The following is a 48,299-nucleotide window of genomic DNA, read 5'->3' as shown; positions in this document are numbered from 1 at the left end:
CCCCACTGATTATTAGTTGAACCAATCGGGCATTTACGGGCAGTTAATCCCCCACCTAACTTCTTTGCTTTCACTGAATTTCGAGGGAGGTCTTACTGCCCGTTAATGCGGGATAAAAATCACTATATTTTCATCCTAAAGATGGTGTCAGTACAAATAAAATGTGATTCGATTCATCACTTTTATTCAAAAATCGATGCTTCACATTCGGTGGAATACGTACAACATCGCCTTCTTCTAAAAAATATTCTTTTCCCTCCAATTCCACATACACTTCCCCTTTCATAACAACAGCAATTTCTTCCTTATCTTCATGGGAATAATGGCTTTCTGTTGTGTTTGCTTGTTTATTTAAATCCATCATTAGCATTTCAATACGTGCTTTCATAAAATCAGGTGTTAATACATCATATACAATGTGATTATTGTTTTCCCGATATACTTTTTTTCGATCTTTTTTCTTAGAAATGAGCGAATCTGTATCAATATCGTTAATAAAAAGTGTAAACAGCGGTACATTTAATGCTTTTGCAATTAATTCCAAAACATTTAAAGAAGGATTAGCATGTCCTCTTTCAATTTGGCTAATTAACGACGTACTAATCCCTGCATAATCAGCGAATTCACGAATTGTCATATTATTTTTCTTACGATAACTTAATACTGTTTGTCCAAGCCTATCATGTACCATAGTAAAACTTCCTTTCGTCCATCATAATGCATGTTTCGTTGTCTTTGTGCTGACATACTAAACAAAGGCAAATAACCCTTCCCTATTATCTCCGGGACTTATATACTTACCTTTGTACATTATATCGCATTAAGTTTATTATAATAAACATTCTATCGGAGGGACAAACTTTGAAATCACCTATTCTTTCATATTGCATCTTATTTTTTGGTGTATTCGCCTTATCAACTTCAGCTATTTTTGTAAAATTGGCAGATGCTCCTGCGACAATCATTGCTTTTTACCGATTATTCTTTGCCACACTAATTCTGTTACCGTTATTACTATTTAATAAAAATAGTCGAAATGAGCTAAAAAATTTAACGAAAAAACAATGGGTATTCGGATTCATATCTGGGCTATTTTTAGCTGCACATTATGTACTATGGTTTGAATCATTACAATATACTTCTGTAGCAAGCTCTACAGTTATCGTAACGCTACAACCTTTATTCTCAATGATTGGTGGTTATTTTTTATTTAAGGAGAGATTTACGAAAGGAGCAGTTATTGGTTGCCTCATCGCTATTTCAGGTAGTATCATCATTGGCTGGCAAGATTTCCAAATTAGCGGAGAAGCTTTATATGGAGATATTTTAGCATTTATCGCTGCCGGTATCATTACTGCTTATTTTTTCATTAGCCAACACGTTCGTAAAGATTTAGCACTTATACCATATTCGGTAATTAGTTATGGAAGTAGTGCTGGCTTTCTTGGCATATTTGCTTTCACGCAACAAGAATCTTTCATCCATTACTCTACACAAACTTGGTTGTGCTTTATTGGATTAGCTTTCATTGCTACAATTTTAGGACAAACCATTTTTAATTGGTTATTAAAATGGATGAGTGCTACTGTAATTTCAATGAGTATTTTAGGAGAAACAATTGGAACTTGTATACTAGCGTACTTTATATTACATGAGACCATTTCTTTACAACAAGGACTAGGAATTACCGTTATTTTTATTGGTTTAGTATTATTTTTATTACAGCCAAGTTCTAATAAAAAAGCATGACAGTATACTGTCATGCTTTTAACTATTCATTATGTACAATTAAACCATCCGGTCTAAAACGACTCATCATAATTTCATTAATAAACTTTCCATGAGCTTTCAAATTCCCTATCTTTACTCCCTCTTCTACAAATCCAAATTTTTCATATAAAGCTTTTGCTTTTGGATTCGTTTCTAACACACCTAGTTCTACTCTCTCTAACATTAACCAATTATCAGCCAGATCAAGCATCTTCGTAAGAAGTACTTTCCCAATTCCTTTATTATGATATTCACTGTCTACCCCAATGAATAAATCACCTGAATGAGATCTTCGGCCCTGGCTTTGTGTTAAACCTACAAACCCAACAACTTCTCTATCATATTCTGCAACAAATTCAAATTGATTTGGTGCTAAATTTCGAATTCTATTTTCCATAGCGTCTACACGCATGCTAGGTAAGAAAATCATATACGGTAAAACGTCATCTTGTATACATATACGATGAATTGCTCTAGCATCTTGTATTTCTACCGCTCTAACGTTAATCCCCATCTTTCTCTCCTCCATATAAATAACAATATATTTGTGGTGTATTCTAGAAACGATCATGAATGACCTTCTCATCCGTATTTCTTTGTGTCATTTTTACATAATTATTTCGATATAATACTTAACTTCCAAAAAGATTAACAACTATATGGATATGGTTAACTTTTCACCTTGTTATATAAATTAAGCAAATTTTCAATCGGAATGCCATTTAGTTTCATACCGACTATATCACAATTTTTTATTTCAATATTTTTCAGATTACTATCACTTATGGTACTACCTTCCAAATCACATTTATTGAATAAAATAGGTTCCTTCTCATCTCCGAGACTTGTATTTTTAAATTGTACTCCACCTAAAGTCACCAAATTAAATTTACTGCCAGAAAGATTTAAATCTGCATATGATGACCATCTAAAATTTATATTTCTAAACTTTGATTGACTTACATTACAATTACTCATATTCATATTCATTATATTGCTACCAACAAATGAACTGTTTTTTAAATTCACTTGATAATACTCTGTATTTGCTAAATTACAGTTTTCGTATTGACTATTTTTCATATCTTTATTTGTAACTACACTCTCTTTGTTTGAGCTTGTTTTTATTCTTTTCACGTAACAATACTCATCTTCCGACTCAAAAATCATTTGGTAACCCATCTTTTTATAAAAGTGATGATTATTAATTTGTCTACTAGATGTTTCGAGATCCCAAATCTTTATGTTTGGATATTCCTTTTCTATTAATTTCATAACATGTGATCCAATTCCTTTACCTTGATAAACAGGATCTACAAAAATACGATCAATTCGACCGTACGACTTACCAGAAATCGTAACTATTATCCCTCCGATTATTTCTTTATCCGTTACAACTTTGAAAGAATCCAATTCTTCAATGGAATATTCCATCATTTCAACTGAAGAATATCCTGGCGGTTGAATGTTATAATCCATGACATCATCTTGGCCGTATAGCCATTGTTTTGCTTCTGCATCAAATGTTCTTTTCATTATTTCTGTTAATTTCTCAGCATCTAAAATTGTAGCTTTTTCTATAGATATCATTGTTGTTTTCCCCTTCATTATTACAAACCAATAATTTTTGTGAATGCCATAATTATCAATTCACTTTTGTTTTTAATGCTTTTCCCATTATTACATATGGAACATCATTTTTACTTGGATGAAATGGCTCCAATACATTTATCCAATCTAATCTTTCATATAACGAATGTGCTTTTTCATTGTTTATTTGTGTTGTTAAAACACTCGTTCTATTTGAAACCCCTTCTAGTAATCCATTATGTAATTTCGTTCCAAGACCTTTATTTTGATATTGTGGGTGAACTGCTAACTCTACAAATTCAAAACAATCTTGCAACCATTCGTCTACTTGCTCTAGATGTAACGCTTCTCTCATTAATTGATTATAGTACTGTCCCTCCATTGAGCGATAACCATAAGTAAAACCAACTACTTCATTTTCATCATTTATTGCTACTATACCTTTAAAACCTGTATATTCTATATGCCTATTCATTCGCTTGATCATTTCATTGAAATTTGTTTTCTCAAATACTTTACAATACAAATTTGCCATATTCCCAATTAGGACCTCATTTTTTTCAATGCTTACGAATTTCACTTTATTCCCCCCCCTATTAAAACATTTATATCCTTATTTTTTTCAAAACTAAGAAAATTAACACTAATCATTCTCTTTACTATTAAACTACAAATCACCCTACATTTTCCACAGTTACTTAGTATTAATGAATAATAAAAAGAGACCATGTAATATAAACATGTTCTCTTCTTTTATTCATTTTCAATTTTATCCCGCTATTTGCCGGGCAGTAAGACAGACCCCCACCTCAAAATTCAGCGAAAGCAAAGAAGTTAGGTGGGGGATCAATTGCCCGTAAAAGCCCGATTGGTGAGGACTGATTAAAGTTTCACTTTATATAATTAAAAATTAGATATTACTTAAGCCAATCGTTGCAAGTATTACTTAACTGCTGTAAATCTTCTATAAATTTACTCGCATCATATCCATCACAAACCGAATGATGTACTTGCAATGAAACTGGTAGCATAACCTTGTTTCCTTCGTTAAAATATTTCCCACAAGTTATAATTGGCAATAGAAAATTTTCATCATTATTAATATTAAGATTAAATTCAGTAAAACTAGTCCAAGGTATGCTAGAAATCGGAAATACATTAGGCGGAATATTTTCTTTTGTGAAAAGACCATGAACACTAGCATAGCATCTCATATCGTCTTCATAATTTTTATAGAAAGTGCGGAAATCACTTGAATAATCCGTCCATACACTTGAAAAAGACTTATCATCTTTATGAAAGATTGTATAACTCGGTATCATTTCCTCCCAATAGCCTAAAACTCCTTCATCGTTAAAACATGTTCGAAATTTTTTATGATTATTTACTATTCTAGAAATTAAATATATAAAAACGGGATAAAATTTTATTCCCTTTTGATATACTTCCTCTAATAACATCGTGATATCAACATTCACAGTCATACTAAATGTACATTTCAACTTTAAATAATGCTCAAAATACCGCTCTCTATTCCAATCTTCTCTATCAATTACATGAAACTTCATTCTAATAGCCTCCTAAAATTTTCTTTTTATTTTAGAAGGCTAATTCCCTTGCTTTCACCATAATTGTTCACTCCTAACAGTGTACATTTCACCCTAATTATTTATTTAATTATATAACATATGTAAGAATCAATTCACATATTTCTGGAAATCCATCCACATACTATAGATAAATCAAATGAAATTTGGAGGATACATACATGAATAACAAAAATATGAATAAAAAAGAAAATGTTACTGAAAACACTACATCTATTCAAAATAATAATACTGCAAACCTTACTATCGAAGAACAAGCAATGAACGGCTTATATGGAATGCCCGAAACAACAATTGAAGATGCTGATCACGCTGCAGCTGATGATTTGACTTCAAAAAATTAATTAACTAAATTGAAAAAAGCCAAGGAAAATATCCTTGGCTTTTTTAACTATGCATCCACCTTTTGTATTTCTTCACTCTTTCTTGAAAGTTTACCTGGCCAAAAAGCAAATCGGCCTAAAACTACTGTAATTGCGGGTACAAGTAACGGTCTTACGATAAACGTATCTAGTAATACGCCAATTGCAGTTACAATACCAAATTGAACTAATACTTGAATTGGAAGTGTACCTAACACTGCAAAAGTTCCTGCTAAAATTAAACCTGCCGATGTAATAACACTACCTGTTTGTATTACACCATTTTTTACTGCATCCAAGTGATTTTGTGTCTTTCTGTTTTTCCATATTTCTGAAACCATAAAGATATTATAATCTTCACCTAAAGCAACTAAAAATACGAATGCGTACAACGGTATCGCACCTTGAATGGCCGGCGCACCCATACCGTAATGAAGTAATATCCATCCTGCTCCTAACGCTGAGAAGAATGATAAAACGACAGTTACAATTAAATAAATCATCGCAACAACCGATCGTAAGTAGACAAGTAATAGTAAAGCGATAATGCTAATCATTACTGGAATAATTACTGATTCATCACGTTCCGTAATTTGCTTTGTATCATATAATGAAGCTGTTTCCCCACCAATCCATAATTGATCTTTAGCATTACTAATCCCAGCATCTTTTAATACTTTTTCTACACTACTTTTCAATTTAGGAATTTGATCTAACGCTTCAATTGAGTATGGATTTTCCGCTAAAGAAACTTCATACATTTGTATTTGCTTATTTTCTTTTCCCTCTTTTGGCTCTTTCACTGTATTTACGAAAGAAAATTTCTCTAGTTCTTGTTTAATAGGAAGCTCGTTTCCTTTCGTATCAACAACAACTTTTACTGGTGCTAGTTCACCAGCTGAGAAATGATCACTAATTAACGTAAACCCTTCACGAGAAGGCATATCCTTTGGAAACGACTCTAGTAAATCATATGTGTATTGAATACGTGGTACGAATGAAGCCAATCCGCCTAATACAAATACAGTTAGCATAATTATTGTCCACGGTCTTCGTACTACAATATCTCCAAGTTTTTTACTAAAGGAGCCTTTTGATTTTTCAACTTTTACAGCTCTCTTTTTCTTTCTTGCAAACTCCTCATTCATTGAAGTTGTTCTCGGTATAAACGGGAAAAATGCAATCCTACCGAAAATTAATAATAGTGCTGGTAAAATTGTTAAAGCCGCGATTCCCATTATAAATACAGCAACACTAAATGGTACTGCAAATCGATGAAAGGCTCCATAATGAGCAAGTAGTAATGTTCCTAATCCAAGTACAACAGTTAATGCACTCATTATAATTGCACCGCCAGAAGCTTTAATCGCAAGTTGTAATGCTTTATATTTACTTTCTTCTTCTAACAAGTACTCTCTATATCTCGAAATTAAAAATAGACAATAGTCCGTTCCAGCGCCAAACAATAATACTGTCATAATTGATATCGCTTGGGCATCTACTTTAATCCATCCGTGATCAGCTAAAAAACCGAGTGTAGGACTAATAATACCGTATGCAAAGCCAACAACAAGTATAGGTAAAATTGCTAAAATTGGCGAACGGTAAAGCAAAATTAATAAGACCAAGACTAATAATACAGTAGCCACTAACAATTTCACATCTGCTTGACTAAATAAACTAACTGCATCTGTTTGAATACCTACAGGTCCTGATAATCGAACATGTAAACCAGATTCACTTATTTTTTGTTTAAATGGATCTTCATCCACCTTACTATTCACTATTTTTCTAAACTCTTCAAGATTTCCTTTTAATATATCTGTACCAGCAGATTTATTAAAGAATACCGGTGTAACAAATGATGTAGCATCTTTTGATGCACTTTTTGATAATACTTGCTCTGGGATTGTATCAAATGGTGGTAACGTTGATTGTTCTTTTAAAGGACTAGCTTTTAACTCTTTATAAACATCTTGTATGAGTTTATAATCCTGTAACTGTAATCCACCATCTCTATACCATACTACTAACAACGGATTCCCTGCATTATTCGGAAACTCTTTTTTCATAAGCGCTTCCGCTTGCTGTGACATAGCTGTTTCAGGTAAATTTTTCGGATTCGGTTCTTTCATACTGTTCACTTGTGGTAACGTAAATGAAAGTAATAATGTAATAAGAACCCACACCGATAAAGTGATCCATTGTGTATTTCTCCCTGCTACAAGCCTCCCTAACATATGTAACGGGTGCTTTTTCATAAAAACCCACCTTCCTTTTTTCCTCCATTATTAATTATATATACTGGTCGGTTAATTAATCAAGAATGATTGAAAATTATGTTATAATTATCTCAATCATAAATGTCAGGAGCGAATGTATTTGGAACAAAAACAACGTCCTCTCGGAAGGCCGCGTCAAAATAAAAATACAAAATCTACAAAAGAAACCATTTTAGAAGTGGCAACCCGCTTATTTCTTATGCAAAATTATCAAGTCGTTTCTATGGATGAGGTCGCAAAAGTTTGTGGTGTTACGAAAGCAACTGTCTACTATTACTATTCAACAAAAGCCGATTTATTTACCGCTACTATGATCGAAATGATGGTACGTATACGTGAGAATATGTCTCAAATACTCTCTACAAACAAAACGTTAGAAGAAAGATTATTAGACTTCGCTAAAGTTTACTTACACGCAACGATGGATATTGATATGAAAAATTTTATGAAAGATGCAAAACTGTCGTTATCTGAAGAACAATTGAAAGAATTAAAAAATGCTGAAGATAATATGTATGAAGTACTAGAAAAAGCACTCGATAATGCGATGCACATCGGAGAAATTCCGAAAGGAAACGCTAAATTTGCGGCTCATGCTTTCGTATCTTTATTATCAATTGGGAATTTTAAAGATGAAGATGAAAATCATAATCCTATTCTTGCAAATATAGATGAATTAGCAGAAGAAATTGTTTCGTTTTATTGGAACGGTCTAGGTCATTCATATTAAATAGATTTCCTTTAATAAAAAAGCATGTTTGAATTTTTTCAAACATGCTTTTTTATCATTTAAGTGTTTTATTTATATATCAACAATTAGACTACACTTTAGCATCCATTATTAAAAAATTATTATCTTTACCTTTTACAAATTTTGAAGCTGAATCTTTATATTCCCCTTACTTAATCCCCCATGGTAACAAACTACAGATTCAATATCTAGATTTAAATACTTCTTCAAAGACTGTCGTGCTTCCATAATATTTATGGTTGTTGGGGCATGAATTCCTCCTAACATCCCATTCACACTATACATAGAGTCTCCTGCAATAAGAATTTTACTTTGTTTCAAATATAAACTAATATGACCCGGAGTATGCCCTGAAGTATGAAGAATTAGTATTCCACCGCAATACGGAAGTTCTTGCCCGTCAATCACAGTATCACTCACTTTTCCTTTTGGTCGGTTCTCTATATTTCCGTCCTTCAATAAAGGTAAATCCCCCTCGATATATGGCTTATCTAGTTCGTGCGCATAAACTTTAATATTACTTCGACAGCGCTGCAACAACTCTGGAAGACTACCTATATGATCAATATCCTGATGCGTCAAAATCACGACTTTTAACTTATCAAATGATACCCCAACCTTTTCCATCTCTACTTGTATATCTTCAATTTGCCCTGGGAAACCCGTATCTATTAATACTGCCATTTCATCATCCCATAAAAGAATTGGATGAATAACAAATTCTTGAAATTCAAGTTGTAACATTTCTATCCCTTTAGCAATCTCCATATAGCCATTCTCCTTTATGTTGAAGTTTGAAAATATGTACGAGTAAACTGAAAATATAAAGTGAAACTTTAATCTGTGGGGTTTTACTACCCGGCAAATAGCGGGATAAAGCACTTCTATCTTATAATATGTTTTGTCATCCCAATAGAGAATGCTTCAAACCCTATAGATTCATAGTAAGATTGCAATTTTTCTACACACATAAGTTGTGGAATAACCTTATTTTGTTCACAGTGCTGGATTAATCGTTCCACTATTCCTTTCCCAATACCAATGGACTGATATTTTGGCAATACACATACACCACAAATAACGCCTGTTATTACTCCATCGGATATAACACGCCCCATCCCAATTAATTGTTCCTCTTTAAATGCATATATTGCATACCAACTTTGTGTACACATTCGTTCTAACTCGTTAACCGTTAATTTAAGAGAATTCCATTCTAAAGATTCGTATAAGGATAATAATCCATTAAAATCTGTAGGATGTTCACTTGTGTAGCGTATACTATTTTCCATGTAAATACTCCCTATTCTCTGGCTTGTTTATATTTCATAAAATTCCCATTACACAAATCTGATCGATGTAAAAATAACTAGAACAAACTTCAATAAGAAAGATAGAATTCCTTCTCAACATAAAATAAAAAGAAGTTATCTCACTTAAGATAACTTCTTTTATATAAGACTCTCATTATATTATCAACCAAAAAATATACAACTGCATACGATTAGCACAAACAAAACTAATAAACCATTTGAGAAATAACCCATTGAAAACTACCCCTTTATTAAATTATGTAAAAGATTTTATCATAAAATGATTTACAACTTAATAACTGAAAAAGACATTGTATTCATTAGTTATATATGTTTAGTAATATTTTATATTCGGTTATATTCTCGTTCCCTAAAACCACTTCTCGCACCTTCATAATTCAGTCCACATAAATTCAAAAAAACAGTTATTAGTAAACGTTAATTTACTATAAATAGTAATTTCAATTGATTTATAGTGAATTTAGTAATAAAATAATAACTAAACTCATAAAGGAATCAAAAACAATGAACCAAAACGAATTATTAAACGAATACATGAATTTATTATTAAATATGTCAGGTACTTTTAAATTACTATCGGAGAAATCCTCAGAATTTACACATTTAGAACAACACGTAGTAGAGTATATCGCCCAGCAAAAGGTGCCTGTAAACTTAAAAATGATTGCTAGTTATTTAAATATCCCTAAACAACAATTAAGTGTAACAGTGCGTAACTTAGAACAAAACGGATACATCATAAAAAAGAAAGATATGGTAGACAAAAGAGCTATATTAATCTCTCTGACAGAAAAAGCTGAAAAAGTACATTATGAGAGATGGAAACAAATATATAATAATTTCACAGTAAACCTCGAAAAATTATCTGAAGAAGATAGGCGGGATTTAACTTATGGACTATATAAAACAAATACAATGCTCTCAAAAATGTTAAATAACGACTAAATATATTGTTTATTATTAAACGGAGGATGTTTCATGGTTAAAGAATTAGATTTGCAATCTGTACAAGGTACAATGCTTATTCCACTATGGGGAAGAGCATATGGCAGTGAGAAAAATAAGGATATTTTAGATGATATAGAAGCTATTCGAATTATTAAAGAATGTGATTTTGACTTCTCAACAATAGCAAATACATTTGGCGAATACGGATGTATCACATACATTACACGTGCACGAAAAATTGACGATACGATAAAACAATTTATAATAAAACACCCGAATGCTACTATTGTCAACATCGGTTCCGGACTTGACACTACTTTTTCAAGAATCGATAACGGTACAATACATTGGTACAACCTTGATTTGCCTGATGCAATCTCTTTTCGCAAAACTTTAATTGAAGATACCCCTAGAAACATTAGCATTGCTAAATCATTTTTTGATACTTCTTGGTTTGACGATATAAAATATAATCCAAACGACGGAATTCTTTTTATATCAGCAGGTGTGTTTTATTACTTTAAAGAAGAAGATTTAAAAAAGATCGTAGTCGCTATGTCAAAACGTTTCCCTGGAGGAGAATTATATTTTGACGCTGAATCAAAGTTCGCACTGAATCTTTCGAATGCTACTGTAAAGAAATCCGGTAATAACGGTGCTATGATGTATTTTTACGTAAACAATCCAAAATCAATAGAAAAATGGTCCTCTACAATAAAAGTATTAAGCTGTTCCCCTTTTTTTAAAGATATAGCTACAAATAAAGATTGGGATGGTAGTACGCGTATAATGATGAGAATTGTAAACTTAATAAAAATGTTGAAGTTTGTTCATTTACGGTTCAAAAAATAATAAATAAAGAAGAGCTCAATACATTTATACTTAGGTCATAAATGTTAATCTTAATAAAATCAAAGGCAGAAACATAATTGATATGTTCCTGCCTTTTTATTATGAGGTACCGCTACATAGGCATCTGGCTAAGATTTTGAATTACTTCAAAATCAAAAATTTAATCTCACAAGGAATCGCCCTTTTCATTCTATAAACCTATTCGTTTTTACACACCTCTATCCTTGTGCGATTCTAGAATTCTCTTTTGTTATTGGATAGCCGAAAAATTTTATAAAGTGAAACTTTAATCAGTAGGGGTTTTGTTCATCCCCCACTGATTATCAGCCCTCACCAATCGGGTTTTTACGGGCAGCCCGCTCCCCACCTAACTTCTTTGCTTTCGCTGAATTTTCAGGTGGGGGTCTTACTGCCCGTTAATGCGGGATAAAATCTTGCATGCGCTTTACGTGGGAGCTAAAATGTTGAATCTCATCGATTTTCAAATCATGTACACCATCTTGCAACATATATTGAATCACTTACTACTATTTAAATGTATATGTTCTGACCATTAACAGCTTTTACCTTTAAATTCTTTAAACCCTATCCTTTCTTATATGAATAGCTTTCTTATTCGAAAATAGATTTTTAAAAATCCCTACTCCCACAATTAATAAACCTATACCAACTAATTTATTTATTTGTAATGGCATGCTCTCCATTCCAAATAATCCGAATGTATCAATGCATAATGCAACGACCAATTGAGTAATAAGACTAATTAGCACCGTATATGCTGGACCTAAGCTCTTTATTGCACCCATTATACAAATAATTAACCCGATGCCAAACAGTCCACTTACATAAAACAAATAATTTGTAGTATACACTTTAATGTTAATACTGTTTTCTGTAATGATATAAAATAGAATAGAACTAATGAGACCTATTCCAAGGACACATGTAGTTGTTAACCACTGTCCTACATTTTCATTTACTTTTGCATTAAAAACAGATTGTAAGCTAATTAATATTCCTGCTAATATAGCTAAACTAAATCCAATCAAAATCTTCCTCTCCCTTTCATTGCTCATATATATTATCTTTAGCGACTTCCTTCATTCTAGAAAAATCTTTAATTACAATAACTCCATTACTCTTTTCAATTAATTTTTCATTATAAAATCTTTGTAATACCCGAATTACGTGCCTATAACTTACCCCTATAAAATCCGCAATACTCGTTACCGAAGTCGCATCCAAATCCCCTTTGTACATATTCCCGTTACTATCTGTTGAAATTGAAAGTAAATAACTAGCTACACGTACTTCTACAGGATAAAGTAAATTAAGAGCAGTAAAACGAGTCGATATTTTTAACGTGTTCGCAATGTTTTCAAGTAAGAACTTCATAAATATAGGATCATGTAATAACTTGTTTCTAATAACCGTATTAGAAATGGAAATTGCTACAACATCTGAACAAGCTTCAACGACATTATGTGCTTTGCTATTTTGAATTAATTCAATATCACCAACAATTGCGAGTGGATTGATAAAGCGAAGGATTAGTTTCTTCCCTTCAGGTGTAATCGTGTAAACTTTTACTTTACCTTTAACAACAAAATATAAACGATTCATTTCGTCATCTATATTGCAAATAAGCTCACCTTTTTCAAAGTGATTTAATTGAAAATAAGATGTATCTATTTCTGAAAAAATCTCAAGCGTTTTATTGGTTTTCAAATAATGCGTAATTAAACCTGATCTATCCTCCATATGCATTTCTCCTTTCATTTACATATTAAATACAACAATACCTATAATCATTACTATTGTTCCCACAATATGATATCTCTCCATCTGTATCTTTTTTATATGAAACAGTCCTTTCATTTCAATAACTGTTGCCGTTAACAATTGAGCAACCATTAGTGTGCCAGCTGTCAATGTAACTCCTAGTGAATATATCGCCATAGTTTCTGCACAAATAATGAATCCACCAAATGCACCCGCTACTAAATATACTTTTTTTACACTCTTTAAATCTGTTACTTTCTCTTCTTTCTTTAACAAAAATACAGTTGTTGCAATAATGAATCCAATTAAATGGGTTATAATACTCGTCGACCATATACCGATATGTGAACTAAGTTTCGCATTAAAGGTTCCTTGAAGCGTTATAAATATCCCCGCAAAAACAGCAAATAGAATACCTTTCAAAAAATCATCTCCTCATCCTTTATTTCTGACTTAATTAAAAACCATCATCCTATAATGGCAAAAGGACAAATGTCACATCACTATGAAAATAACTTGGAATGAAAAAAACACACCTCAAAAATGCGAGATGTGTTTTTCGTTATTTATATATAATGTTTTATAAATGAAAATTACGCTACATTAAAAGATTTCTTTTTCATAACAAACTTTGCAAATAAGAAACGTACAAGCGGTCCCATAATAATTAATTGTAATGGATATGCCATTATGAAATTTTTAATAAAAATCGAAAAATAAATTGAAACAAATGAATCTCCTTGTAGTCCACCATGTAAATGCATCATAGCCATACCGAAAAATGACATAAAGAACACCATTCCGATTACCATAGTTGTCGCCATTGCAACGATAATATTTATTTTCTTAGATTTATCAAATGGCAACATGAATACAATTTTTTTCGCACAAGGTCCAACGATACATATTTCAATTAATAGCGCAATAATAAAGCCAATTAATAGTTCTAATGCAATCTCTTTAATATAAATTGATCCTCCTGTTTCATTCATTAGTAAATTGTAAAACGTCATTACGATAACCATTCCAAAGCACATCATCATGCCAAATTGGAAGTTTTCCTTTCTTGTTGTTGGCAAATTTCATCATCCTCTCTCTTTGAGTCTTTGTCATTATATCGACATTGGAAACCCCTTCGTAAGTGAACATTTTGTGAACAAATTTAAAACGTTTTCATGTATTTTCTTTACTTTCAACTCAAATTCTCACTTTTACTTATAAAGGTTTTATATATTTCAATGTTGAATTACTAAATTTAACATTGCATTACATTATTACTAGGAGGATAACCATGAATGAAGCAGAATTTTACGCATATCACATCGTAACAAGGAAAAAAATGCATATCGGACAAATGATTCCTTTTAACAAAAATCAACAAAATACTCTATATCACTTCTTTTTTGAAAGAGAACAATTAAATGCTAATGGTGAAGATGGCATACAAATTTTAAATAATCACTATAAAAATAACGAATTACATATAAATAATGAAAATGCTACAGTAGTTATGAGTTATATGGATCAAACAATTAGAGCAGTTAGAGAAACAATTGTAGAAATGGTTAGACTACAAGAATTCCCTGAATACCCTTCCAGGTTATCTTGTTTATACGCTGCTAAAAGCTATGAGGATGCTTTAAAATGGAAAGCGCTATTTGATTCTTACAATCGAGAAGTTTTACAGATTGTTAAACTACGAGTAATCGGAAGTTCTTTTGAAGGTGACGGGAATCTTTTACCGAAAGAAGGTGGTATTCCTTTTTCTCAAAAAATCGAACAAGCTAGAGAGTATTGGAAAGGAAATATTAGAAATGAGCTTCCTGAGCTACTGATTAATGGAGAAATTGAAGTGGTGGAAATTATTGATGACTTTTCCTCAATTCATATTTAATTTCTAACTAAATTATATAGGATGGAGATTACAATGAAGAAAAAAGTATACTTCAATCATGATGGCGGCGTAGATGATTTAATTTCATTATTTTTATTACTTCAAATGGAAAACGTTGAACTTACCGGTGTATCTGTTATCCCAGCAGACTGCTATTTAGAACCTGCAATGTCTGCAAGTCGTAAAATTATTGATCGCTTCGGCGAAGGCAATATTGCAGTAGCCGCTTCAAACTCTCGTGGGCAAAATCCGTTTCCGAAAGACTGGCGGATGCATGCATTTTATGTAGATGCTTTACCAATTTTAAATGAGGCTGGAAAAGTTGTAACACCTGTAGCAGCAAAGCCTGCACATCACCATTTAATAGAAACGCTTCTACAAACGGAAGGAAAAACAACTTTATTATTTACCGGGCCCCTAACTGACCTTGCTCGTGCATTATATGAAGCTCCCATAATTGAAGATAAAATTGAACGTCTCGTTTGGATGGGTGGTACATTTCTTACAGCAGGCAATGTACATGAACCAGAGCACGATGGAACAGCTGAGTGGAATTCGTTTTGGGACCCTGAAGCAGTAGCTCGTGTATGGGATGCAAAAATTAAAATCGACTTAGTGACACTAGAAAGTACAAACCAAGTTCCGTTAACTATAGACATACGTGAACAGTGGGCAAAAGAGAGAAAGTATATTGGTGTTGATTTCCTTGGTCAATGCTATGCAATGGTCCCCCCTCTCGTTCACTTCTCAACGAACTCTACCTACTATTTATGGGATGTACTAACTACCGCGCTTGTTGGAAACACTAGCCTTGCAAAAACTCAAACAATTAATAGTATCGTTCATACATACGGACCTAGCCAGGGGCGTACAGAGGAAACTGCTGATGGACGACCTGTAAATGTCGTTTATGATGTAAAACGTGATGTATTCTTTGAATATATTACTGAATTAGCAAAGAAAGCTTCTACTTGAACCACTATCTATACGAAAAATAAATAGAATAAAATCACTTCAGACGATGAACCCCTATATTTAGAATTTGGTTGAAACTACATATTTAACTATTGAAAAGAGTATTGAATTAAATTTCAATACTCTTTTTGTGCAATTTAATTATATTGGATTAATGTAGTGTCTTATTGATTATTCATTTCATAACCATTGACAAAATAAGTTATTGTTTCTAACTCATCTTCATTTAATTCTCTATCTAGTTCTTGTTTATACGCTGCCTTTATCTTCTCTTCATCACCTTTATGAGCTTCTGTATAAGTTCCTACTGTTTTTAACATACGAATCTCTTGTAAAAACTCCTCTCGATTTATCGCTTCCCCATGAGAGAGAATATATGTCTCAGCATCAAATTTCTCTAATTCATCTATCAATTTAAACGTTCTTTTCGTCGTATAGTTCCACTTCGAAGAAAAAATATCTGCATATATACAGTCTCCTAAAAATAATATCTTTTCTTCTTTCACGTAAATAACAACTGAATCATGTGCATGATCTCCACCCACATGTTTTAACACGCATGTCACTTCACCAAGGTCTAATTCAATTTGATCCTGGAACGTTAAAGTTGGAGGAATGATTTTAATATTTCTCGCTTTTTCTTCAAACTCTTTTTTGATGCAATCCGCACAAAATGCAATTTCAGTACCCTCTTTTACGCGTGCGTCCAAAGCTTCATCTGTCCATTCATAAGAAACAAGTGTACTCATCTCTTTTTTCGTTTCAGAATGTGCCATAGACAATGCATCTTGTAGTACAGGCAATCCAAAAATATGATCCCAATGCCAATGGGTTAGTGCTACGAAATCTGGATTCGATACATTTTGTTCTTTTAACATTTCTAAAAATAATTGTGCATGTTCTTCTGAATTCCCTGCATCGATCATTAAAGTTTTTTCTTTTCCAACAACCATTCCTAAGATAGGTCTATCTGTTTCAGAAACAGGTGTCATATACCAAAATGAGTTTCCTATTTTTTTAATTTGTTGCATAACCAATTCCCCTTTTCATTTTCTCACTTAAATTTAATATATAAATTATAACGAATCACTACTTTTTTCTCTATAATCAAACACAATTACTTGGACTAATCTAACTTTCCTTTTCGTAAGCTAAAAATAAGGGAATAGAATCGGAGTGTGATACTATGGAACGTTTATGGATCCCAATGATTGTAACATTTTTTTCGTTCGGTGGATTACTATTAGGAGGTGCTGTTGGAGTAGCAACACGCCAACTCATTGAAGAAAAAATGCATCGTTTATATGCATTATGTGGCGGTATTTTGCTTGGGCTTTTATCCCTTGAAATTATTCCTGAAACATTTTCAAGCTACGAAATGATTGGGCCTATACTTGGTATAGCCATCGGTATTTTAGTTATGAGCTTATTAGATAACTATTGTCATCATCCAATGATACATAAAAAAGATCAACAAGCATGGCAAACTTTCCTTTTTCTCTCTTTCGCTATATTTATTCATAATTTGCCGAGTGGATTTGCATTAGGTACAGCTTTTATAAATCATAATGATTCTGCCATTCCTTTCTTACTTGCAATTGTAATTCACCATATTCCAGAAGGCTTAGCATTAATTATCCCCTTTCTCTTTACAAAGCATAAATATATTTCCTTTTTATTAACGACTTTATTACTTTCTCTTATTCTTGGTACTGGCACAGTTTTTGGCATTTTGATGGAAGGAAAAGCTCTTCACCTGCAAGGCCTCATTATGGGAAGTGCTATTGGTTCACTTGGATATGTCACAATTCATGAAATGCTTTGGAAAGCTAAGAAACAGCTCTCTTTCCTTACATTTCTAATGTGGGCAACTAGTGGTTTTTTACTAATAACATTGTTCACTTTATTCGCTGGTCATCATTAAAGTTGCTAAAGTGAAAATTTTGTGCCTCCCAAACTGATTCTTAGATCACAAATAACCAGATAATTTTTCTTATTTGTATATTTTTCCTTTTTATCCAAAACATAATGTTATCTACCTATTATAAGGAGGAACAATTATGTTTGGAAAAACAGCCGGTGAAGCATTAGTTGATTTATTAATTGACTGGGGAGTAGAACATATATACGGTATGCCTGGTGATTCCATCAATTCTATTATTGAAGCATTAAGAAAAAAACAAGATAAAATTAAATTCATTCAAGTTCGCCATGAAGAGGCTGGTGCATTAGCAGCAGCTGCCTATGCTAAGTTAACAGGAAAACTCGGCGTTTGCATGGCAATCGCAGGACCTGGAGCTATTCATTTATTAAACGGTTTATATGATGCGAAACTCGATAAAGCTCCTGTACTAGCAATTTCAGGTCAAGTAGAAACCGATTTACTCGGAACGGATTTTTTCCAAGAAGTAAACTTGGAAAGAATGTTCGATGATGTCGCGGTTTATAACCAGCGCATTATGTCAGCAGAACAACTACCTGCTGTCGTAAATCAAGCGATTCGAATGGCTTATACGAAAAAAGGTGTATCCGTTCTTACGATTCCTGATGATGTTCCAAAATTCGAAGTGAAAAGTGGTGCTCGTGTTACAAATACTTCCTTTACATTACCTGAGTTATTTCCGCAAGAAGAAGATTTAGATGCAGCGAAACTTGCAATAAATGAAGCGACAAAACCTGTTATTTTAGCTGGAAAAGGAGCAAAACATGCAAGAGAATCTTTACTTGCATTGGCAGAACATATTGGTGCTCCAATCGTACTTACATTACCAGCTAAAGGCGTTATTCCTGATGAACATCCTCTTTGTATTGGTGGATTAGGATTAATCGGAACGAAACCTTCTTATGAAGCAATGAAACATGCGGATACTTTAATTATGGTTGGTACTTCTTATCCGTTCACTGGTTTCTTACCTGAAAAAGCTAAAACAATCCATATCGATACAGATCCTGCCCAAATCGGGAAACGTTACGCGACAGATATTGGTTTAGCTGGTGATGCTGATAAAACATTGCGATGGTTAATTGAAAATGTTGAAAAACACACAGACCATTCCTTCTTAGAACATTATCAAGAAATGATGAAAAAGTGGGAAGAAAAATTACACGAGCAAGAAGAAGACTCTTCCATTCCAATTAAACCACAACGCGTTATGCATGCTCTGCAGCAAGTAGCACATGATGATGCAATTCTATCAGTCGATGTCGGAAATGTAACAGTATGGACCGCAAGGCACTTCCGTATGACAAACCAGCAATTTGTCATTTCTAGCTGGCTCGCAACACTTGGTTGCGGTTTACCTGGTGCTCTTGCTGGAAAAATTGTGTTCCCGGATAAACAAGTGTTTGCAGTTTGTGGTGATGGCGGATTTGGAATGACGATGAATGACTTCGTAACAGCTGTAAAATATAAATTACCAATCGTTGTCGTCGTATTAAACAATAATAAAATTGCGATGATTAAATTCGAGCAAGAAGTCATGGGTAACATCGAATTCGAAACAGATTTAACGAACCCTGATTTTGCAAAATATGCAGAGGCGTGTGGAGGTATTGGATACCGTGTTGAGAATTTAGATGAACTACTTCCCGCTTTCGAAAATGCAGTAAAACAAAATAAACCGTGTATTATTGATGTAGTTGTAGATGCTAACGAAGCACCAATGCCAGCAAAAATCACATTTGGTCAAGCCGCTGGTTATACGAAGCATATGATAAAAGAATTATTTGAAGAAGGTAAGATTGATTTACCTCCACTTTAAGCGAAAAAAGATAGCTGAAAATGATTTGTCTTCAGCTATCTTTCTTTACTTTTGTATCTCCCTATAAAAAGAAAAGTCATTCATAGTTGGTTGTACTTGTTTCTCTACTTGCACTTCTCTACCTTCCCGCTCTGGCCTTCTCACATTTCCTAGTTTAATCGCATCTTGCATGCTATTACTAATAAGGTTTCCAGCTAAAATTGTCATACTATAAAAAGCAATCGGTATAAGTACAATCCATGTATGAGTAGTTAAGTGGCGGAAGTTTTGACCAATTAGGCCGGTCCATTCTTTTGTTACACTATCTGGATCCATTCCACTGAAGGTTATTGTTCCACCAAAGAATAATTGCAACAAACCAAGGTGTAAAAGAAGTAATAAAGTACTCACAAATTGTTGTGCTACTAATAAAAGAAATGATGGCAACATATGAGGCCATATATGGCGCTTTAACCTCTGCCACTTACTCCCGCCAAGCACAGTGGCTGCCAACATAAATTCTTCTTTCTTAATACGTTTAACTTCTTGCGCTACATACAACATAACTGTTGGTACAGCAAGACATACAAGAACTATAATTTGAAATGCCACACGCAAATATAACGGCACAACTTCTGCTCCACTATCAAACGTTAAAACTTCATTTAACATAAAATAAGAAATCATAACCATCGGTACAATACTAAAAGGATCAAAAAAGGATGAAATAACTGGAAAAGAACGTTTACCATACATACCAAGAAGTAAACCAATTCCCCCTCCAACTATAACTCGTAAAATCGCTATAATTATACTCGCTCCAACTGTCCATTTTGCACCTTCTATTATTAATTGAACAAGGTCACGACCTTTCACATCACTTCCGAACCAAAATTTACTTGATGGCGAAAATGGGGCTGCCTCTAGTTCCCCTTTTTCGTTATACATCATCGTAAGTTCACGAATATTCCCATCAAAAAACACCGTATATCCAATACTAATAGTCATTAGTACACTCAAAAAAGTAATACCTATCCAAAATCTCACATCTCTTTTTACAACTTGCCACATGTTACACACGCTCCCTTATAACATTTTGTAAAAGCGTATGTAATATACGAAATAGTATAAAAAGTGGAACGTATAATATAACTAGACTCACTGTAAATATTTCTAATTTAGAATTTTCTTTTACAAAAACAAACATTCCATATGTATTGAAAATCCATTCGATAATATATAAATTGGATAGCATAAATAAAATGTTTGTTTTCGCATAGTAGATTGTTGTCAATAAAACATTCCTTGAAACGTGATGTGTTAAAATATGCTGCAAACTTAGTCCTTTACTCTTCGCAAATATACTATAATCTTTCTCCATTTCTTCTTTAAAACGTAATAACAATAGTTTAATAAATAATAACGTTGTTGGTATTGTAAGACATATAATCGGTAACAATCGTACTCTCTCTTCTCCTAATCCAGCAAGTTTTATTGGCATAAAACCTGTTTTTTGAAAAACAATTACGACAAGAAGTTGTGCTAATAAAATAAGTAATATATCCGGTATACTCTCTAGCGTAAGAAAAACTCCATTCCACATTTTTTGCTTCATATGAGAACGCTGCAATACCCAAACAACAAGTACATACGCTATAAGCAAAGATAGTAAAAAAGCTGATAGAAATACAAGCATAGTTTCACTATAATGAATCCATATTTGTGGAAATAATTTCCTCGAGTCTCGAAATCCAAATGTAATTTCCCATGGTCGGAGTAACTTTCCCCCAATAAACACAATCGTGTTCCAAAAACCGATTAAATCAATTTGCAATCCCTTAAATAATCGAGGGAGCGCACCTAAACAGATTATACATAGAATTGCAGCTAATAATTGTAAACAAGTAATCCAACACCACTTGGCAGTTCGCATGAACATAACTATTACCCCTTACCATTCGATAGAATATCTAGAAACAAAAAGAGCTAAATATGTCACATCTCTTTAGCTACAACATGTACTCGCTTTTGCCCACTAGGTAAAGTAGCTTGGTATAGACACGTAACAAAAAATAATAAACCAAATAAAATAATATACAAAGTATCCGCCTCAATCCATTTCGGGAATAACATAGCTATCGCTCCAAGAGATAACAATTGAAACCCTGTCGTTAATGGACTTAGCAAACTTTGAACACGCCCCATAAACGATTCTTCTACGATATCATACATCCAACCTGATATTGCAACATTAATAAACGGTAAAAAGAATGTCGCTAAAGCGATACATACATAAAAAGACCATACGTAATTTACAAAGTAACACATACCAAAGAAGACTCCTGAGCCTGCCATACCAAAAACTATAATAGATTTTGGCGCATATTTCTTACCTATACTCGTTGCTACTATGCTTCCAATTAGTAATGAAATCCCTCCAACTACACCGCCCACCATCGCTAAACTTTCATACGTTTCTGGAGCTAGTTTGTATTTTAATATGTAAGTAGTGGATACACTTAAAACACCATTTAATAATCCAAATACGATAAATCCTAAAAGTAATTTTTTTAAAGTTTCATTTTGGTATATATACCTAATCCCTTCTTTAAACTCTGTTATTAACATCTTCAAATTAACTTCTTTCCATTTTGTTCTACCATTTGGTAAACGAACTTTTTCTGGAATGGAGATCGTTTGAATCAAAATACCACTCATAATAAAAGTGAGCGTATTTACTAAAATGCTCCCGTAAATTCCAAAAGTCCAGTACACCATCGTTGCAATTCCTACACCAAACAAAGCATACAAACTATTTACCATTTGATTAATACCCGCTGCTGCACCGTATTGGTCTGATTCAACTACTCCCTGTATCATCGATTGTTCTGATGGAGAGAAAAATTGTATACATGCATTTTCCAAAAATAAAAATATAAAGACAAGTATAATCATCCCGTAATAAAGCGAAATTAGGATTCCAATATTACAGAGCGAACAACATATGTTACTTACCGTGCAAATACGTTGTCTATCAAAACGATCCACCACTGTCCCTACTAATAGAAAAAAGATTAATGCAGGTAATGCAATCATAATTTGTGTCATCGTTGCGTAAACTGGTTGTTTTCCGTATTGATCTAACAAATAAAACATTAAAGAAATTCCAGCAATCATAGAACCGAGTCGCTCTAAAATATTTGCTAGAAAAAAACGTGCATACACTTTGTTGCAAAATAACTGTAGCATTTCTTTCATACTTCGTATCCTTTCTCTCGACAAAATAGTATTATTTTAGTCATTTCTTGGAAGTTACATTATATTTTTCGACCATTATCCAATCTTTTCCTTCTTTATAAAAAACATAAAAAAAGAGCCCTTATTCTCAACACAAGGACTCTTTTCATAAACTATTTAGCTACCTCTTCTTTCGGCATTACCATACCTTTATAAAGTTGAACAGTTATCCAGTAATAAATGAAATAAATGACTAAGAAAATTCCTATTGGCACCCATACTTTTACAAACGGGTCAACTAATATAAAGCTGAATAAGTTAAGCCCAACTAAAACGTGGGAAATACCAATGATTGCTGGGAAGATAAATAAATATGAAATTTCTTTATATATACTTTTCGTTAACATACTACGTCTTACGCCGATTTTTCGTAACATTTCATAACGTCGTACGTCACGAGAAGCACCTGTTAATATTTTGAACATTAGTGAACTTGCCATCATTGCTAAAAAGGCAATTCCGAGGAAGAATCCCATAAACATTGTTCCGCTCATGAAGCTGTTCATAAACTGATAAATTGTCATTTTCGTAAATAAGTCTACCTTTTCACCTGTTGCTTTTTCAATTTGTTCTTTTTGTCTCTTGTCTATTTCGATCAATAACGGTTTATATTTTTTCATATCATCTACTTTTGCTAATGTTACAGTATGTTCAGTTCCTTGAATCCCTTTATAATGCTCTTCGTCTGCAATTCTTACTGGTTTTCCGCTAAATTGATTATGCGTAATTTGTATCTCTCTTACAACTGCGTCTTCCCAATCCTTTGGCATACGAGGGAATTTTGCTAATTCAGGAGCCTCTAAAGCTGAATATACAGGTTCAGTTAAAGGTTCAGTCACACGTTTACGAACAGGCTCTTTTAACGTTTTTGTATCAAAATGGTCTGAAACAAGTGGTGGTTTCGCAGTTAAGTCGTTACGTAAATAATAAACCGCTTCTCCATCTACTTTATATTTGTACTTGCTTTCTTCAACAATTTCCATTTCTTTTAAGGCAGCTTTGTCTTGATCATTCGGATCATGAATTACAACATCATATACACGAGAAAAGTCTGTCATAATACCTACATTTTTTTGGAAAGCCATACCTGCCGTCATCGCACCTGCGCCTAATGCAATTAACATCGCTACAGTACCTAATACTCTCGATAAACTATTTACTCGAAAGCGTAGCTGTGCATATGTAAAACTATTTAAGCCCGTTTCATTTCGTTTTTTATTCCCCTTAATTTTCATCACAAAAAATGGGAGTAATGAACTAAAGATAAAATATGTTCCAAGTGTTGTAACGATGGTTGCTATAATAAAACCTAATTCAGCATATATTTTTACATTGATCATAAAATAGTACCCTGTACTTACTAGTAATACACCAAGTACTGTCATTATAATAATGCGAGTTTTACTTTTCTTCACTTCATCTAGTGTTTCATCTTCACGAATTAACTCTAGTTCAGTTTTACGTAACAATCGGACACTGTTCATTAAGCCAGTAATGAAAAATAGTATTAAGAAGAAAATAGCTGTAACTAAAATTGCTGGTGTGTATACAGATGCATAACTACCTTTTGCTGAAATTTCCATTCCATTCATTAAAAAGTTTCCTGCTACACTTGCAAGTAACATCCCTACTAAAATACCGATAATAATACTAACAATACCCATACCGAATGTTTCAATAAATAATAACTGTGCTACTTTTTTCTTTTTCGCACCAAGCATCATGTACATACCGAGTTCTTTTCTTCTTAACGTGAGTAAGAAAGAGTTGGCATATATAATATAAAATACAGTAATGAAAGATAATAGTATTGCACCTACCCAAAAGACGAGTCTAATACTACTAATTAGGCTATTATCTTTCGTAAATTCACTATTCATCGCCATTGTTTGGAACATGTAGAAAATACTAATACTAATAACGAGGCCAATAAGTAAAACCATATAATCTTTTAACATCTTTTTCATACTATGACGTGATAATTTAAATAACATAGTTTCGCCCCCTACTTAGACTCAGCAGCTGAGCCCATATGAGCGAGCACACCTAAAATGTCTTGATAGAAATTCTCTCGAGTGCCTTGACGATTTAATTCTTTATAAAGAAGACCATCTTGAATAAATAAAATACGCTCACAATAACTTGCACTAAATGCATCGTGTGTAACCATTAAAATACTTACATTATGATTTTCATGTAAATCTTGCATCGCTTCTAATAAACTTTTTGCATTTTTACTATCAAGCGCTCCTGTCGGTTCATCTGCTAATACAATTGCTGGATTATGTACTAAAGCTCGAGCTGCCGCTGTTCTTTGCTTTTGTCCACCAGAAACAGCAGTTGGATATTTCGTTAAAATTTCAGTAATCCCTAATTTCTTCGCAACCTCATTTACCTTTCCAGTAATCTCACTTGAAGGTACGCCTTGCAAAGAAAGTGGCAAAGCGATATTTTCATAAATTGATAAGTTTTCTAGTAAGTTAAAATCTTGAAAAATGAAACCTAATTTTTGAGATCGAAAATCTGATAAAGCATTCCCCTTCATTGAAGTAATATTTGTGCCAGCTATTGTCACACTGCCACCTGTCGCTTGATCCAGTGTACTAATCACATTAAGTAGTGTCGTTTTCCCAGACCCAGAAGGACCCATAATCCCGACGAATTCCCCTTCCTTAATATTTAATGATACGCCCCTTAACGCTTTTGACTGATTCTCATTTCTTTTCCCATACGTTTTTTCTACACTTTCTACAGTAACTACATTCATTGACATCTCTTTCACTCCATCCCTTTTGTATAAATTTAATTTCTCACATATTTCTTATTATTTTGTCATGTAAATTCTTAAGAATTTTTTAATTATTCATTCAATAAGGTTTACACCCGTAACATGAACCTATTTCCTACTTCATATTCTCATTTTTCTACAACTCGTTCCCTCGATTTCGCTTACATTTACCTTACATTTTTGTAAGATAAAAATGAAAACACACTAATTTCTAATAGTGTGTTTTCTTTACAATCAATATTTTCTATTCTTTATTTCTTCTTCAATACTTGCCACAAATACATCTAGCACAACAACTTCTGACTTCTCTTCCCCATATTTACGTACATTTACAGCTCCATTTTCCATTTCCTTATCCCCAATAACAAGAACATACGGTACTTTTTGCATTTGTGCTTCTCTTATTTTATATCCTAATTTTTCATCTCGTGCATCCTGTTCAACACGAACTCCAACTTTTGCTAATTTATGTGCAATCTCATTGGCATATTGTTCATGTACTGCATTTGAAACTGGAATTACTTTCACTTGAACTGGTGCCACCCATGCCGGGAACGCACCTCCAAAGTGCTCAATTAATATTGCTAAGAAGCGATCTAATGACCCTAAAACTGCCCTGTGAATAACAACTGGTCTTTTCTTATCATTATTTTCATCTATATAATTTAAATCAAATTTCTCTGGCATTTGGAAATCAAGCTGGATTGTTCCGCACTGGTGACTTCTATTTAAAGCATCTTTAATATGAAAATCAATTTTCGGCCCGTAAAATGCACCGTCACCTTCATTTAGTCTATATTTATAATTTAGCGATTGTAATACATTTTCTAATGCTGCTTCTGCTTGCTCCCATAATTTATCGTCACCCATTGAATCTTCTGGACGAGTAGAAAGCTCTACTTCATATTCGAATCCAAAAGTTTTATATACGTAATCAATTTGCGCCATTACGGATTTGATTTCATCTTCAATTTGTTTTGGAGTTACAAATAAATGTGCATCATCTTGGCAGAAAGTACGTACTCTTAATAATCCGTTTAACGCACCACTAAATTCATGGCGATGTACTTGACCAAATTCACACATACGAATTGGTAATTCGCGATAAGAATGCAATTTATTTTTAAACATAAGCATGTGCCCTGGGCAGTTCATCGGTTTTAATGCAAAACTTTTATTATCCACTTCTGAGAAATACATATTATCTTTATAATGTCCCCAGTGCCCTGATCTCTCCCATACTTCTTGGTTCATCATGAACGGAGTGCGTACTTCTTGATAATTGTACTCTTTTTGAATTTCTCTTAAAAATGCTTCCAATTCGTTACGAATAATTTGTCCTTTCGGTAAATAAAACGGCATTCCCGGAGCCTCTTCAGAAAACATAAATAACTCAAGCTCATTGCCTAACTTACGATGATTTCTTTTTGCTGCTTCTTCAACGAAATGTAAATACTCTTCTAATTCTTTTTGGGAAGAGAATGCAACACCATATATACGCTGAAGCACTTGGTTATTACTATCACCTCGCCAATATGCCCCAGAAACTTGAGTTAATTGAAATGCTTTCAAATAACCTGTTGATGGTAAATGTGGTCCTCTACATAAATCTACAAATTCACCTTGTTTATATAGTGTTACACTTTCCCCACTAGGAATTGCTTCTAAAAGTTCTAATTTCAAGCGATCGTTCATTTCTTGAAACAGTTTTGCTGCTTCTTCTCGAGAAACCTCAACTCGTTCTATCTTTATATTTTCATTTATAATCTTTTTCATTTCTTTTTCGATTTTTCGTAAATCTTCTACGTTTACACTACTTGGAAGATCCATATCATAATAAAATCCATTTTCAATAACAGGCCCCACCCCAAGATTTATATCACCATACATTCTTTTTACAGCTTGCGCTAAAATATGTGCCGCGGAATGTCTTGCAATTTCTACACCTTCATTTGAATCTATAGTAACGATTTCTACTTCCGCATTTTCTTCAATATTTCGGCGTAAATCATATAACCCATCATTTACTTTCCCTGCGACTGCTTTCTTTTTCAAACTACTGCTAATGGATCCCGCAATTTCTTCTAAAGTAACTCCATTTACAAATTCTTTAACGCTACCATCTGGAAATTTAATTTCAATCATTTGCTCTTTCATTTTTCATCTCTCCATTTCATAATAAAAAGCACACTCATCCCTAACATAGGGACGAGTGTGCTTTTACCCGTGGTTCCACCCAGATTCCCATTGTAAACATACAATGGCTTCTTTTACGGTAACGTCGTTTACACGGCACTAGATACTTAATTTCCCCAGTGCAGCTCTAAGGTGGTAAGTTATTTTTCTGCGTTAGGAAGTTCTCAGCTTTCCTTCCCTCTCTGTATAACCGGGTAAAATAACTCGTGTCCTTTTCTTCGCTTATTATGAAATTGAATGCAAAAAAGCATATTCATCCCTAAATATAGGGACGAATATGCTTATATCCGTGGTTCCACCCAGATTCCCATCACAAAAAACATAATGGCTTCTTTTGCGATAACGTCGCTTACACGGCACTAGATACTTAATTTCCCTAGTGCAGCTCTAAGGTGGTAAGTTATTTTTCTGCGTTAGGAAGTTCTCAGCTTTCTTTCCTTCCTTCTCTGTATAACCGGGTAAAATAACTCGTGTCCTTTTCTTTGCTTTTAAAAGTACATCCATTAATTGTTATTTACTATATCTTATTCATTTTATTTTTGCAAGTGTTTAAAAATGATTTTTTTTTAATAAAAAAAGAAACCAAAAATAGATTTTTGGTTTCCCTTCGCAATTTTACCAATCTTGTGGTTCGTAATTTAAGTCTGCAAATAGACGTCTTTTCTCTTTCTTCGATAAATCTCTCCATTGTCCAACTGGTAAATTATTCAATTCGATATTCATAATTCTCGTACGTTTTAACGTGTATACTTGATAACCTAAAGCTTCACACATACGGCGAATTTGACGATTTAGCCCTTGCGTTAAAATAATGTTGAACTCATATTTTGATAACTGTGTGATCTCACAAGGAAGTGTTTTTGTACCTAGAATTTTAACACCCGCTGCCATTTTCTCTAAGAAATCAGGAGTAATTGGCTTATCTACTGAAACGATATATTCTTTCTCATGTTTGTTTTCAGCACGTAAAATTTCATTAACGATATCACCATCATTCGTTAACAAAATTAAACCGTCTGAGTCTTTATCAAGACGTCCAATGTGACTAATTCGTAAAGGATGATTCACTAAATCGATAATATTACCTTTTACTGCTTTTTCACTCGTACATGTAATACCTACTGGTTTATTTAAAGCGATATATACGTGATCTCGAGCAATTCGAAGCTGCTCTCCATTTACTCGTACATCATCACCTGGATTTACTTGGTCACCAATTTTTGCAACCTTACCGTTAATAATTACTCTTCTCTCATTAATTAGTTTATCCGCTCCACGTCGAGACGCTTTTCCAGCTTCACTAATAAATTTATTGATACGCAAATTAGGCACATCCTTTTCTAAAAAAAATTTCAAGCTCACACTGCTTCTACCGTACAATACAAAAGGGTAAGCCTCCTATTATAACTTAAATATATTAACATGAAAGGGTATATAACGTCTTCAATTAATTACTTGTTTATAAGAAAATATCGTTATTATACAATCATTTATGCACTTTTTCATCGTTTAATATACAAGCCATTCTTCCTTACATACAGCTTGTTTTCCTTTTATCTCTTCTATATCTTCATGAATATTAGCTAATTTATATAAATCTGGGAAAATCTCTTCCACATAATGTTGGTGCGCTATTTCATCTTTCCAATACGTTAATACTATGTAACGATTTTCATTTTTTAAAGACTTTCCAACTACTCCACCTAGCATTCCTTTTGCTTTTTCCATTCCTTTATTCCAAATTGTTTCTTGCTTATGTAAAAAATGCTTTTCCTTTTCCAACTTTACATCACATATAGCAACTCTTACGAATGCTCCCTCTACTACAACGTCTTTCAAATGCATATCAGTTATATCATACAACGTTTGAAATAATTCAATTTCACATGAAAGAAACGTATCCTCTTGATTACTATTTAAATAAATTGTATCGTGAGCACCATTCATAAATGATTGATATGCACTTCTATCTTCCCATAAAGTAAATACACATGCCTCATCTTCATTCCATCCACCAAATTGTCCATGAAAACCATCTAGGTGCTGTATATCACGCCATTTTTCTTGCGCACTGGAAAACAATTCTTTTTTCTCTTCTTCCACCTTACAGTAGATTGTTTTTAGTAACATTTTTAATTCCCCCTTATGATTCGATCCATTTCCCACTCGCCATACTTTCTATTTTTCCATATACACAAACGTTAATTTTTTTGTTATCAACTCCATTACTTACTCGAAATTTGATGACCTCCGTAAATGTTGCAAGTTGATTACCGGAATACTTACCGGGTAAAAATACATCTAAAATATAAAAATTAAAATCTCTTGCTTTCTTATCCTGCTTATAGTTTACATAATATAATTATGTATTACCGGTTATCTATATCATCAAAAAACATACTATTTTATTCTATACGCATAATAATTTTAATTCAAACAATTCAGAATTAAAAACTAAAAAAGATAGGAAGTAAACAATCCTACAATATCATCTACTCCCTATCTTTTTTATCATCAATTATTTTTCAAATATAGAATACGTAATTTCTCCTGGATAATGTAATACAGTTACCTTCCGCTCCCCTTTTTTAAAACTAACAGTATGCCCGTTTTCCCCTAAGTTCTCCCATCCATTTGCTTTTGTAATAGGTATTACACTTATATATTGATAGTCCTCTTCCTTATCATCGTTAATATGAATTGCTGACATTGGTACTGGAAAACCTTTAATTTTAGATTCTTTATTCATAAATATGAATGCAATTAAACCAACTAATAACATAGCCATTGAAATATTTGAAACTAGTTTTCTTCTATTCATTTTCACTAAAAACCCTCTTTTCTCACATATAACTTTCATCATTTTACTAACTTTAATTATTTATGTATAGAAAAGATATAATTTAAATCATTTCTAACCTATTTTCTCTACTTCAAACAACATTATTGTTATATATTATAATTATAAGTTTTTAAATTTTGGAGGCGTTACATATTGCAGAAATTATTTTTTACTAAATGGACAGTTATTATTTCTATTTTCATCATTTTCGGTACAATTTTCTACGTTACTAATGTTAAAAATAACAACGAAAAAGCACCTGTAGAAACAGCGGATACAAAAACTTTCAAAACGAAATTACAACCTAAAATTAATGAATTGACTACTACTTATAATAACATCATCGAAAAAGATTGGTTGCCTGCCTGGGAAGAGATTAACACGAATGGAGATTCAGTAGATCGAAATAAACTATTAATTACAATGAATGCTGTTTCCAAGCGGTATGAAACAATTATGAACGAAATAGACACGCTTAAAATTAAAGAAAACATAACAAATATAGATATACAAAAACAACTAATTCAATTCACAACCCAGTTTAAATCCGCATCAAACTTCATGAAAGATGCAGCAAATTTGATTATAGACGGAGCAAATAACTCTACTCCAACCAATGAAACTATTGAAAAAACAAAACAAGCTTTAGGACTTGCGGATCAACATATTGTCATCGCTTTATCTACTTTAAATGAAGTTGAAGATAAATTAGGACTTACAAAAAAATAAAACTATTTACTATTTTAAAATAAAAAATGATTGCAATTCACAATTTGTATGTCTATAATGTTTTTATTGATTTACAATCAATGTGTTTGTAAATTTTATAATTCGGATGAACCATTCAGGAGAAGGTCTATTGATCTACCGACGGGGCAAAAAGTTGTTATACCAACTTTGAAACTCTCAGGTCTTGGTTACAAGTAGAACTGCATGGGGACGAATCTCTGGAGAGACTCCCTCTCGCTTTTATATAGCGCGGAGGAAAACGAGCACCGAAGGAGCAAATCCGCTACTTTAGCGGATAATCTCTCAGGTAAAAGGACAGAGACAAGCGAAAGAAAAAGCCGATTGTATCGGTTTATTTTTCTATCCCTTGTTTCTCCAGAGACCATTTCATTTACTTGAAGTGGTTTTTATTTTTTCTAAAAAAGGAGAATAAAGATGGAGACAGTAAGTAAAGTATTAGAACAACTGAATCAATACGTGTGGGGATTACCAACTTTGTTGCTACTCGTTGGAACTGGTGTCATTCTCACAGTGCGTTTAAAAGGTTTACAGTTTAGTAAACTATTATACGCTCACAAACTAGCATTTAAAAAATCAGAAGATACCTCTTCTTCTGGAGATATTAGTCACTTCCAAGCACTTATGACAGCAATGGCCGCAACGATTGGTATGGGAAATATCGCTGGTGTTGCAACAGCTGTTACTATAGGTGGACCTGGTGCAATATTTTGGATGTGGATTACCGCATTGTTCGGTATGGCAACAAAGTATGCTGAAGCAATACTTGCAGTGAAATACCGTGTTAGTAATGAAAATGGTGAATATTCAGGTGGACCAATGTATTATTTAGAACGTGGTTTAGGTAAGAAATGGCTGGCAGTATTATTCGCTATATTCGGTACAACTGCTTCTTTCGGTATTGGTAATATGGTGCAATCTAATTCAGTTGCAGAGGCAATGCGAATTAATTTCTCTTTCCCTCCTGCTTTAACTGGTATACTAATGGCATTTTTAATCGCAATTGTTATTTTAGGCGGTGTAAAAAAAATCGGGAAAGTGACGGGATATGTCGTTCCTATTAAAGCTTTCTTTTATATAATTGCTGGTCTTATAATTATTTTCTATCACTACGACCAAATTCCAGAAGCATTTTCACTTATTTTTTCTGGTGCATTTAATGGTACAGCAGCTGCTGGTGGTTTTATTGGGGCAACAGTTGCATCAGCTATTCAAATCGGAATGGCGCGTGGTGTATTTGCGAACGAAGCTGGTTTAGGGAGTGCACCAATTGCTGCGGCGGCTGCAAAAACTGATTCACCTGCAAAGCAAGCTTTAGTTTCAATGACTGGTACTTTTCTAGATACGTTTATTGTATGTACAATTACAGGACTAGTATTAATTACTACAGGTGCTTGGAAATCTGGTAAAACAGGCGTTGAAGCTACAACACTTGCATTCCAATCTGTATTTGGTACTGCTGGTAGTATGATTCTCGGTATCGCAATTATTTTATTTGCCTACTCTACTATTTTAGGCTGGTCGTATTATGGAGAAAAATGTGTAGCTTATTTATTCGGAGAAAGTGCTGTTAAATATTATAAAGCAATCTTTATCGTCATGATTGCAATTGGTGCTAATTTAAAGCTAGGAATCGTATGGACATTTGCTGATATTGCAAATGGACTTATGGCCATTCCAAACTTAATTGGTCTAATTGGATTAAGTAGTATTGTTGTTGCTGAAACGAATCGCTTTTTACAAGCAGAGAAATTGAAAGAAAATAATAAAAAACAGGCAAGTTAATCTATGAAAAAAGGAATGACTCATACATGATGAGCATTCCTTTTTTCATCCCCTCTTTTACTTAATTACTATCATTAAAAATATATTTATATCAATGTTTACTCCTTTTTATTCCTCCAAAAGTTTTTCACATAAATGTCATAAATCGTATGGTCTAACTATATAGTTGAAAAGGAATGCGACATTAAAGTGTCGCTGAAAAACTCATCCAAGAAAAGGGAGGAAAAATCTTTTGAAAAACAAAATCATTGTTTTCCTATCAGTTTTATCATTTATCATTGGTGGTTTCTTCTTTAACACGAATACTTCAAGCGCTGAAACATCATCTACTGATTACGTTCCTAACCAATTAATCGTTAAGTTCAAGCAAAATGCATCTTTAAGTAATGTGCAATCTTTTCATAAATCTGTCGGAGCTAATGTCTTATCTAAAGATGATAAACTAGGTTTTGAAGTCGTTCAATTTTCAAAAGGTACTGTAAAAGAAAAAATAAAGAGTTATAAAAATAATCCAGATGTAGAATATGCAGAACCGAATTATTACGTTCACGCCTTTTGGACTCCAAACGACCCATATTTTAACAATCAATACGGATTACAAAAAATTCAAGCTCCACAAGCTTGGGATAGCCAACGAAGTGATCCTGGTGTAAAAGTAGCTATTATTGATACAGGAGTTCAAGGTTCACATCCTGATTTGGCTTCAAAAGTAATTTACGGGCATGATTATGTTGATAATGACAATACATCTGATGATGGTAATGGTCATGGTACACATTGCGCTGGAATTACTGGAGCACTTACGAATAACAGTGTCGGAATTGCTGGTGTTGCCCCACAAACTTCAATTTATGCTGTCCGCGTATTAGATAATCAAGGAAGTGGTACTCTTGATGCTGTAGCGCAAGGTATTCGAGAAGCTGCTGATTCAGGTGCAAAAGTAATTAGTTTAAGTTTAGGAGCTCCAAATGGTGGTACTGCATTACAACAAGCCGTTCAATATGCATGGAATAAAGGCTCTGTTATAGTTGCAGCTGCTGGAAATGCTGGAAATACAAAAGCTAATTACCCTGCTTATTACAGCGAAGTGATTGCAGTTGCTTCTACAGATCAAGCAGATAAGAAATCTTCATTTTCTACTTATGGTAGCTGGGTAGATGTTGCAGCACCAGGTTCAAATATATATTCCACATATAAAGGAAGCACGTATCAATCATTAAGTGGTACATCTATGGCAACACCTCATGTTGCAGGAGTCGCTGCCCTTTTAGCAAATCAAGGATATAGCAATACACAAATCCGCCAAATTATTGAGTCAACTTCTGATAAAATTAGTGGTACAGGTACGTACTGGAAAAATGGTAGAGTCAATGCACTTAAGGCTGTACAATACGCTAAGCAATTACAAGAAAATAAAGCTTCTTAAGAAAACTTTAATCAGTCGATCTACCATGAATGTGGAATAAAATAGAAGGAGAGACTTCTATAATTAAAGCCTCTCCTTCTTACAAACTATATTACTCTCCCTGCTTTTTAACCATATGTAAATACAGTACAAAATCCATCATTGTCGACGAATGACCAAGTTGACGGATCATCGCTGTTATATTTCCTCTATGATATGTACCATGATTTACGACATGTTGTACTAACTCTAAAATTGAAGTTTCTAATGCCTCTGCATATGGGTTCTCAATAACAAATACAGCATTCACGTCTTGTATTGTAATTAAAAAGTCTTTATATTGATTTGCCATGTTTTCAAACATTTTTTCTAATTCATGTAACGATTTAGTTTCAATTTGTTTTCGTAAATTTTCTCGGTCTTGTATTGCTTCATTCATACTTTTACCATGCAATATGTGTAACCACACTTGATCTGTAATATAAATATGCACAAAAGTATCCTTAATGGATGGGAATACACTCTGTATCTGCTCATTAAAAATTGTCTCATAGTTTGGTAACTCTTTTAATCGATTGAATAATCTAGTATTAGCCCAAGCATGGTAATCAAACTGTTTTAATATATAATCTTTCAATTTATATTACCTCCCTATTGTATGAAACGAATAATTTGTTTCTTCGTTTCCGATTCTCTATCAACCTTTGCAATCCCTTTTTCTTTCGTTTCATGTTTATTTATCGTTTTATATTTTACATACGTATGAAATTCCGTTTGAAATGGAAATGGTGTAATCCGAATTGTTTCCTCGTCCACCCATTCAGCTTGAATAAGTTTCTCATCCTTACTATTAAACATTTCTGTTCCTTCAAAACCATCTTTAAATAAATCAATTTCATCTTTCTTTTTTACACCAGGCTTATTCATACATACGTATAAAGAAAGTTCATCACAAAACTTTAATAATCTATAATGTTTATCAAACATCGCAAACTGTTCCTTTGTTAACGTTTTCAAAATTCTTTTTTGTCGTTCTAATTCATGTTTATAAAATGACATCATCTCTTCATCTTCCTCGTTTAGTGGAAATGATAAAAAATGTTTACTGCAAAGCAATGCCCCGTATGGATTAGAATTTTCAATTTCATTCAAGCCAATCGTATAAAAAACAAAACGTAATGGGCTTGGACAATCCATAAATGTATATGGAATATTTTTAGCATCATTTAAAATTGGTACTTTATCTAGCTCTATCCATCCTCTGTCATGCTCATATATTGCATCAACTGTTTCTTTTAAATATGTTTTACCTTCAAAGAAGTCTTCTTTTATATGCTTTGCAATCTCTCCAGCTAAAAAACCATGATCATGTTGACGAATTAATATACTTTCCTTCTCATTTTTTTCACGAAAAATCATTCGTATACTCCCCCTCATCCTCATACTAAAGCTTTTTATATGCATCGATTCTTAATTAATCCCCAAATAATAGAAGGGATTCAGTCTCTTGCAACGAAATTAACATAATTATATAGTATTATTTCTAATCATAGTGATAGCTTTATCTTTACTATCTATTATACTAAAACATTCATTCCAAAAATTTTTTTATGAGGTGAAAACATGAACAAAACAGAATTAATTAAAAACGTAGCACAATCAGCTGATATTTCTCAAAAGGACGCTTCTGCAGCTGTACAATCCGTATTTGACACAATTGCTAATGCATTACAATCTGGCGATAAAGTTCAATTAATCGGATTTGGAACTTTTGAAGTGCGCGAAAGATCTGCTCGTACAGGACGTAATCCGCAAACTGGCGAAGAAATTCAAATCGCAGCTGGTAAAGTTCCTGCATTTAAAGCAGGTAAAGAATTAAAAGAAGCTGTTAAATAAACAAGAAACCAGCCATTTTATAGGCTGGTTTCTTGTTTTTATTTAAGCAATTGCTCTATATTCTCTGCATGATACACTTCACAAATATAAAATACACATTTGCAGTTACTTACAATTTGATACTTTCTAGTTGGATACACATTCGCTGTAACAGAACATCCATCAAACAATTCGATAATATTTCCAGATGGCTGATATCCTTCATATAATACGTTTCTTCTTACTTCCATCTTTTCTATAAGCTTTTCAACAGGAATATTTCCACTCTCTAATTCACTCTTTATTGCGTCTGGTAAAAACGAAGTGTCTGCAAAAATTAGATTTTCAGATAACACCTTGCCTTTATAACTAACATTAGATACACGGTAAAGAAATGTTCCATCTTTATCAAAGAAATTCTTTGCTTCTTTCGGAATGTACTGTCTACCAAGTGCCTCTTGTTCAAGAACATCAAACTGAACTGTATCATTTAAAAGCTTTTCTAAAGCATGAATGGATGATGTATCTCCAGAAAATAAAATATTTTTAATTGCTTGTATGTTATAAGTGAATTCATTCTTTCTATTTTCCGCCACTAACATGAGGAACACCTCTTCTATAATTTTTTTATTTAAGATTTAAAAGTGCTACCGCGTCTAATTGCGTAATTTCAGTCACTTCCTTACTGAATACTGCAACAGAAGCCATATAATCTAAACTAGGTCTTACATCTTCCATCATTGTATTATCTGCCAACTCTTGCTTATCCTTAAAAACTAACAATTTTGGAGGATTATTTGGAGCTGATACTGTAATATGTACTGGTGGAATCAATAGTCCTTCGCCTGTCGCTTTCAGCACCGCTTCTTTTCGAGTCCAATATGTTAAAAAACCTTCTATTTTCTGTTCATTTGGTAGTTTCATAACTTGCGCTATTTCAATGTCTGTTAATACACCTTCTGCCATTTTCACAACATCTACATTTGGATTCATTTGTTCTACATCTATGCCAACAGGTGCAGATTTTGTAAATGCAACGACAACCCACTCACCTGAATGCGAAACAGATAATTGCGGCATACCTTCTGGTAATTGTGGTCTACCATGTTGCAATTTACATACGGAGCACATTCGATCAATTGGTACTTGGACTGGTGACATAGAAAGTATCTTGCCGAGAACTAATCTACTAATTACGCAACCTATTATAAAACGAGCTCGATCTGCCGAATGATGATACGAATTTGCTTTCTCTCGCTCTATATCATTTAGTAAATTGTAATGCCATGATTGTAAATCTGAAATTCTTGCCCACCATATTTGACAATCATTCTCATTCAAAGTTGGAACAGAATCTGCAACTTTACTTTCTATCATGTAAACTCTCCTTTATTCAACGAATATCAATTTTCATAAAAAAGCATACGTATATTGTTATTCATTGACGAGTGCTTTCTCTTTTTTTGATACAGATAATGTTTTTTCTTTCTTATTTGACATTACCTCTTTATCGGAAATACGTAAAGAAAATAGTAGTGCTATGAGCAAAAATATTGCTGATCCAATTAATGCTGCTTGATATGGTAAAAAATCGGATTGAACGTTATTACTTCCAAAACCAGCTAGTATACTAGCTAAAACAGCTACTCCTATCGCTGAACCTAATCGATTTTGCACATTGAATATAGTAGTCGCTCTCCCCATGGAAGGCGGCGTGATATTGTTAAAGGCAGAAAATTGAACCGCACCGACAGATTGACCTAAGAAAATACCGATACCAAACAATAATGCCCGAATTTGCCACGGATTCGTATCGTGATTTACAAAACTTAATAAAACAAAGATAATCGCCGTACAAATTAATCCTATAGAAATTACCTTTCGAGCTCCTAATTTCTTATATGACCATGGCACAATTTGTGAAGAAATCATTAATCCAATCGCCTCTGGAAATGTCGTAAGTCCTGATTCTAGCGCGGAAACTCCTATCACATTTTGATACATAAGTGGAAAAACAAATAACATTCCTAGTAAACCAGCTGATGAAAATAATGATATAAGGCTCATCTTTCTAAAGACTGGTTCTTTTAATAAGCGTAAATCTAACATTGGTTGCTTTACTTTCAGTTCTACGATTATAAACAATGTAATGAATACAACCCCAGCTATCCCAGTACTCATAATTTCTGGAGAAATCCACCCTTTTGATGGTCCCTGGCTGAGTGCATATATGAGCATCGCAAATCCTGGTGCTGATAAAATAAAGCCGAGAGAATCAAAGCGACCAGCTGATTTTTCAACATGCTCTGCTAAAAATAGAAGTCCAAAGAGCAATGCAACGATTCCAAACGGTAGATTAATATAAAATGCCCAACGCCAAGACATTTGATCTACAAAGAAACCACCGATGATAGGACCAATTGCTGGTGCTACAGCAATTGGAAGTACAATGAACCGAGAAATCTTCGGTCTTTCCTCTGGTGAAAATGTTCGAAATAACATCGCCATTCCGACCGGTGTTAAAAGCCCTCCACCAGCACCTTGAATAATACGGAAAATATTCAATGAAGTAATATCGTTAGCCATTCCGCATAAAGCAGAGGCAATTGTAAATACGAAAAGAGCAATTAAAAATACTCTTTTCGTACCAAATCGATCTCCTAACCAACCAGAAATCGGAAGGAAAACAGCTAAACTAACTAAATACCCAACATTAACCGTCCCCATTGCAGATGGAGGTACTTGCAGTTCTTTACTTATCGTTTGTAGTGCTACATTTACAATCGTTGCATCCATCGCAGCCATAAACATCGCAGTTATATAAACGATACTTACGACTACTTTTGGATTTAGTTTTGCTTTCATTATTGTTTTCCTGCTAATGTTTTTTCACGAACTTGATTACTTTTTGGATTCAAATCTTTCCAGTTATATTCAACATATTCTAAGCAACTCTGCCTACTAGCTTCTTCATATACGACACTCCAGCCAATAGGTACATCGAGAAAAGCAGGCCAGAGAGAATACTGGCCCTCCTCATTTATTAATACTTTATATGTGTAATTATCATTTTCAAATGGATTCGTCATACTCTACTTACCCCTTTCTTATTCTGCAAATATTTCGCTAATACTTGTCCAATTTCCGTAAGTGGACCTGGCTGACATAAATCTTTATGTCTACAGTCAATATCATGCTGCACAATTTGCCCATCTAAATAATTTAGCCACGTATTTGGAGAAATAGGATCAAACCAGTCTGGTATAACAGTAGATCTAAAGAATAAGATGTCTCCGTTATAAACTTTCGGTACATATTTCCCTAACAACCCTACTGAATTTACATATGTTTCTTTCAAGTTCAATATAGTCTCTTCTTCAAGACTTGCTAATGCACTTCCATCTTTACGAAGGATTTCAACTGCACTTTCCATTGTAAGTGGTTTACCATCCATGTTATCTGGGTCATATCCTCCTAAAGCGAGTAATGCGATTAACGCTTCCTCTTCAGTAGGCGCTTCCGTATTCGGTAAGAAGTGTCCAGGATAAGAATCAAGCATAACGAGTAATTCTACTTCTTCCCCTTCATTTTGTAGTTGCGCCGCCATTGCATGCACAACATTTCCTCCAAGCGACCAACCTAATAAACGATATGGTCCATGAGGCTGTACTTCACGAACGTGTTTCAAGTAATCCGCCGCCATCTCCTCTAAACTTTTTGGAAGTTCTTCATTTTTAGCGATACCACGTGCTTGTACACCATAGATTGGATAATCTGTTCCTAAAGATTTCATAAGTCCTGCATAGCACCAACTTAATCCACCTGCTGGATGTACACAAAATAGTGGTAATTGATCCCCGCTTGCTCGTAATGGAAGCAACACATCAAGTGCACTTTGACCATTCCCCATCTCAAGTCTTTCAGCTAACCCTGCAACAGTCGGTGCTGCAAATAAAGTACCAATGTTTAGTTCCACTCCAAGCGCCTCTTTAATTCGGCTCATAAGCTGCACTGCAAGGAGTGAATGGCCACCAAGATCAAAGAATCCGTCATCAATTCCAATTTGAGGTACACTTAGCACTTCTGTAAACAAGTCACATAACATTTCTTCTTGCGGTGTTCTTGGACCACGACTAGAAGATGATGCAATAAATTCTGGAGCTGGCAATGCCTTTCTATCTAACTTACCGTTTGGAGTTAAAGGTAACTCATTTACTACTACAAAAGCGTATGGAACCATATAATCTGGTAAACTACCACTAGCAAACTGACGCATTTCATTCGTATCAATCGCTTCATTATTTGATGCAACGATATAAGAAACTAACCGTTTATCCCCTGGCTGATCTTCCCGTACAATAACGGCTACTTGCTCAACTTTAGGGTGCTTCATTATGACTGCTTCTATTTCTCCTAATTCAATTCGGAATCCACGAATTTTTATTTGATGATCTGCACGTCCTATATAATCTAGCGTCCCATCTTTACGCCAGCGAGCTAAGTCTCCTGTACGATACATTCTTGTACCTGGCTTTCCAAATGGATCTGCGATAAAGCGTTCAGCCGTTAATCCTGCTCTTCCTAAATATCCACGCGCAAGCCCTGCACCTGCAACATACATTTCTCCAACTACTCCAGGTGGCACTGGTTGTAAATAGTTGTCTAACACATACACTTTAAGGTCAGGTATACTGCACCCAATTAAACTATTTGCTCGTAAAGAGACGATAGTTTCATCTAATTCAATATAACTAACATGTACTGTCGTCTCCGTAATACCGTACATATTAATAAGCTTTGGTGCGTTATGAGGATGTCGACTATACCAATCTTCTAAGCGACTTAGCTCAAGTGCTTCTCCTCCAAAAACAACATATCGTAAAGATAATTTTTGGCCAATCTCTTCATTTTCACGATCTGCTTGCATCAATTGATAGAACGCTGATGGAGTTTGGTTTAAAACCGTAACCTTTTCTTTAACAAGAAGCTGTAAAAATTCTTTCGGTGAGCGACTTACAGTATGTGGCACTACAACTAAACGCCCTCCGTATAATAAAGGTCCCCAAATTTCCCAAACCGAGAAATCAAAAGCGTATGAATGGAACATCGTCCAAACATCGTTTCCGTCAAACTGGAACCAATGATCAGTTGCTCCTAAAAGTCTTACTACATTTTGATGAGGTATCATAACGCCTTTCGGTCTACCCGTTGAGCCTGACGTATAAATAACGTAAGCAATATGTGATGGAGATAATGGCTTAATTCGTTCCACTTCATCAATATTGTCATCACTATATTTCTCAACTTCTGCTATTACTTTCACATCATCAACTAAAACTTTTAGTGCCTCATCACATTCAATTTCCACTTCTGAATTCGTTAAAACACATGATGGTTTCGCATCGTGTAGCATAAATGAAATGCGGTCTGCTGGGTAATCTGGATCTAACGGAAGGTATCCAGCACCAGCTTTAAGAACAGCTAATAAGCTTACAACCATGTTTAATGATCTTGGCATCGCTAAAGCAACGAGTTGATCAGGACCAATCCCTTTTGCTATTAGGAATCGAGCTATTTTATTTGCTTTTCTATTTAACTCTTCATAAGTTAATTTCTTATCTTCAAAGACAACAGCTATAGAATTTGGATTTATATGAGCCTGCTTTTCAAACAATTGTGGCAATGTCATCTCTGGTACAATTTGAAAACCACCATTCCACTTTTCTAACACTGTATTTTTCTCTGCTACAGTTAATATTTCTAATCTGCCAATTGATTGATCCGGATTTGTAGCTGCATCATCTAATAACAAAATGAATCGTTCTATTAGTTTTTGAACCGTTTCACGTTTATATAAATCGGTACTAAACTCTAGTAATCCATGTAAACCGTTCGGAGTACCATCAACCCCGTTACTCTCACTAATTTCAAATGTTAAATCAAATTTTGCAGAACCAACGCTTTGAATTTCAAGGCTCGCTTCTAAATCTGGTGCATGAAACGTTGCTTCTGGTGTATTTTGAAAAGCTAACATAACTTGAAACAACGGGTGGCTGTTTCGAGTACGTACTGGATTTAACACTTCAACAAGCCTTTCAAATGGAACATCTTGATTTTCATAAGCTGCAAGATTTACCTGCTTCACTCTATTTAATAATTCTTTAAAACTTGGATCTCCTGAAGTATTTGTACGTAACACTAATGTATTTACAAATAAACCAACAATATCTGAAAGTACATCATCATTTCTTCCAGCAATCGGACTTCCAATTGGTATATCAGTTCCTGCACCTAATCTTGTAAATAGTGCACTAAGCCCTGCTTGCAATACCATAAACAAACTAACTCCATTTTTACGTGCAAGCTCTACTAACCTACTATGCATACCTTCATCTATATGAAAATAAATTGTTTCCCCGCGGTAACTCGTCTCAATTGGACGCTGGAAATCTGTAGGTAACTCCATTTGGTCTGGTAAACCTTTAAGTTCTTCTTTCCAAAAATCTAATTGTGTTGAAATAAGACTCTCTGGTGTCGTTTCATCACCTAGCAATTGCTGTTGCCAAAGTGCATAATCTGCGTATTGAACGGGTAGTGTCTCCAGCTGAACTCTGTCACCTTGACATCGTGCTTTATACGCCGCTGTAAAATCTCTCGTTAACGGCTGTAATGACCAGCCATCACCTACAATATGATGCAATAGAATTAATAATACATGTTCGGTTTCACTCACTGTAAAAAGTTGCAAACGAACTGCCGGCTCAATATCGAGGTTAAAACTATATCTTACCGCCTTTGAAAGTACACTTTCTAATTCATCTTTACATGTATTAGTTATTACCATTTCTAGATTTAAGTTTTCCATATCTAAAATTTTCTGATAGGAACTACCTAATACGTTAGGGAAAATTGTTCTAAGTGTTTCATGTTTCTCAACTACATCATAAAAAGCACCTTGTAATGCTTCCCGATTCAATATTCCATTCATACGAATGACTAGCGGAATATTATAAGTAGGACTTGGACCTTCTAAACAATTTAAGAACCATAACCTGCGCTGTGCAAATGAAAGTGGAATTTCATTTGGCCTACTTGCTTTCTGAATAGCTGGTCTTGCACTTTTTGCATGGTTTAATTGTTTCGCCAGTTCGGCAACAGTTGGTGATTCAAATAGTTTCCCAATTCCTAATTCCACACTTAACGTTTCACGAATTCTTGCCATTAAACGAGATGCGAGAAGTGAATGTCCACCCATTTCAAAGAAATTATCATCAATGCTAATTCGAGAAACACCAAGTACTTCTGCAAATAAATCACATAATATTTCTTCTTTCGGATTTCTAGCAACCCTCTCATTGTTCATTCCATTAAAATCAGGAGCAGGTAATTTCTTTCTGTCAACCTTACCATTTGGCGTTAATGGTAATTCTTCTAGCACAACAAATGCCGATGGTATCATATAATTCGCTAAACTTTCTGAAACATAAGAACGAATTTCTGAAAGATTAATCGGTTCCTTTTCTTCTGCAACGATATACGCAATGATGCGTTTATCATTGGGACGATCTTCTCGTACCATTACTACCGCTTGTTGAATATTTTCATGTCGTTGTAATACCGTTTCAATTTCAGCTAATTCAATTCTGAATCCACGAATTTTAATTTGATGATCTGCGCGACTAATGTACTCTAACGCACCATCACTACGCCATTTCACAAGATCTCCTGTACGGTACATGCGCTTCCCTGATTCTCCATAAGGATTTGCAACAAACCGTTCAGCTGTTAACTCAGGTTTTCCTAAATATCCGCTTGCAAGTCCTTCCCCTGCAATATATAATTCCCCAATAACTCCAGGTGGAACTGGTTGTAACCCTGCATCCAATACATACACTTCTGTGTTGCAAATTGGCTTTCCAATAGGAGGTATACCCTTTTCACCTTCATCAATGTTCATGAAAGTAGACCAAATCGTCGTTTCAGTTGGTCCATATAAATTAGTTATTGAGCAACCTAATTCTTTTAATTTATTTGCTAAATGCGCTGGAAGAGCTTCACCACCAACTAGTATGTTTAGCCCTTGTAGCTTTTCTGGATAATCAGTTACTAACGCCTGCCAAAGCGTCGGTGTAGCCTGCATAATGGTCACTCTTTCTTCTTGTAAAAGTGTCGTTAATGCTGATGGCTCTTGTATGTCTTCTTTTTGCGCAATTGTTAAACTTGCACCACTAATAAGAGGTAAATAAATTTCTAGAGCAGAAATATCAAACGCAAACGTTGTAACTGCTAATAAATGATCATTTTCATTTAATGAAAACTTTTGTTGCATAGCCATTAAAAAGTTACTTAAACCTCTCATAGGAACAATTACACCTTTTGGGTTTCCTGTTGAGCCTGAAGTATATATTGTATAGGCTGGGTTTAAAAGTGATACATCATTCTTACATGCTATATTCATACGAGAATATGTATGTAACGCTATTTTCGTTTCTTCATCATCTAATACAATTTTTTTCATATCATTTTCTATAACTAACTTAGATGAAACAGATGAATGTGTTATGATACAAACTGGTTTTGCATCATTTACTATATAATTAACTCTTTCTGCTGGGTATTCTGGATCTATTGGTAAATACGCTGCACCAGCCTTTACGACTGCTAGCATACTAACTACCATTTCTATTGATCTAGGGAATACTAAAGCTACAAACTGATTTGGTCGTATTCCTTCTTCTACTAAATAATGTGCTAGTTCATTCGCTCGTTCATTTAGCTCTTTATACGTAAGGTTTACACCGTCACAAGTAATCGCTAGTTTATTTGGATTTTTTTGCACTTGTTTTTCAAATGATATAGGTAGACTAATTAACTCATCATCTTCCTTCGTTTCATTCCATTCCAATAAAACTTTATGATTTTCTTCAGGCAGAGTAATGTTTATTTTTCCAATCGACTCGTTTTTCTCATAATTATTTATTACTAATTCAAATAGATTCATAAATCTTTCTTTATGCAATGCTAGCTCTGCGCCATTATATACTTCGGGATTCGCATCAAAATGAATCATTAGCTCATTTTGATCAAAACGTTTATATACATTTATCGATAAATCATCTACAGGTCCTGCTGATAAGTTATGTGTAATACCACGATTTCCAGCAAAATTAAGCCCGTAATCAAAAGGCATAACATTCACTAACGGTCCAAACAACCTTTGATTTTCACCTAGTAACTTTAAGTCTCTTCTTAATTCCTCATGACGGTATTTATGATGGTGACGTACATCTCGAATTTCTTTAGAAACTTGCTGCAATAATTCCGCAAGAGTTATATTTGGAGTTACTGTAATACGAAGTGGAACTAAATTCATTACCATACTTGGTGTATGAATAGATACAGAACCTAGACGTCCCATCATCGGTAAACCTAAAACAATATCATTTTCACCTGTTAATTTATGCATATAAATACTTGTTACAGCGACAATGAATTCCGGCCAACTTGTTAACGAAATATTGATATCTTCTAGTAAAGTTTTCGTGCTAGAACTAGATAAATAAGCTGTTTCTCGTGAAAATCCATTTGATGTTCTCGGTGCTCGTTCTGCCAAACTTACAACTTCTGGGGCATCCGCAAACTTTTCTAACCAAAAAGTACGATTTTCCTGAAATTGTTTAGACTCACGATACTCAATATCTTCTTGCACGACTTTTGCAAGAGAACCAAATGGCTTTTGACTCTTGTTTGTTTCTTCTATAAGTGATGTATACTCATTCGCTACCTTTTGGCTAAGAAGTGAAAATCCATAGCCATCCATCACAATGTGATGGATGCGCTGATACCAAAAGAAACGATTATTTTCAACTTGAATAAGTGCTTCAGTAAATAATATATCTTTTTTCAAATTGACTGGTATAGATAAATCATTTTTCATCCATACTTTAGCAGCTTCTTCAGGGTTTTCTTCTTTACGAACGTCAATAAAATGCATATGAAACTGTGATTCTTCAACAACTTGCCATGGGCCAATTTCATCCTCTTCGAAGCGAACGTGAAGTGCCTCTGCTTCCATTACAACTTTACGTACAGCTAATTCAAAAATGTCTTGATGAATATTTCCATTTATTTCTACATATTCCCCAGTATTATATATCGGATTAAGCGGATCTAATTGTTGCGCAAACCACATACCAGACTGCGCAGATGATAACGAATGACGAATCTTTTGACTGTTAGGCATTCTTTACTACCCCTTTATTATGTAGTCTATTTGTTACAGCACCTGTGCTGTTTGTGAAGATAGTAAACTGTACCAACCTGTAACAGTTGGACGTTCTGCTAAATCTGCAAAAGTGATTTCTTTCCCTTCACGACGCCATTTCTCTACTAAACTCATAATTCTGACCGAATCAAGCCCTCTATTTAATAAGTCCTCATCAATATCAATACTCTCTACTGGCTCACGAAGTAGTTGTGCAACTAGTTCATGCACTTCCTGTATAGTGATTCCTTCACTCTCATCACCTTTTACACTTTGTAAATCTTTTAACAGTAGGTTTGTTGATGTCGTTACTGCACATCTATTAGATGCATACTCCAATGCTTGTTTATGATGCTCTAGTGAAAAATCAGCAACTGCATCTGCTACAAAGAACGGCTCTATACCATCCATAAATGCTTCACAAGCTGTTAAAAGACAGCCAATATGCGCATAAATACCGCAAATAATGAGTTGATCTCTTCCTTGTTCATTTAAAATTTCTAATAGATTTGTCTTTTTAAATGCACTATATCTCCATTTTGTTAGGAATATATCATCTTCATCAGGAGTAAGTTCATCAACAATTTTCTTTTTATCTGGTCCAGCAGGAATACCGTCACCCCAAAAGTCTTGTAATAAACCTCGTTGTTCTAACGTTTGCCCACCAGGTTGTGCTGTATAAACAACTGGTATACCAAGTTCCTTACATTTTTCTCTTATCATTTTAATATTTGAAATAAGTTCTACTTTTGGTGATTCTTTATCGCTATATGCATCAAGAAAATATTCTTGCATGTCATGAATTAAAAGTACCGCACGTTTCGGATCTGGTGTCCAATTCACTTTATTTTTTGGTAGTTCTGATTCAATTGGCATTTTATATACTGAAATAGATGGGATAGCCATCTAATCACTTCCTTCCGGTTTTTATTATTGTTTTACTATAATTAGTTTTTCAGCAATGACTTTACGTAGTTCTTTTTTGCTGACTTTTCCGACTCCTGTTTGCGGGAATGATTCAATAAATTCAATTCGATCTGGAATTTTATAAGCCGCGATACCACGTTCTCTTAAAAACATTTTTAATTCACTTACTGCCGGAACTTGTCCGCGAGCTATAACAAAAGCACAGGTGCGTTCACCTAAATAATCGTCAGGCATAGATACAATTGCTACGTCATGAACTGCATCGTGTGCTAATAGATGATTTTCA

Annotated in this window: 43 protein-coding genes, 1 pseudogene, 1 riboswitch and 1 other annotated feature; of the genes and pseudogenes, 13 read left to right on the top strand and 31 right to left on the bottom strand. The window is 33.9% G+C overall.

The window, feature by feature from the left end:
• Positions 1-130 precede the first annotated feature (130 nt).
• Complete coding sequence (locus tag RT27_RS29680) at positions 131-691, bottom strand: XRE family transcriptional regulator (protein ID WP_043938719.1); 561 nt, start codon at positions 689-691, stop codon at positions 131-133.
• 170 nt (positions 692-861) lie between these two features.
• Here RT27_RS29680 and RT27_RS29675 point away from each other — a divergent pair, with 170 nt between their 5' ends.
• Positions 862-1,749 (top strand): DMT family transporter, encoded by an 888-nt coding sequence (locus RT27_RS29675; protein WP_043938717.1) that lies wholly within the window; start codon positions 862-864, stop codon positions 1,747-1,749.
• Positions 1,750-1,771: 22 nt separating this feature from the next.
• On the opposite strand, the gene RT27_RS29670 is transcribed toward RT27_RS29675, so the two are convergent.
• The 4 genes from RT27_RS29670 to catA form a co-directional block, all read right to left on the bottom strand.
• A complete protein-coding gene (locus RT27_RS29670; RefSeq protein WP_043938716.1) occupies positions 1,772-2,284 on the bottom strand; it encodes a GNAT family N-acetyltransferase in 513 nt (170 codons plus the stop codon).
• A 155-nt stretch (positions 2,285-2,439) separates the two neighbouring features.
• Complete coding sequence (locus RT27_RS29665; RefSeq protein WP_043938714.1) at positions 2,440-3,378, bottom strand: GNAT family N-acetyltransferase; 939 nt, start codon at positions 3,376-3,378, stop codon at positions 2,440-2,442.
• A 37-nt stretch (positions 3,379-3,415) separates the two neighbouring features.
• Positions 3,416-3,940: a GNAT family N-acetyltransferase gene (locus RT27_RS29660; protein ID WP_043938712.1), complete on the bottom strand. Its 525-nt coding sequence runs from the start codon at positions 3,938-3,940 to the stop codon at positions 3,416-3,418.
• A 337-nt stretch (positions 3,941-4,277) separates the two neighbouring features.
• Complete coding sequence (gene catA / locus RT27_RS29655; protein WP_043938710.1) at positions 4,278-4,928, bottom strand: type A chloramphenicol O-acetyltransferase; 651 nt, start codon at positions 4,926-4,928, stop codon at positions 4,278-4,280.
• Between the two features lie 200 nt (positions 4,929-5,128).
• Here catA and RT27_RS29650 point away from each other — a divergent pair, with 200 nt between their 5' ends.
• Positions 5,129-5,311 carry a DUF4021 domain-containing protein gene (locus RT27_RS29650; RefSeq protein ID WP_001060657.1) on the top strand — a complete coding sequence of 61 codons (183 nt, stop codon included), beginning with the start codon at positions 5,129-5,131 and terminating at the stop codon, positions 5,309-5,311.
• Between the two features lie 47 nt (positions 5,312-5,358).
• Here RT27_RS29650 and RT27_RS29645 read toward each other — a convergent pair whose 3' ends face one another.
• A complete protein-coding gene (locus RT27_RS29645; protein ID WP_043938708.1) occupies positions 5,359-7,590 on the bottom strand; it encodes an MMPL family transporter in 2,232 nt (743 codons plus the stop codon).
• 121 nt (positions 7,591-7,711) lie between these two features.
• Here RT27_RS29645 and RT27_RS29640 point away from each other — a divergent pair, with 121 nt between their 5' ends.
• Positions 7,712-8,341: a TetR/AcrR family transcriptional regulator gene (locus RT27_RS29640; RefSeq protein WP_043938706.1), complete on the top strand. Its 630-nt coding sequence runs from the start codon at positions 7,712-7,714 to the stop codon at positions 8,339-8,341.
• Between the two features lie 135 nt (positions 8,342-8,476).
• Here RT27_RS29640 and RT27_RS29635 read toward each other — a convergent pair whose 3' ends face one another.
• Positions 8,477-9,130: an MBL fold metallo-hydrolase gene (locus tag RT27_RS29635; protein WP_029442269.1), complete on the bottom strand. Its 654-nt coding sequence runs from the start codon at positions 9,128-9,130 to the stop codon at positions 8,477-8,479.
• Between the two features lie 116 nt (positions 9,131-9,246).
• Positions 9,247-9,654, bottom strand: a complete 408-nt coding sequence (locus RT27_RS29630) for a GNAT family N-acetyltransferase (RefSeq protein WP_043938704.1) — start codon at positions 9,652-9,654, stop codon at positions 9,247-9,249.
• A gap of 546 nt (positions 9,655-10,200) precedes the next feature.
• On the opposite strand from RT27_RS29630, the gene RT27_RS29625 reads away from it, so the two are divergent.
• Positions 10,201-10,641, top strand: a complete 441-nt coding sequence (locus RT27_RS29625) for a winged helix DNA-binding protein (RefSeq protein ID WP_001072998.1) — start codon at positions 10,201-10,203, stop codon at positions 10,639-10,641.
• A gap of 33 nt (positions 10,642-10,674) precedes the next feature.
• A complete protein-coding gene (locus RT27_RS29620) occupies positions 10,675-11,496 on the top strand; it encodes a class I SAM-dependent methyltransferase (RefSeq protein ID WP_043938702.1) in 822 nt (273 codons plus the stop codon).
• Positions 11,497-12,074: 578 nt separating this feature from the next.
• On the opposite strand, the gene RT27_RS29615 is transcribed toward RT27_RS29620, so the two are convergent.
• The 4 genes from RT27_RS29615 to RT27_RS29600 form a co-directional block, all read right to left on the bottom strand.
• Positions 12,075-12,545, bottom strand: coding sequence for a DMT family transporter (locus RT27_RS29615; RefSeq protein WP_043938700.1), 471 nt, complete (start codon positions 12,543-12,545; stop codon positions 12,075-12,077).
• Positions 12,546-12,561: 16 nt separating this feature from the next.
• The gene (locus tag RT27_RS29610) at positions 12,562-13,257 is read right to left on the bottom strand and encodes a Crp/Fnr family transcriptional regulator (protein ID WP_029442267.1); all 696 of its coding nucleotides are present in this window, start codon (positions 13,255-13,257) and stop codon (positions 12,562-12,564) included.
• Positions 13,258-13,275: 18 nt separating this feature from the next.
• A complete protein-coding gene (locus RT27_RS29605; RefSeq protein ID WP_016081693.1) occupies positions 13,276-13,701 on the bottom strand; it encodes a DMT family transporter in 426 nt (141 codons plus the stop codon).
• 170 nt (positions 13,702-13,871) lie between these two features.
• Complete coding sequence (locus tag RT27_RS29600; RefSeq protein WP_043938698.1) at positions 13,872-14,357, bottom strand: hypothetical protein; 486 nt, start codon at positions 14,355-14,357, stop codon at positions 13,872-13,874.
• A gap of 212 nt (positions 14,358-14,569) precedes the next feature.
• Here RT27_RS29600 and RT27_RS29595 point away from each other — a divergent pair, with 212 nt between their 5' ends.
• Complete coding sequence (locus RT27_RS29595) at positions 14,570-15,172, top strand: DUF2441 domain-containing protein (protein WP_043938696.1); 603 nt, start codon at positions 14,570-14,572, stop codon at positions 15,170-15,172.
• A 21-nt stretch (positions 15,173-15,193) separates the two neighbouring features.
• A complete protein-coding gene (locus RT27_RS29590) occupies positions 15,194-16,147 on the top strand; it encodes a nucleoside hydrolase (protein WP_043938695.1) in 954 nt (317 codons plus the stop codon).
• A 164-nt stretch (positions 16,148-16,311) separates the two neighbouring features.
• Here the strand turns inward: RT27_RS29590 and RT27_RS29585 are convergent, their stop codons facing one another.
• Positions 16,312-17,178: an MBL fold metallo-hydrolase gene (locus tag RT27_RS29585; RefSeq protein WP_016081697.1), complete on the bottom strand. Its 867-nt coding sequence runs from the start codon at positions 17,176-17,178 to the stop codon at positions 16,312-16,314.
• Between the two features lie 155 nt (positions 17,179-17,333).
• On the opposite strand from RT27_RS29585, the gene RT27_RS29580 reads away from it, so the two are divergent.
• Both RT27_RS29580 and RT27_RS29575 read left to right on the top strand, forming a co-directional pair.
• Entirely contained in the window at positions 17,334-18,071 is a 738-nt protein-coding gene (locus RT27_RS29580; protein ID WP_016081698.1) for a ZIP family metal transporter, read from the top strand.
• Positions 18,072-18,207: 136 nt separating this feature from the next.
• Positions 18,208-19,908, top strand: a complete 1,701-nt coding sequence (locus RT27_RS29575) for a pyruvate oxidase (RefSeq protein WP_043938694.1) — start codon at positions 18,208-18,210, stop codon at positions 19,906-19,908.
• 45 nt (positions 19,909-19,953) lie between these two features.
• On the opposite strand, the gene RT27_RS29570 is transcribed toward RT27_RS29575, so the two are convergent.
• The 9 genes from RT27_RS29570 to RT27_RS29530 form a co-directional block, all read right to left on the bottom strand.
• On the bottom strand, positions 19,954-20,958 hold the full coding sequence (locus RT27_RS29570) for an ABC transporter permease subunit (RefSeq protein WP_043938692.1): 1,005 nt from the start codon (positions 20,956-20,958) through the stop codon (positions 19,954-19,956).
• Position 20,959: 1 nt separating this feature from the next.
• Positions 20,960-21,826 carry an ABC transporter permease subunit gene (locus tag RT27_RS29565; protein WP_043938691.1) on the bottom strand — a complete coding sequence of 289 codons (867 nt, stop codon included), beginning with the start codon at positions 21,824-21,826 and terminating at the stop codon, positions 20,960-20,962.
• A 56-nt stretch (positions 21,827-21,882) separates the two neighbouring features.
• Positions 21,883-23,154, bottom strand: a complete 1,272-nt coding sequence (locus tag RT27_RS29560; protein ID WP_269429672.1) for an MFS transporter — start codon at positions 23,152-23,154, stop codon at positions 21,883-21,885.
• 143 nt (positions 23,155-23,297) lie between these two features.
• Positions 23,298-25,178: an ABC transporter permease gene (locus RT27_RS29555; protein WP_043938688.1), complete on the bottom strand. Its 1,881-nt coding sequence runs from the start codon at positions 25,176-25,178 to the stop codon at positions 23,298-23,300.
• 11 nt (positions 25,179-25,189) lie between these two features.
• Positions 25,190-25,957, bottom strand: a complete 768-nt coding sequence (locus RT27_RS29550; RefSeq protein WP_029442259.1) for an ABC transporter ATP-binding protein — start codon at positions 25,955-25,957, stop codon at positions 25,190-25,192.
• A gap of 249 nt (positions 25,958-26,206) precedes the next feature.
• A complete protein-coding gene (gene thrS, locus RT27_RS29545; protein WP_043938687.1) occupies positions 26,207-28,129 on the bottom strand; it encodes a threonine--tRNA ligase in 1,923 nt (640 codons plus the stop codon).
• Between the two features lie 44 nt (positions 28,130-28,173).
• Positions 28,174-28,396, bottom strand: a binding site (T-box leader).
• A gap of 387 nt (positions 28,397-28,783) precedes the next feature.
• The gene (locus tag RT27_RS29540; protein WP_029442257.1) at positions 28,784-29,491 is read right to left on the bottom strand and encodes a pseudouridine synthase; all 708 of its coding nucleotides are present in this window, start codon (positions 29,489-29,491) and stop codon (positions 28,784-28,786) included.
• A gap of 186 nt (positions 29,492-29,677) precedes the next feature.
• Positions 29,678-30,298, bottom strand: a complete 621-nt coding sequence (locus tag RT27_RS29535) for a YdbC family protein (RefSeq protein ID WP_016081706.1) — start codon at positions 30,296-30,298, stop codon at positions 29,678-29,680.
• A gap of 388 nt (positions 30,299-30,686) precedes the next feature.
• Complete coding sequence (locus RT27_RS29530; protein WP_043315206.1) at positions 30,687-31,031, bottom strand: hypothetical protein; 345 nt, start codon at positions 31,029-31,031, stop codon at positions 30,687-30,689.
• Between the two features lie 132 nt (positions 31,032-31,163).
• Between RT27_RS29530 and RT27_RS29525 the strand changes: the two genes are divergently transcribed.
• The 3 genes from RT27_RS29525 to RT27_RS29515 all read left to right on the top strand — a co-directional run bounded on the left by RT27_RS29525 (position 31,164) and on the right by RT27_RS29515 (position 34,968).
• Positions 31,164-31,739 (top strand): hypothetical protein, encoded by a 576-nt coding sequence (locus tag RT27_RS29525; protein WP_043938684.1) that lies wholly within the window; start codon positions 31,164-31,166, stop codon positions 31,737-31,739.
• A gap of 208 nt (positions 31,740-31,947) precedes the next feature.
• Positions 31,948-32,068: riboswitch (glycine riboswitch) on the top strand.
• A 106-nt stretch (positions 32,069-32,174) separates the two neighbouring features.
• On the top strand, positions 32,175-33,542 hold the full coding sequence (locus RT27_RS29520) for a sodium:alanine symporter family protein (protein WP_043938682.1): 1,368 nt from the start codon (positions 32,175-32,177) through the stop codon (positions 33,540-33,542).
• 232 nt (positions 33,543-33,774) lie between these two features.
• Complete coding sequence (locus RT27_RS29515; RefSeq protein ID WP_043938680.1) at positions 33,775-34,968, top strand: S8 family peptidase; 1,194 nt, start codon at positions 33,775-33,777, stop codon at positions 34,966-34,968.
• 91 nt (positions 34,969-35,059) lie between these two features.
• Here the strand turns inward: RT27_RS29515 and RT27_RS29510 are convergent, their stop codons facing one another.
• Together RT27_RS29510 and RT27_RS29505 are read right to left on the bottom strand one after the other, a co-directional pair.
• The gene (locus tag RT27_RS29510; protein WP_043938679.1) at positions 35,060-35,584 is read right to left on the bottom strand and encodes a DinB family protein; all 525 of its coding nucleotides are present in this window, start codon (positions 35,582-35,584) and stop codon (positions 35,060-35,062) included.
• A 14-nt stretch (positions 35,585-35,598) separates the two neighbouring features.
• Positions 35,599-36,366, bottom strand: coding sequence for a DUF3891 family protein (locus RT27_RS29505; protein ID WP_043938677.1), 768 nt, complete (start codon positions 36,364-36,366; stop codon positions 35,599-35,601).
• Between the two features lie 204 nt (positions 36,367-36,570).
• Between RT27_RS29505 and RT27_RS29500 the strand changes: the two genes are divergently transcribed.
• A complete protein-coding gene (locus tag RT27_RS29500) occupies positions 36,571-36,843 on the top strand; it encodes an HU family DNA-binding protein (RefSeq protein ID WP_001043905.1) in 273 nt (90 codons plus the stop codon).
• Between the two features lie 38 nt (positions 36,844-36,881).
• On the opposite strand, the gene RT27_RS29495 is transcribed toward RT27_RS29500, so the two are convergent.
• The 7 genes and pseudogenes from RT27_RS29495 to entE form a co-directional block, all read right to left on the bottom strand.
• The gene (locus tag RT27_RS29495) at positions 36,882-37,424 is read right to left on the bottom strand and encodes a hypothetical protein (RefSeq protein ID WP_043938675.1); all 543 of its coding nucleotides are present in this window, start codon (positions 37,422-37,424) and stop codon (positions 36,882-36,884) included.
• A gap of 25 nt (positions 37,425-37,449) precedes the next feature.
• Entirely contained in the window at positions 37,450-38,199 is a 750-nt protein-coding gene (sfp, locus tag RT27_RS29490) for a 4'-phosphopantetheinyl transferase Sfp (protein WP_016081714.1), read from the bottom strand.
• 57 nt (positions 38,200-38,256) lie between these two features.
• The gene (locus tag RT27_RS29485; protein ID WP_000644934.1) at positions 38,257-39,687 is read right to left on the bottom strand and encodes an MDR family MFS transporter; all 1,431 of its coding nucleotides are present in this window, start codon (positions 39,685-39,687) and stop codon (positions 38,257-38,259) included.
• Complete coding sequence (locus RT27_RS29480) at positions 39,687-39,911, bottom strand: MbtH family protein (RefSeq protein WP_043938674.1); 225 nt, start codon at positions 39,909-39,911, stop codon at positions 39,687-39,689. The genes RT27_RS29485 and RT27_RS29480 overlap by 1 nt, the downstream gene beginning before the upstream one ends.
• The gene (locus RT27_RS29475; RefSeq protein WP_043938672.1) at positions 39,908-47,065 is read right to left on the bottom strand and encodes a non-ribosomal peptide synthetase; all 7,158 of its coding nucleotides are present in this window, start codon (positions 47,063-47,065) and stop codon (positions 39,908-39,910) included. The genes RT27_RS29480 and RT27_RS29475 overlap by 4 nt, the downstream gene beginning before the upstream one ends.
• Before the next feature lie 33 nt (positions 47,066-47,098).
• Positions 47,099-47,992, bottom strand: a complete 894-nt coding sequence (locus RT27_RS29470) for an isochorismatase family protein (protein WP_029442251.1) — start codon at positions 47,990-47,992, stop codon at positions 47,099-47,101.
• A 24-nt stretch (positions 47,993-48,016) separates the two neighbouring features.
• Positions 48,017-48,299: pseudogene (gene entE / locus RT27_RS29465) on the bottom strand (2,3-dihydroxybenzoate-AMP ligase); the annotation flags it as partial.

Source organism: Bacillus sp. L_1B0_5 (assembly GCF_000836715.1).
Lineage (GTDB): Bacteria > Bacillota > Bacilli > Bacillales > Bacillaceae_G > Bacillus_A > Bacillus_A thuringiensis_S.
Note: the sequence above shows the minus strand (reverse complement) of the source record. Positions and strands in the feature narration are given on the sequence as shown.

Coding starts and splice junctions, on each gene's coding strand:
- RT27_RS29530 (WP_043315206.1), bottom strand. CDS start 31,031: ATGATGAAAGTTATATGTGAGAAAAGAGGGTTTTTAGTGAAAATGAAT.
- RT27_RS29620 (WP_043938702.1), top strand. CDS start 10,675: ATGGTTAAAGAATTAGATTTGCAATCTGTACAAGGTACAATGCTTATT.
- RT27_RS29670 (WP_043938716.1), bottom strand. CDS start 2,284: ATGGGGATTAACGTTAGAGCGGTAGAAATACAAGATGCTAGAGCAATT.
- thrS (WP_043938687.1), bottom strand. CDS start 28,129: ATGAAAGAGCAAATGATTGAAATTAAATTTCCAGATGGTAGCGTTAAA.
- RT27_RS29625 (WP_001072998.1), top strand. CDS start 10,201: ATGAACCAAAACGAATTATTAAACGAATACATGAATTTATTATTAAAT.
- RT27_RS29650 (WP_001060657.1), top strand. CDS start 5,129: ATGAATAACAAAAATATGAATAAAAAAGAAAATGTTACTGAAAACACT.
- RT27_RS29505 (WP_043938677.1), bottom strand. CDS start 36,366: ATGATTTTTCGTGAAAAAAATGAGAAGGAAAGTATATTAATTCGTCAA.
- RT27_RS29580 (WP_016081698.1), top strand. CDS start 17,334: ATGGAACGTTTATGGATCCCAATGATTGTAACATTTTTTTCGTTCGGT.
- RT27_RS29470 (WP_029442251.1), bottom strand. CDS start 47,992: ATGGCTATCCCATCTATTTCAGTATATAAAATGCCAATTGAATCAGAA.
- RT27_RS29575 (WP_043938694.1), top strand. CDS start 18,208: ATGTTTGGAAAAACAGCCGGTGAAGCATTAGTTGATTTATTAATTGAC.
- RT27_RS29635 (WP_029442269.1), bottom strand. CDS start 9,130: ATGGAGATTGCTAAAGGGATAGAAATGTTACAACTTGAATTTCAAGAA.
- RT27_RS29535 (WP_016081706.1), bottom strand. CDS start 30,298: ATGTTACTAAAAACAATCTACTGTAAGGTGGAAGAAGAGAAAAAAGAA.
- RT27_RS29590 (WP_043938695.1), top strand. CDS start 15,194: ATGGAGATTACAATGAAGAAAAAAGTATACTTCAATCATGATGGCGGC.
- RT27_RS29630 (WP_043938704.1), bottom strand. CDS start 9,654: ATGGAAAATAGTATACGCTACACAAGTGAACATCCTACAGATTTTAAT.
- RT27_RS29565 (WP_043938691.1), bottom strand. CDS start 21,826: ATGTTCATGCGAACTGCCAAGTGGTGTTGGATTACTTGTTTACAATTA.
- RT27_RS29585 (WP_016081697.1), bottom strand. CDS start 17,178: ATGCAACAAATTAAAAAAATAGGAAACTCATTTTGGTATATGACACCT.
- RT27_RS29495 (WP_043938675.1), bottom strand. CDS start 37,424: ATGTTAGTGGCGGAAAATAGAAAGAATGAATTCACTTATAACATACAA.
- RT27_RS29570 (WP_043938692.1), bottom strand. CDS start 20,958: ATGTGGCAAGTTGTAAAAAGAGATGTGAGATTTTGGATAGGTATTACT.
- RT27_RS29595 (WP_043938696.1), top strand. CDS start 14,570: ATGAATGAAGCAGAATTTTACGCATATCACATCGTAACAAGGAAAAAA.
- RT27_RS29665 (WP_043938714.1), bottom strand. CDS start 3,378: ATGAAGGGGAAAACAACAATGATATCTATAGAAAAAGCTACAATTTTA.
- sfp (WP_016081714.1), bottom strand. CDS start 38,199: ATGATAGAAAGTAAAGTTGCAGATTCTGTTCCAACTTTGAATGAGAAT.
- RT27_RS29485 (WP_000644934.1), bottom strand. CDS start 39,687: ATGAAAGCAAAACTAAATCCAAAAGTAGTCGTAAGTATCGTTTATATA.
- RT27_RS29645 (WP_043938708.1), bottom strand. CDS start 7,590: ATGAAAAAGCACCCGTTACATATGTTAGGGAGGCTTGTAGCAGGGAGA.
- catA (WP_043938710.1), bottom strand. CDS start 4,928: ATGAAGTTTCATGTAATTGATAGAGAAGATTGGAATAGAGAGCGGTAT.
- RT27_RS29680 (WP_043938719.1), bottom strand. CDS start 691: ATGGTACATGATAGGCTTGGACAAACAGTATTAAGTTATCGTAAGAAA.
- RT27_RS29475 (WP_043938672.1), bottom strand. CDS start 47,065: ATGCCTAACAGTCAAAAGATTCGTCATTCGTTATCATCTGCGCAGTCT.
- RT27_RS29500 (WP_001043905.1), top strand. CDS start 36,571: ATGAACAAAACAGAATTAATTAAAAACGTAGCACAATCAGCTGATATT.
- RT27_RS29520 (WP_043938682.1), top strand. CDS start 32,175: ATGGAGACAGTAAGTAAAGTATTAGAACAACTGAATCAATACGTGTGG.
- RT27_RS29550 (WP_029442259.1), bottom strand. CDS start 25,957: ATGTCAATGAATGTAGTTACTGTAGAAAGTGTAGAAAAAACGTATGGG.
- RT27_RS29480 (WP_043938674.1), bottom strand. CDS start 39,911: ATGACGAATCCATTTGAAAATGATAATTACACATATAAAGTATTAATA.
- RT27_RS29555 (WP_043938688.1), bottom strand. CDS start 25,178: ATGTTATTTAAATTATCACGTCATAGTATGAAAAAGATGTTAAAAGAT.
- RT27_RS29610 (WP_029442267.1), bottom strand. CDS start 13,257: ATGGAGGATAGATCAGGTTTAATTACGCATTATTTGAAAACCAATAAA.